The sequence below is a fragment of the Pseudoduganella flava genome (genome assembly GCF_007830495.1).
Lineage (GTDB): Bacteria > Pseudomonadota > Gammaproteobacteria > Burkholderiales > Burkholderiaceae_D > Rugamonas > Rugamonas flava.
Genome location: NZ_VLKW01000002.1, coordinates 203,941 through 261,611, shown reverse-complemented (window position 1 = coordinate 261,611; position 57,671 = coordinate 203,941). Strand labels below are relative to the sequence as shown.

Here is a 57,671-nt window from a genome sequence, read left to right as displayed (position 1 = left end):
GGCGTTCACGGGCCAGCTGCCGGAGGAATACGCGGGCAACGGCTGGATGGATGCGCTGCATCCGGAAGACCGCGCACCGGCGGCGGCGGCGTGGCAGTCGGCGATCACGCACGGCCACCCGTACGTGGCGGCCTACCGGCTGCGCCGCCACGACGGCGCCTACCGCCACATGCTGTCGCGCGGCGCGGCCGTCTCCAGCGACGCGGCGAACGTCGAATGGGTGGGCAACTGCCTGGACGTGACGGACATGCGCAACGCCCAGGAAGCGCTGCGGGTCGCCAACGCGCGGCTGCAGTTCACGCTCGATTCGGCGCAGATCGCCGACTGGGTGTACGACCCGCAGCGGCGCCGCATCGGCGGCTCGGCGCGGCTGGCGCGCCTGATCGGCTGCGACGAGACGCGCGAGGAATGGGACGTGGACAGCGTGGCCGGCCGCATCCACCCGGACGACCGGGCGCGCCTGACGGACAGCTTCCGCGCCGCGCTGGAGGCGGGCCGGCCGTGGCGCGACGAATGCCGCATCACGGCGCCGGACGGGCGCGAACGCTGGGTCGCCGCGCACGGCAGCCGTTACAGCGACGACGCGGCGGCCGGCTGGCGCCTGCTCGGCATCGTCTACGACATCACGGCGCACAAGCGCTCGGAGCAGGCGCTGCGCGAGGCCGACGCCCGCAAGGACGAGTTCCTGGCGATGCTGGCGCACGAGCTGCGCAACCCGCTGGCGCCGATCGGCGCGGCCGCCCAGGTCCTGGCGGTGGCGGGCGACGACCCGGCCAAGACCGCGATGGCGGGCGCCGTGATCGGCCGCCAGGTGCGCCACATGGCGGGGCTCGTCGACGACCTGCTGGACGTCTCGCGCGTCAAGCGCGGCCTGGTGCGGCTGGACAAGCGCCGCTGCGACATGGCGGCCGTGCTGGCCGCCGCGCTGGAGCAGGTGCGCCCGCTGGCGGAACGGCGCGGCCACGACGTCGCCGTCAGCCTGCCGGAGCGGGAAGCCATCGTGTTCGGCGACGAGAAGCGCCTCGTGCAGGTGGTGGCGAACCTGCTCAACAACGCCGTCAAGTACACGCCGGACCGCGGCCATATCGCCCTCTCCCTGGCGCGCCAGGGCAGCGCGGCCGTCGTGACGGTGCGCGACGACGGCGTGGGCATGAGCGCGGAGTTCATCGAGCGCGCGTTCGACGTGTTCGCCCAGGCCGACCAGAGCATCGCCCGTTCGCAGGGCGGCCTGGGCCTGGGCCTTGCGCTGGCGCGCAGCTTGGTCGGCGCGCACGGCGGCGCGATCGAGGCCTTCAGTGACGGCGCCGGCAAGGGCGCGACGTTCGTCGTGACGTTGCCGCTGGCCGAGGACTGAAGCATATCCGGTGCATGCGTGGATCCTCGAACGGTGTATTGGCCAACATGAGTACTGCCGAAGGCAATCGCCATACGAAACCCATAGCAGTAGCATTCCGTCGTGGCCTTCCGATCAGAGCGAAGCCCATGCATACGATTACTTGTCACTAGACCTATGCTTATTTACTTGGACCCGGCACTGCTAGTGCGGCCAGAATGGGACTTGCTTAAGGCTTTCCTTCGCCAGCCATTTAGCGCGCAGAGTTGTGAGCGTGTTGACAAAGAACTGCCGAACCTCGCTCGAGCCTATCGTACGCTGGCTGAAACACGCGCAACATGGGCTGGCGCCTTACCTCTCACCCAGGTAGAGAAACCAACCGAGGTCTTCATGCCTGTGCAACCGCATGGGCCAGGCCTGCCGCCCCAGATACCTGAATCGCTGCTCACGGCTCAGATTATTCTGCTAGAAGAAGCGCTGCGCGATGACGCTGCTTGGCAGCGCCGCCGGGCATCGAATGGCGCGACACCTGCCGAGGCAATGCCAAGGATGAACACCGAAGCCAGTCGATTGGCTTTGAAGGCGATGGCACTGCATGAATCTGTCTTCCTTGTCCTGGCCGGACTCTTTGGTGTGCGAAACATCGGTCCACACATAGAGTTTTTCTTCACCGCGCGGGGCCTTGAGTGCCTGCGTAACCGCGTTATAACGACTCCGATGCAAGCGGACACGGAATATTCCTTACGTCAGGACCTTCTTTCGCATATCTCCAACTTGCGTAAACACGATCGGCAAGGAACCAGCAGCGTATCCGAGCTCCTGTCGCCGGCTTTGCTCGACGACTTGGCAGAACGATTCCTTGACACGTTTTTTTCAATTGGTTCCTACATGCGGCGCAGCCCTAGCGCGGCTCCATTAATCGGTGGCGCGCGTGCTATCTGTCGCTGGTTCGTGCTACTAGAGCTCGTCCGCTTGGCGGGAGAAATGACGCTTCACCCGTCCCCCGACCTCGTCGAACGCCTCAGCCTGGATCCTAGGTTGCTAACGGAGGTGTTGGCCGAACGCGCAAATGCGCTGCCATCGGACCAAGGCATACACTGCAGCGTTTCAGGGGCTCTCAGTCTCGGTACTACTGGACTGGCACATGCGATCCATTGCTGTAAGAGCGCAGTCTTGAGCGCAGCACAAGCGCGAAAGCTGGGGACAGAATTTGAAGATGGAATCAAGGCGTATGTACGCGAACAGGTTCGGGGCGATGACTACTTAGTGCGAGAAGGTTTCCAACGTAGCGCAAACGGCGCTGGCGCAATGTACGACTGCGACCTCATTCTCTACGACGTCAAACGTCGTAAAATTTTCTTCGTACAGGCGAAGTGGAAGAGAGACAGCCGTACAGCAACACTGGACGACGAACTCCATGATTGGGGAGCGAGCAACTGGCCTTTAACTAAGGGCATTGAGCGTCTTACCGCCCTACGCGCTAGGCTAGGAGAACCAGTGGTTCTGGACCAAGTTCGCGCCGCCCTAAATGACATCGAACTGCCTAAAGAGCATATTTTGGCGAACTCGCACTTCATAGTTGTGCACACGTTACCGTTTTTTAATGCATACGAAATCGAAGGGGTCGCCATTTACGAATGGAATTTACTCCGCAACCTGTTGCGGCGGGGAGAAATTCAACGCAACCGGGCGCACGAAGGACGCCCTGATCGAACGACTCCGTTGCCGCCCCACGTCAATGACACTGTCCTCGTCCTTGAAGATCCCCAACAGGTGTTAGATTACTATTGCTCAGCAGCCGGGATGGATATGACTCGCGTTGCTGATGCACTGCGGATTCGGCAAGACGCCCGTTATGGATTCGAGTGCGCCTTAGCGCAGGCCTCAATGTGGGAACGGCTGACCAATCGAAACAGGGTAAGCATCATGCGGCCATACATATGACGGCGCCTTCGGTCAGCCCCGCGGGCGCAGCTTGCGCCGCGCCGCGCGCGCATGCGGCACCCACGCCTGCACGGCCCAGCGCCGCCACATGATCAGGCCGCGGATCCACTCGTCCGCGGCGAACGCGATGTACAGCCCGGCCAACCCGAGGCCGAAGTGGATGCCCAGCACCCAGCTGCCGCCCGCCAGCACGAGCGCCATCGACGCGGCGCCCGCCAGCACGGGGAAGCGCACGTCGCCGGTGGCGCGCAGCGCGTTGATGACGACGAGGTTGAACGTGCGCCCCAGCTCGATCAGCACGCCGATCCACAGCAAGGTCCGGCCATTGGCGATGATGGCGGGATCCGTTGTGAACGCGCCCAGCAGCCAGTGCCCGCCCAGCGCGACGAGCGACGACACGGTGCCGCTGATCACGAGGCCCCGCCCCAGCGCGCCGCGCACGAGCCGGTGCGCGGCGCCGAACTCGCCCGCCCCGACCATGTGCCCGACCATGATCTCGACAGCAAACGCCGTCGACAGGCTGAACACGATCACCATGTTGCCGACCTGCTGCACGTACGCGTGCGTGGCCAGCGCCTGCGCACCCAGCGTGCCGGCCGCCGCCATCGCGGCCATGAACGACAGCCGCCACGCGATGTTCTCGGCGGCGGCCGGAATGCCGATGTGCAGCACCTCGGCCAGCTCGGCGCGCGGCAGGCGCCACCAGTCCGGCGCCGTCATGACGAGGCCCAGGTGCCGGCGCCACAGCACCAGGTGCAGCGCGAGGCCGAGCGCGCGGCTGACCGTCAGCGCCACCGCGAAGCCCGGCAGGCCGAGCGCCGGCAGCGGCCCCCAGCCATGCATCAGCGGGATCGCCAGCAGCACGTGGGTGGAGTGCATCGCCACCAGCACGATCAAGGTGTCGCGCGTGCGCAGGTGCGCCCGCATCACGGCGGCCATCGACGCGTTCCACGCATCGAACAGCAGCGCGGCCCCCAGCGTCATCAGGAACGGCACGGCCAGCGGATAGACGCCGGCCGGCGTCTGCAGCAGCCGCAGCAGCGGCCCGGCACCGGCGATCGCAACGAGCGCCGTCAGCGCGCCGATCCACGTGCTGGCGCCGACCGAGGCCAGCGCGACGCGGTCGGCCCGCGCCCGCTGCCCGCCGCCCAGGCTTTGCGTGATGACGACCCCGACGCCGGAACCGACGATGCGAAACAGCAGGAACAACGTGACGGAGATCTGGTGCGCGATCGCGAACGCGGCGCCGGCCGTGTCGGAAATATGCGCCGCCAGCGACGTGCCGACGACGCCGATGGCCACGGCGAGGATCAGTTCGACCAGCAGCGGCCAGGCGAGCGCGAAGATGTGGGGACGAGGGCTGGCGGCGGCTGGGGCGGAAGACATCACGGGCGAGGCTGGCTGAAGGAGCGACATGATACCGTGCGCGACCGTCGTGCGCATGCCACCATGCGGCTCCGCCGGGAACCTGCACGCCGCGCCCGTGTTATAGGGACGGCTTGGTATCGCTTTCGACAAAAGTGCTGACCCCGTTCACGCGCACCGCGCGGCGGTGACCGGTGATCATGTTGCCCTCGACTTTCACGTTGTCGCTGTCAAGCAGGTTGATGGCGGCGTCACCTTTTTCGAACAGGGAGCCGTCGAACTGGATCCGGTTGTTGCGCACAATAGCGTTGTCCGCGTCGCGCAGCTTGATCGCGGCATCCCATTGCTTCTTGTCGCCCTTGCCGTGCACGATGATGGTGTTGTTCTCGATGATCGTGCCCGGGCCGTAGGCGTAGAGGGCCGTATAGCCATCCACTTCGATGCGGCTGTCGCGGATGACGTTGTTGCCGCCGCCGATGACGATGCCGCGGTAGCCGGCGCGGATGTCCATGTTTTCGATGACGTGGTTGGTGGTCGTATAGCGCGGTTTCCCTTGGCCTTGCAGCCCGGTGAACGGGGTATCCTCGTATTCCGGCAGGCCTGGACCGTAATTCAGCACAGTGCCTCCGATGTGGAAACCCTCGACGTCTTTATTGCTGAGCGGAATAAACACGCCGATATTATTCACGTCCCTACCCGGAACGATAATTCTCCCATTCAGGACATACGCTCTTCGTAGCCGGCCGGAGGACCTGATGCCGACCATATCTACAGTGGCGGCAGAAACCGAGTGCCCCGACAAATCGATCCGATAGTAATCTCCGGCCGGGCTGCCCGAGTCCCTTGCCTCTTTGATTTTCAGTATGTAACTGCCCGTATAGCGCTTGGTCGAAAACGTCTCGAGATCGAAGACGTCGGTATGATGAAGGTCCTTTCCCAGGCAGTAAGTGCCAGGCCTGTCCACATATCCAGATTGATTTCGCCCTATGGAGACCAGCCGTACACTATCGCAGGCGACGGCGGTCGAGCAGCACAGCATCATCAATTTAAAAAATAGCAGCCTCATTAAACCTTTCCATTTCCGCATTTCGGCAGGATGACGCCCTTATACACTTCCTGATCAAGCTGCTTACCAGGATCCCTTCTATATCCGAGAACTTGACTTTGCTGGTGCCTGAACGCTCCATCAGCTTGGCAAAAACGGCTTCTTCCATTGCCAATGTTCTCGCTTCCCGGCCATACCAGAGCCACGGCAATTCGATTCCCACGAGAGTGCCATTATTGTACGTGTAATCCGGCCAGGAAAGGTCGTAGCCATGACCAAAACCGTTATTGATACCATAAGGGGCATTTTCCCGGTTTCGATGCGCAAAGGTGTCCATGAAAGCGTGCAGGAACTCACCGAAAAACTGCAGCTTGGCGCAGTCGTTTTCCGCCACCTTGTGCGCGTTGAACAAATTGGACAGCTGGGTGCTGTTATTTTTGTTCAGGTCAGTCTCCTTGGAGAATACGGGCTTCCCATCCTTGCCCGTTTCCCACAGCACGAAATGGTAGGTCGCCAGTTGATGGTGATTCCGCAACACGCTGCCCATCTTCGTCAGTACATTTTTCTCATCCAGCGTACGTCGCGACCAGTGCGGAGCGCTCGCCGCCGTGCCCGCGCAGGCCGCCCAGCGTCGTCACGAAGGTCAGCAAGCGCGCCGTGAGCGATGTTTGCGGCGCCGTCTTCACCATCGCCACCGGCTTGCCCTGCAGGTAGAGGTAGTGCGCCGTCACGACGCCGTTCGCATTCGCTCCGGCAACCAGGCGCTGGTCGCGGTAGATGCTGTACGTCGTCGTGGCGCGCCGTTCGGCGCCGTACACGGTCTTCGCGATGCGCTCGCCCCGCGCGTTGTAGGTGTAACGCGCCACGGGCTTGCCGTCGGCGCCGTCGATCGCCACCTGGCGCCCTGCGCTGTTTTAGGCGATGCGCCGGCTCGCGGCCCCGTCGCCGAGCACCAGCTGGGTCAGCGGCAAGCCCGCCGGATGGTGCAGCCATGCCAGCGCCGGCACCGCGTCGCCTTGCGCGGACGCGGTCAGCAGGCGGTTCGTGCCAGCCGCGTAGCGATAGCTGCGCTGTGCCTCCAGCTGGCCGGGCCGGGCCACTGAAATGGTTCTGCCACGCCGTGATCGGCCGATAGCGAAGGCACGGACCGCGGCATCCGCCGCAACGGCCCGCGTCCGCGCTAGAATGACGCACTCTCCCGCCTCACTTGCCCCGACCATGTACGCCGCCGCCGATCCCGCTTCCCTCACCCGCCTCGTCCACGAGTTCTATGCCGACGTACGCCGCGACCCGCTGCTGGCCGCCGTGTTCGGCCCCCGCCTGGGCGAGGATTGGGAGCCACACCTGGACCGCATGGTCGCGTTCTGGAGCGACGTCATGCTGGGCGTGAAAGGCTTCCAGGGTAATGTCTACGGCAAGCACATGACGCTGGACGGCGTCACGCCCGAGCACTTCCGCCGCTGGCTCGACCTGTTCGACGCGACGGCGCGCCGGCTGTTCGAGCCGCCCGTGGCCGATGAGCTGCTGCTGGTCGCGAAGCGCATCGCCGCCAGCCTGCAATATGGCTTCTTCGGCAAGGTCGAGGTGGCCGGTCCGTCGGGCACGTAACAGGATCAGTCCGCTGCTTTCCGGTTAAACGGAGTACCATCTTTCCATCAGCTGGTACGAGGTGGACGATGCCGCACATTTACAAACCGGAAGAGCACTGGAACACGGACGGCGGCTATCCTTCGGCGCTGGCCATTGGCGATTCGTGGTTCTGGTACATCAACAACAGCATGCTGGGCACGCTGGTCAATCACCCCCACCTGTCGGACGATCACCGTAACGTCCAGTTGGTAGGCTACAACGGTGCACGGTTGGCTGACTACGTCGGCGGCGGCAGGTTTGCCGACATCGTCGCGCACTTCCTGCAACCGGCCTACGCCGAGTCGTTTTCCGAGTTCTACATCAGCGGCGCCGGCAACGACGCCGTCGACGTCGGCCTGGCACTGCGGCCCGACTGTTCGGCCGCCGGCACGGCCGCCGACTGCGTCGACGACGCCAGCATGGATGAGCTGCTGGGCCGGCTGTCCGCCACGTTGCGCGAGCTGATCGCCGCGATCCGTGCCGGTACGCCGAACGGCGTGCTGCCCCGCCCCATCTTCATCCATGGCTACGACTATCCGGTGCCGGACGGCCGCGGCTTCGGATTCGGCCTGATCCACTCGGGCCCGTGGCTGGCGCCGGCGCTGGACGCGCACCGCGTGCCGCCCGACATGGCGCTGCGCGCGGCGATCGCGCAATTGCTGATCGACCGCCTGAACGAAGACGTGTTCGCGCCGCTGCACGACCCGCATGCGCACGTGATCCACATCGACAGCCGCGGCATCCTGACGCGCACCGGCGGTTACACGGACGACTGGGCCAACGAGATGCATCCGACCAATCGGGGCTTTGCGCGGATTTTCGAGGCGGCGTGGCTGCCGGCGTTGCGGGGATACGGGATCGCTCACTGAGGTGTGCTTACGGCACGCCTGCCCATACCGGATTCGTACAAGCCCGCTTCCCCGCCCCGTCCTCCACCACCAGCGCATACCACTTCGCCGGCTCCGGCTCGAACACGACACCCACCTCGCGCGGGCTGCCGGCCGGCTGGCGCGTCTCGACTACCACGCCATCGGCCACCAGCTCCACCTTGCGGATGCCGGCCAGCGCGCGCAGCGCGAACCCCAGCCGTGCGGGGCCGGGCGGCAGCCGTGTGCCGAACATCACGTCCGGCGCGATCAGCGGGCCGGCGCTGACGTAGGCATGCCCCGCCTTCAGCGCGGCCGCATATGCCGCCGCGGTGACGGGGCCGTCGAAGTGCGCGTAGGTGCGCACCCCGCCCGGTTCGCCGTTCCACACGTCGTGCGTATCGGTGCCGCCGGCCAGGTAGTGCGGCACGCCTGCGTTCCAGTCCTGCCACAGCTTGGCCAGCACCTTCGCGTCGTCGTCCGGCACGCCGGCGTTGATCTCGGCCACGTCGAAGCCGGCATCGTAGCCGCCCGGCGCCGTGCCGGCTTGTGCGCTGGCGAAGAAGCCGTACGGGATGTACGGGTGGTTGACCTGCACGACGGTGGCACCGAGCCGGCGCGCTTCCGCGAAGATCTGCTGCACGCTGGCCGTGCCCAGGTCGATTTGCAGCCGGCCGCCGGGGCCCAGCGGGTACGCGTTGAAGTGGCCCCACGACGCTGAAAACTCCATCGAGCCCAGCACCGGCACGCCGCGGCGGCGGCCGATGTCGGCCAGCACGGGCAGGTTCACCATCGTGTCGTGGTCGCTGACGAACAGCACGTCCAGTCCCGCCGCCAGCTGCGCGGCGGCGAGAGCGGCGGGCGGTGTCGATGCCTCGGCCTGGTCCGCATGGTGGTGCAGGTCCGCCGCATGCCAGCCTTGCGCGGCCGGATCGGCAAAGCGTGCCAGCCGCACGCTGGCCGTGCGCTGCGTGCCGGTGGCGACGTCCAGTTCGACGTCCTGCGGCGCATGCGTGAAGCCGTGCGACACGCGCAGCACATAGTGGCCGGGTGCCAGTTGCAAGGCCGCCCTGCCCTGGCTGTCCAGCGCCGTGAAGAACGTCTTGCGGCCCAGCCAGCCGACCAGCGGCTGCTGGCCCGCCACGACGGCGATGCGCGCAGCGAGCGGACCACGCTCGTCGGCTATGTCCAGCTGCACGCTGCCCGGCCCGGCCAGCGGAGCGAAATCGTGCTTGGCACGGCCGCGCACCCGCACCGGCACGCGGGCGCTGTCCGCATGGCCCTGCGCGCTCGCATACAACGTGTAGTCGCCGGGCGGCAGCGGCAATGTGTAGCGCCCGCGATCGGCCAGCGTCCAGCCGTACGGCACGCCATCGCGCTCGGCGACGATCACGGCGCCGTCCTGCACGGCGCCCGTCACCTTGCCGCGGGCACGGCGTACATCAGCGGTGATCACGGGCGCGAGGTCACCCCGCGCGCCCACCTGCAGGTAGCCGTGGAAGCGCCGCGTCGCGCCTGCCGCCAAGGTGTGGCGCACATACAGATCCTTCGAGCCGTATTCGACGTGGTCCGCGTAGGGCGCATGCAGCGCCACCGCGTAATCGGCGTCGTACGCCACCGTGCGGCGCGGCGCACCTGGCGGGATCGCGCCCTGTTCGGGCGCGCCCGGCACGCCGAACAGGAAGCCGCCCTTCGGCCACAGCGTGTAGCCGGAGAGCAGGTCCGGCAGCGCCGCGCCGCCATTGGTCATCGCCGTGTCGATCGCGATCCGGTCGCTGCCGTCCTCCAGCGTGTAGCGTGTGCGCACCGTTACGCCGCCCCAGTCGCGTACCGTTTCGACGACGGCGCGGCGCGGACCCCGCTCCAGCACCCTCACGCGCTGGTACGTGTTCGGCCACGCCGACCAGTTATTGGGAATGAAGTCCGCGTATACGACGCGGTCGCGGCCGATGCGGCCCTGCTGCACGGCCGCCACGTCGACCAGTGCGCCGCGCGGCACGCCGTACGGCACCGGCGAGTCGACGGCCAGCGCGAACGCCAGCCGGCCGTTGACGACGGTGATGTCGCGGGCGCCTTGCGCGTCGCCCCCTTCGATCGGCGTCGGCCCCGTCAGCACCCGTACCGCCGCCTCGGCTAGTGCGGGCGCCAAGGCGGGGATCAACAACAGCGCGGCAAGGAAGCGCCGCACTTACAGCTTGCCGCTGACCGTGAAGAACACCTGGCGCGGTGCGCCGTTCTGCAAGGTCACGGAAGTGCCCTGCGGGTCCGACGTCGAGAAGCCGTTCGTGCCGATCGAGCCGAAGTAGCTCTTGTCGAACAGGTTCGTCACGTTGACCTGGAATGTCACGTCCTTCAGCATCGCCACGGCACCGAACTTGTAGCCGGCGGCCAGGTTGGCCAGCCAGTACGACGGCACCGACGCGTCGTTCAGGTAGGTGTAGTAACGCTTGTCCGTGTACTTGGCGCCGAGGCGGGCGAAGTAGCCGTTGGCGTCGTACGCCAGCTCCGTGTTGAACATCTTCTTCGGCGCATCGACGACCTGCTTGCCGTCCGTCGCCACCAGCTTGCCGTTGTCGGTGTAGTTCGACTTGTACTGGGAGTCGTTGTACGTCGCCGTGTTGAACCACGACAGGCTCGGGGCGATCTTCCACACGGCCAGCGCTTCGATGCCGCGCGTCGCCACCTTGCCCACGTTGACGACCGTGCCGGCGCAGCCGACGATGCCGGCGCAGGTGGCGATGCCCAGCTGGCGGTCCTTGAAGTCCGCGTAGTAGACGGCGACCGAGCCCTGTACCGCGTTACGCTTGAAGCGCATGCCGAGGTCGAACGTGTTCGACGTTTCCGGCTTCAGGTTGGCGATCGACAGCGCATAGCCGGCGCGGGTCTGCGAGAACGGGCCGTTCACGCCCGGCTGGTACGAGCGCATGTTCTTTGCGCCGGAGGCGAACAGCTCGTCGTTCTGCGATAGTTGGTACGTCACGCCCACCTGCGGCAGGAATGTCTTCTTCGCCGTGATCGAGCCGTCGGCGCGGTCGCCCGACCAGGTGCGCGCATCGATGTCCACTTTCGGGCTCTTGAAGCCGGCATTGACCTTCAGGCGGCCGTCCAGCAGCGCCAGCGTGTCCTGCACGTAGAACTGGCGGGTGTCGGTCACGAACGACTGGCGAAAGCCCGTCTCCATCGGATTGTGCAGGAAGTCGTTGTGGTAGCTCCCGTCCGTCACCGCGTAGAAGTTACGAATCAGTTCATGCTTGTTGCGCTCGACCCAGACGCCGGCGTTCAACGTGTGCATGCCGATGTCCCACGTCACGTCGGCCAGCGCGCCGTTGCGGCTGATCGTGTATTCGGTGGTGCGGATCGAGATCGGCACGGCCGCGGACGTCGGCGTGTACGGCGTGTACCAGTGACCCTGGCCTTCGTTGCCGTGGTGGTAGGCGGTCAGCTTGGCCGTCAGCGCCGTGCCCAGGTTCAGGTCCAGCGTGGCGCCGCCCAGCTTGTCCTTGCGCAGGCCCTGGCCCAGGTAATAGGCGTCGTCCATGTTGTTGACGGCGCCGGAATAAATGCCCTTGGCCGCGTTGACGGCGCGCTGCCAGTCCGGGTAGTAGTTGTCCCAGTCCATGCCAAGGCGGCGTGCCGATTCCAGCGACAGGTCCTGGTAGTCCACTTCGCGGCGATCCGAATAATTGAAGAACGCGGACAGCACGTGATCGCCGATCGGCTGCTCGATCTTGCTGTTGAACTGGTCCTGGTCCTGCGGCCCGGCGCCCTTCCACTTCTCCGCGCGCATGCGGGTGCCGCTGACGTAGAACTTGGTGCCGTTGGCGAAGCGGCCGCTGTCGAAACGGATGAAGGTGCGCGACGTGTCGTCGCTGCCCAGCGTCTGCGCGGCGGACAGCGCCTGCTCGTTGGCCGGGCCCAGCGTGATGAACTGCACGGTGCCACCGAGGTTGCTGGTGGACGCGGTGCCCAGTGCGCCGGCGCCCTGCGACACGGCGACGCGGCCGATGTTCTCGGACGAGATCGCGCGCGAGATGTGCAGGCCGTTGTTGTTCCCGTAGCTCATGTCGCCCAGCGGCACGTCGTCCAGCGTGAAGCCCAGCTGGTTCTGGTTGAAGCCGCGGATCGAGAAGCGCGTCGACCATTCATAGCTGCCGAACGGGTCGGAGGACTGAAAACTCACGCCGGGCAGCTTCTCCAGCGTCTTCAACGGGCTGGTGCCGGGCGCCGCCTGCTGCAGGTCGGCGCGCGTGATGTTCTGCACCTGGCGCGACTGGCCCGTGCCCGTCACCTCGACGATCGCCATCGGCGGCGCGCCGGCCGGATCGGGTGCCGGGTCGGCAGGGTCCGCGGCGTGCGCGTACGCGTGCAGGGCCGACAGCGTCAGCAGGCAGAGAGGTTTCAGGCGAAGGCGGAACGTAGGCTGCATCGGGATCTTTCTCGGGCTGGGTTGACGAACTGAAAACAGTGCCGGATGGTAAAGATTCGATGTGACGGCGCCGTGACAGCCCGTTGACATGCAGATGACAAGTGGCCCCCGCACGACACCGGCAACTTTTTACAAAGCCCGGGGCCGCCTCCCACTATTTCTTGGTTACATGACCTGTTAGACTTGCGGATTGTTGACCTTGCCGCAATACAAATTAACAATCGGCCACTCTACAGTAGCCGGCGGCAGCCTGTTCCTCCAAAACTGAAAGAGAAGTAATGCAAGACCGTCGGGGTATTCCCACCATGCTGGCGAGCCTTGTGGCCGCCGTTTGCTCGAACGCCGTCCACGCCCAGGCCGGGAGCGACACTGCCGAAGCGCCGCAGGAGGTGCTCGTCACCGCGCAGCGCACCGCGGCGCCTGAATCGAAAACGCCGGTCGCGATGACCGTGCTGACCGGCGACATGCTGCGCGCGATCGGTGCCGACACGGCGGGCGAGCTGGCCAAGCGCCTGCCGAACGTGCACCTGGATGGCGCGGCCGATGGCCTGAAGATCACGATCCGCGGCGTGACGAATGCCGATGCGACCGACAAGGGCGACCCGTCCGCCGCGTTCATGCTGGACGGGATCTATCTCGCCCGGCCGCAGAACCAGAACCAGTTGCTGCTCGACGTGGACCGCATCGAAGTGCTGCGCGGCCCGCAAGGCACGCTGTACGGCCGCAACACGACGGCCGGCGCCATCAACGTCATCACGCGCACGCCGCAGCAGCGCCTCGAAGCGGAGTTCGGCGTGGAAGCGGGCAACTACGGCATGCGCAAGGCGAACGGCATGCTGAACGTGCCCGTAACCAGCGCGCTGGCGCTGCGCGCCGCCGTCGCCGTCGACCGCCACGACTCCTACCTGAACAACGGCCAGGGCACGGGTTACGCGCTGGGCCAGGACCGCGACAACCGCGCCGCGCGGCTGTCCGCGCAGCTGGCCATCGGCCCGGCCGCGACGCTCTTGATACGCTACGACCACAGCACCAACGACTACAACCCGGACACGTTCGTGGCCGACACGAACTTCTACCGGAACGTCGGCACTGGCAGACCCGGCGGCAACCCCGTCTGGTACGGCGCGCCGGCCGGCGAGCGGCTGACCAACCGCTTCATGCCGCCCAATGCGCCGCTCGAGCAGGGCTGGGGCCACAACAGCACGTCCGGCGTCGGCGCCGAATTCACGTGGGACCTGGGCCCGGCCACGCTGTACTACCTGGGCGCGCACCGCGAGTTCGACCTCGACTTCCTGACCAATTACATCTACCGGGTGCCGGCCGTGGCCACGCTGGGCGTGCGCGAAAACTTCAGCGGCGGCCAGCGGCAGGATTCGCACGAGCTGCGCATCGCCACGAACGGCGAGCGCACCGTGTCCGCGCAGGCGGGCCTGTACTGGTTCCGCGAGCGCTCGCATTCGGACTACACGTTCCGCGACCTAACGCCGATCGGCCTGCCGCCCTACTACACGTTCCCGACCGATCCGACGATCGCGAAGAGCCGCGCCGCCTTCGGCCAGCTGACGTGGCGCGTGACGCCGGCCCTGCGCGCCACGGCCGGCCTGCGCTACACGACGGACGAGAAGTCCCGCGTCGGCGCCACCCGCTACCAGCAGGGCCCCGTGTTCAACCCGGCGACGGACCTGGAACAGCCCAATGCCGCGCTGATCGAGACGGACAAGCGCACCTGGCGCCTCGGCCTCGACTACGACCTGACCGCCGCCACCTTCGTCTACGGCACCATCGCCACCGGCTACAAGGCGGGCGGCTTCAATGACGGCTGCCTGTTTGGCGTCACGACCTTTGGTGTGCATTGCCCCGCCGCCGCCGCGGTGCCGGCCGCGAACCTGTTCTACCAGCCGGAAACGCTGAAGTCGTACGAGGTGGGCGCGAAGACGCGCTTCTGGCGCAACCGCGCCAGCCTGAACGCGGCCGCATTCAAGTACGACTACACGAACCTGCAACTCTCCGGCAGCGCCATCATCGGCGGCGCGCCACGCTTCATCACGTCGAACGCCGGCGTGGCCAGCGTGCGCGGGCTGGAACTGGACGGCGCCGTGCAAGCCACCGCGGACGACCGCTTCACGTACGGCCTGACCTTGCTCGATGCCCACTACGTGTCGTACACCCCGGTTCCCGGCCGCTCGTGGGCGGACCGCAAGCTCGATCGGGCGCCGGCCCACGTGCTGTCGGCCGGCTACGAACGGCGCGTGCGCCTGGCCGGCGGCGAGGTGCGTGCCGGCGTCACGGCGCGGCGCAGCGCGGCCTACTTCATCTCGGTGCCGTCGACGTTGACGCAGTACCAGGTGCCGGCGATGAGCAACGTCGATGCGACGCTGTCGTACCGGCCGCTGGACGCGGCATGGAGCGTGGCCGCGTATGGCCGCAACCTGGGCAACAAGATCGCCCCTGTCACGATCGACAGCTTCGGCATGGCCGTGCCGGGCGCGCCGCGCACGTACGGCGTGCGGGTCGATTACCGCTACTGAACATAATAAATTCAATAAAACCGGGAGAACCATGAAACGCCATCTGCCGCTGATCAGCGCCGCCCTGCTGGCCGCCTTCCTCGCCGTGCTGGTGCTGCGCGGCTTTGCCGAGACGACGCTGCTGCTGATTCTGAGTTCGCTGTTCATGTTTGCCGCCAGCGCGGCGAGCGCCGTGCACCTGCTGGGCGGGCGCGCCACGCTGCGCTTCGTGCTGATCGCCGTCGTCACCGGCTGGCTGGCCGAGCAGCTGGGGTCCTCGTACGGCTGGTTCTTCGGCGACTACACGTACACCGAGGTGCTGGGCCCGCGCGTGGGCGACGTGCCGATCGTGATTCCGCTGATGTGGTTCGGGCTGACCTATGGCGCCTATGTGATCGCCAACCTGATCGTCTGGCAGGCGCCGGTCGACCGTTCGGAGGGCACCGGCTGGATGCTGGTCCTGGCGCTGCTGGCCGCGCTGATCGTCACGTCGTGGGACCTGGCCGCCGACCCGTACTTCGTCCGTACGTTGAAGGCCTGGATCATGGAAAAGCAGGATGGCTGGTGGTTCGGCGAAACGCTGCAGGGCTTCGTCGGCTGGGCCGGCGTGTCGTTCGCGATCATCCTGGCGTTCCGGCTGACGCTGCGCCGCGCGCCGATCGCGCCGGCCCTGCCGGCCGCGCGCCGCCACGTGCTGGTACCGCTGGCGATCTACGGCGGCTCGCTGGTGTTCCAGGTGGCGCTGGTCGAGCCGGTCGAACTGCGCACCGTGGCGTTCTTCGCCCTCGGCGTGCCGCTGCTGGCTGCCGCCTGCGGCCTGGCGCGCTGGCGCGCCACCACCCCCATCACTTCCACGAGCGAGTAAGCCATGCCCGACGGTTCCCGCCTGTCCCCCTCCCCCGCGCTGCGCGCGGACCCGCTGGCCGACGCCACCATCGAGCGCATCTTCGCCAGCGCCGAAACCGGCGACGACGGCCATGGCTTCCCGGCCGCCGCGATCGGCATCGTCAACCGCGAGATCCGCACTTGGCAAACCAACGGCATGCTGGCCGGCTGGCGCGCCGCGCCGGACGTGCCGGCGCCGATCGCCGCCGCGCTCGAGGACTTCGTGCGGCAGGCGCACGGCCTGCCCGCCTGGGCCGACGCGGCCAGGATCGCCCGCGCCGAGGAACAGTTCATGGACATCAGCCTGCTCTCCTGCACGCTGCTGTTCTGCGCCAGCCTGCCCGAGTGCTACCTGATGCCTGACCTGGCCGGCGTGCTGCACGTGGCCGGCCAGCTGGAAGCCCACACGGACTACCGCGTGCGCTCGACGGCCGCGATGATCTTTCCCGTGATGCTGCACGGCGGCCTGACCGACGCGGAAGGCGGCGGCGTGGCCCAGGTGCTGAAGGTGCGCCTGATCCACGCGACGATCCGCCACCTGATCCTGCGCGGCAGCCCGGAACACGCATTGGAAAGCGGCCCGGTGCCGCCGCTGCCCGCCAGCGGCGGCGGCCTGCACCACACGCTGTACGAGCACGGCTGGGACGTGGCGCGCCACGGCCTGCCGTGCAATCAGCAGGAGCTGGCCTACACGCTGCTCACGTTCAGCTACGTGTTCCTGCGCGGCCTGCGCACCTTGGGTCTGGCCCTGCCGCGCGCGGACGAGGAAGCGTACCTGCATGCCTGGAACGTCGTCGGCCACGTGCTGGGCATCGAAAGCGCGCAGATGGCGCACACCTACGAGCAGGCCGGGATCCTGTTCGCCGAACTGCAGACGGCCGGCGCGCGCCAGTCGTTCGACCCGGACCGCCGCCCGGAATTGGCCGCATCGTTGATGGCGGCGATGGAAAACGAGATCCCGCTGCCGCTGGTGCGCACTTTCCCCGTGCAGCTGACGCGCTACCTGTGCGGCAAGAAGACGGCGCAGGCGCTCGGCCTCGCGCGGCGCGTGAACCTGCCGGCGCGTGCGCTGTTCATCGCCTGCCTGGGCATCGTGCTGGGCTTCGACGCCGCCGTGCGCGTGTTCCTGCCGCAGTTCTCGATCTCGCGCATGCTGACGCGCGTGCTGGGCTACCGCTTCATGGCGCGCATCCTGATGGACCAGACCCGCCCGCTGAAACTGCCCGACGTGCTGCTGAACGACGTGAACGCGGCGCTGCACCGCTGGCAGACGGACCCGCGCCAGCCCGGCTGGGTCAACAAGGTGGAAGCGAAGCTGGCAGGCCGGAGCAAGCCAGGCAGCGACAAACCGGGCCGGGGCAAACAATGATGCGCTGGCGGGCGATGCTGGCGGCGCTGCTGGCGCTGGTGCTGACGCTGCTGGTGAGTGGCACGGTGCACGCCGCGGGCCCCGTCGTGCTGGACGACCGGCTGGGCGAAGTGGATGCGTGGTCGGCGTTGTCGATGCTGCCCGATCCGGACAGCCGGCTTGACGCGCCCGCCGCGCTGGCCGCGGCCGGCCGCTTCACGCCCCCCGACACGGCGCGCGGCACCACCGGCATGCGCCACCGCGTGCTGTGGGTGCGCCTGCCCGTCAGCGTGCCGCAGGGCGCCGCCGGCCAATGGGCGCTGGGGCTGAACTACGCGCTGCTGGGCCGGGTGGACACGTGGATCGTCACGGACGGGCGCATCGGCAAGCACTACGTGGCCGGCAACCGGCTGCCGCCGCCCGAGCCGCACCTGGGCGCGCGCGTGCCGGCCTTCGTGCTGACCCTGCCGCCCGGCGAGCACACGCTGCTGCTGCGGGTCGAGGCGCGCGGCCCGATCATCCTGCCGCTGCGCCTCGTCAAGGCAGCGCGCTTCCACCGCTCCGAGCTGACCGAGCAGATGGTGCAGGGCCTGCTGGCGGGCCTGGCGTTCTGCCTGACCGCGTACGGCTTGGCGCAGGGCGTGTCGCTGCGCGACGCCACGTTCGCCAAGTTCGCGCTGTGCACCTCCGCGCTGGCGCTGTACAACCTCGATTTCTTCGGCATCGGCCAGCAATACCTGTGGCCGGGCAATCCCTGGATGATCGAACACGCGGGCGGCATCACGGCGTTGCTCGCTTGCTGCGGCTCCTACCTGTTCGTCGAGCAGGTGCTGGCGCGGCCCGGCATGGACCGCCGCTTCTCGCTGCTGATGAAGGGTGGCGCAGCAACGATGGCGCTGTGCGCGCTTGCCTACGCCACCGACATCATGCCGATGAACGTGCTGCTGATCGTGCTGTCGACGATCGCCACGCTGGCCAAGCTGTTCGGCCTGCCCGGCGCGTTCCGCCTGGCGCGCCGCGGCGATCCCGTCGGCTGGTACTTCCTGATCGGCTGGGCCGGGTCGTTCGTCGCCGCGAAGTGGCTCGGCATGGTGTTCCTCGGTCAGGCCGAGGCGAACTTCTGGTCGCTGCACGTGCTGCAGCTGTCCGGCGCGGTGGACACGCTGCTGTTCATGCGCATCCTCGGCCTGCGCACCAAGGGCCTGCAGGCGGCGATGCTGCGCGCCGAGGCGGCGACGCGGCTGAAGTCGGAGTTCCTCGCCAACATGAGCCACGAAATCCGCACGCCGATGAACGCGATCCTCGGCATGAGTCGGCTGGCGCTGATGTCCGGCCCGGACGCGCGGCTGCGCAACTACCTGACGAAGATCCTCGGCGCCGGCGAGCACCTGCTGGGCATCATCAACGACATCCTCGACTTCTCGAAGATCGAGGCGGGCAAGCTGACGATCGAGAAGGTGCCGTTCAACCTGAACGCGCTGCTGGACCACCTGTCCAGCCTGACGGCGCTGAAGTCCGATGCGCGCCAGGTCGAGCTGGTGTTCCGCGTCGGCCGCTCGGTGCCGACGGTGCTGACGGGCGATCCGCTGCGGCTCGGCCAGGTGCTGCTGAACCTGACGGGCAATGCCGTCAAGTTCACCGAGCGGGGCGAGATCGTCGTCTCCGTCGACGTTGCCGCGCGCACCGCGCACACGGTGTCGCTGCGCTTTGCCGTGCGCGACACGGGCATCGGCATGAGCGAGGAACAGCTGGCCAACCTGTTCCAGGCGTTCAGCCAGGGCGACGGTTCGGTGACGCGCCGCTACGGCGGCACGGGCCTGGGCCTGACGATCTCGCAGCAGCTGGTGCAGCTGATGGGCGGCACGATCGTGGCGCGCAGCCGCCGCGGCGGCGGCAGCACGTTCACGTTCACGGTGGAACTGGGCATCGGCGACCCGGATGCGGCGCTACCCGTGCCGATCGGCGTGCTGCGCGAAGCCCGCGTGCTGGTGGTCGACGACAGCGCGACGGCGCGCGAGGCGATCGTCGAGATGCTGGCCGCCTACGGTATCGCGGCCGACACGGCCGAATCGGGCGAAGGCTGCCTGGCCACGCTGGCCACCGCCGAGCGCGACGGCCTGCCCTACCAGGTGGTGCTGATGGATTACCTGATGCCGGGCCTGGACGGCATCGAGACGATCCGGCGTATCCGCTCGGCGGAGCGCTTCGCCGCGCCGCCGGCGATCCTGATGCTGACCGTGTGCGCGCGCGACACCGTGCTGCAGAAGGCCGGCCAGGTGCCGTTGTCGGGCTTCCTGACCAAGCCGGTCGGCCCGGCGCTCCTGTATCACAGCCTGCTGCAGGTGTTGCGGCCGGAACTGGCGGGCAGCCCGCCGCTCAGCGCCGGCGGCACGCGCCGCCACGACCTCGCGCGGCTGGACGGCGCCCGCATCCTGCTGGTGGACGACAATGCCAACAACCGCGAGGTGGCGCTCGACTTCCTGGCCGCCGCGCGGATGCAGGTGGACGTGGCGGTCAGCGGCGCCGAGGCCGTGCGGATGGCCCAGCAGGGCGACTACGACCTGGTGCTGATGGACATCCAGATGCACGAGATGGACGGCCTGACGGCCACGCGGCGCATCCGCGCGATGCCCGCGCTGGCGCGGCTGCCGGTCATCGCGATGACGGCGCACGCGATGGCGGGCGACCGCGAGAAAAGCCTGGCGGCCGGCATGAACGACCACGTCAGCAAGCCGATCGACCCGGACATGCTGTTTGCCGCGCTGCTGAAGTGGATCGACCCGGCGCGTCTGGCCGGCCGGCCCATCCCGGCCGCGTCGGCGGCGGCATCCGGCGCCGAGCAGGCCGGCGGCGATGCGTGGCCGGTGCTGCCGGGCGTCGACTGGCATGCGGCGCTGGCCAGCGTCGACGGCCAGCACGCGCGCCTGAAGAAGCGCCTGTCCGGCTTCCAGCGCGAGTACGCGGCCGCACCGGACGTGCTGCGCGACGCGCTGGCGGCCGGCAACCACGGCGCGATGCAGACGCTGGCGCACAACCTGAAGTCCAGCGCCGCCTACATCGGCGCGACGCGGGTGGCGCAACTGGCCGGCGCCGTCGAGGAGGAACTGCGCGACGGCCGCGCCGCGCAGCTCGCCGTGCTGGTGCCGGAACTGACGGCCCTGCTGGCGGCGCTGCTGGCCGGGCTGGTGCCGCTGGTGACGGCACCCGTGCGCGCCGCGGCCGACGCGGACGTGCAGCCGCTGCTGCGCGCGCTGGCCGGTGCGCTGCGCGACGACGACGCCCGCGCCGAGGACCTGCTGCGCGAACTGCAGGCGCAGCCGGCGGTGGCGCCGCATGAAGCCATCGTCGCCGAGATCGCCCGCGCCGTCGCCGATATCGAGTATGATGCTGCCCTGGCCCCGCTGGCGCAGCTGGCGCGCGAGCTGAACACCACCCTCGAAGAAGCCGCATGAATTCCCTGCAAAAAGTCCTGGTCGCGGACGACGATGCGATCAACCGCGAAGTGCTGGCGGAATTGCTCAAGCCGGAATACACGGTGCTGCTGGCCAAGGACGGCGCGCAAGCGCTGGAACGGGCGGCGCGCCACGTGCCGGACCTGATCCTGCTCGACGTGATGATGCCGGACATGGACGGCTTCGAAGTGCTGCGCCGCCTGCGCGACGATCCCCGCACGGCCGACGTCGCCGTGATCTTCGTCTCCGGCATGGGCCGGCCCGAGGACGAGGCGAACGGCCTGAAGGCAGGCGCCTCCGACTACATCGCGAAACCGTTCAACGCCACCGTCGTGATGGCGCGCGTGGCGCTGCACCTGCAGATGGTGCGCCAGCGCCGCATGCTGGAACGGCTGGCCCACGTGGACGGCCTGACGGAACTGGCCAACCGGCGCCGCTTCGACGAGGTGTTCGAACAGGAATACCAGCGCGCGCGCCGCCAGGGCACGCCGCTGTCGCTGGCGCTGCTCGACATCGACAGCTTCAAGCAATACAACGACCACTACGGTCACCCGGCCGGCGACCGCGCGCTGCGTGCCGTCGCGCGGCTGACGGCGGCCGGCATGCGCGGGCCGTCCGACCTGGCCGCCCGCTACGGCGGCGAGGAACTGGTGCTGGTGCTGCCGGACACGGATGCCGGGCAGGCGCAGGCACTGATGGCCGACATGCGCGCGGGACTGGATCGGATGGCGATCGAGCACGTGGCCTCGCCGGTCGCGCCGGTGCTCACCGTCAGCGTCGGCGGCGCCACGCTGTGCCCCGGCGAGGACCCGGCCGAATTGTTCGCCGCGGCCGACGCGCACCTGTACCGCGCCAAGCAGGCCGGCCGCAACCGCGTGATGTGGCGCGCCGGCGCCTGACAGCGCTTGCAACGGGCGCATGCAACGAGGCTTCCTGCTCACGCGCCACTGGCGCGATGCCAATGACGGCAGCGAGGTCGAGTTCTGGGTGGCGACCGACGTCGGCCCACGCCACCTGCGGCTGCCCGCGCAACCCGCCGTCGCCTTCCTCCCCGTCGAACAGCAGGATGCCGCGCAAGCCGTGCTGCGCGGCGAGCTCGCGGCGGGCGCCTGCGAACTGCGCCCGCTCTCGCTGTGCGACTTCCAGCACCGCCCCGTCGTGGGCCTGTACTGCCGCCAGTACCGCCAGCTGCTGAAGCTGGAGAAGCGGCTGCGCGAACACGGCATCGCCGTCTACGAGGCGGACGTGCGGCCGCCCGAGCGCTACCTGATGGAGCGCTTCATCACGGCGCCCGTGCTGTTCGACGGCACGGAGCACGACGGCATCGTGCATGCCGCGCGCCTGAAGCCTGCCGACGACGGCTACCGGCCCACGCTGCGGCTGGCATCGCTGGACATCGAGACGACGGCGCATGGCGAACTGTATTCGATCGCGCTGGAAGGCTGCGGCGCGCGGAGCGTCTACATGCTGGGGCCGGCGCACGAGGGACCGTACGAGGTCGACTTCGAACTCGTCTGGTGTGCGGACCGGGCCAGCATGCTGGAGCGCTTGAACGAGTGGATGGCGCGGCACGATCCGGATGCGATCATCGGCTGGAACCTGGTGCAGTTCGACCTGCGCGTTTTGCGCGCCCATGCCGAGAGCCTGGGCGTGCCATTGAAGCTGGGCCGCGACGGCAGCCCGATGGAATGGCGCGAGCACAATCGCCAGCAGCATTACTTCGCGGCGGCCGCGGGCCGCCTGATCATCGACGGCATCGAGGCGCTGCGCTCGGCCACGTGGAGCTTCCCGTCGTTCAGCCTGGAGCACGTGGCGCAGACGCTGCTGGGCGAAGGCAAGTCGATCGACAATCCGTACGACCGGATGGCCGAGATCGACAGGCTGTTCGCCGAGGACAAGCTGGCGCTGGCGCGCTACAACCTGAAGGACTGCGAGCTCGTCACCCGCATCTTTGCCAAGACGCGGGTACTGGACTTCCTGCTGGAGCGGGCCAGCGTGACGGGCCTGGCGGCCGACCGCAGCGGCGGCTCCGTCGCCGCGTTCGAGCACCTGTACATGCCGCGCATGCACCGCCTCGGCTACGTGGCGCCGAACCTGGGCGACGTGCCGGGCGCCGACAGCCCGGGCGGCTTCGTGATGGATTCGCGCTCCGGGCTGTATGACTCGGTGCTGGTGCTGGACTACAAGAGCCTGTACCCATCGATCATCCGCACGTTCCTGATCGATCCGGTGGGGCTCGTCGAAGGCCTGCGCGCGGACGAGGAAGCGACGGTGCCGGGCTTTCGCGGTGCCCGCTTCTCGCGCGACAAGCACTGCCTGCCGGGGATCGTCAGCCGCATCGCCGAGGGCCGCGAGGCCGCCAAGCGCGAACGCAACCAGCCGCTGTCGCAGGCGCTGAAGATCATCATGAACTCGTTCTACGGCGTGCTGGGATCGACCGGCTGCCGCTTCTTCGATGCGCGGCTGGCGTCGTCAATCACGATGCGCGGCCACGAGATCATGCACCGCACCCGCGCGCTGATCGAGGAGCGCGGCTACCAGGTGATCTACGGCGACACGGATTCGACGTTCGTGTGGCTGGGCCGCGCCCATGAGGCCGAAGAGGCGGATTCGATCGGCAGCGCGCTCGTCGCCCACGTCAATGCCTGGTGGGAGGCGCACTTGCGGGAAGAGTTCGGGCTCGATAGCGCGCTGGAGCTGCAATACGAAACGCACTACCGCCGCTTCCTGATGCCGACCATCCGCGACTCGGACGAAGGCAGCAAGAAGCGCTACGCGGGCCTGGTGCGGCGCGCGGACGGCAGCGAAGAGATGATCTTCAAGGGACTGGAAACGGTACGGACGGACTGGACGCCGCTGGCGCAGCAGTTCCAGCAGACGCTGTACGGCCTGATCTTCCGCGGCGAACCATACCGCGACTACGTGCGCGACTACGCCGAGCGCACATTGCGGGGCGAACTGGACGAGCTGCTGGTCTACCGCAAGCGGCTGCGCCGGGCGCTGGACGACTACGAGCGCAACGTCCCGCCGCACGTGCGCGCCGCCCGCCTGGCCGACGAATTCAACGCCGCGCGCGGCCGGCCGCTGCAATACCAGAACCGCGGCTGGATCCGCTACCTGATGACGACGCAGGGCCCGGAACCGCTGGAAACGCGCCGCGCCCCGATCGACTACGCCCACTACCTCGACCGCCAACTGCAACCGATCGCCGACGCGATCCTCCCTTTCCTCGGCGACAGCTTCACCCGCCTGACAAGCCGCCAGCGCACGCTGTTCTAGCAGCATTTCCCATCGCCCCTTTTTGCGGAAACATTTCCCAAATTCGGGGACTGTCCCTCGTTTTTGGAAATTTTGCGTCTTGACGCGGCCGCGCTGTCACATCTGCCTCGGTTTTACCGCGGGTTGCCGGCGCTTTGCTGCACGATGCAAAAAATTTCTATTCACTCAACGGAAAAGTTGCCAAAATTCGGGGACAGTCCCCTGTCGTGAAACGACCAGCTCAACCATGAAAGGAAGTGTTTGATGATCGATGTACGGGCCGCAGTGCCTGCCGATGCGCCGTTGATTGCCGGGATGGCGGTGGCGCTGACCGAGGAGATATCGCGGCTGATGGGGGTGCGCCAGTTCGACCTCGACGCCACCGCGTCGGCGCGGCTGTGCGAACAGTTGCTGGCGGAGGGCCGGTACTTTGCGTTGCTCGCCTTCCGCGACGGCGCCGCCGTGGGCTTTGCGGGGATGTCGGAGGGGCACTCGCTGTATGCGGGCGGCGCCATCGGGACGATCCAGGAGCTCTACGTCGCGCCCTCCGGCCGCTCGGCAGGTGTCGGCGCGGCGCTGTTGGAGGCCGTCGCAGCGCTGGCGCGGCAGCGGGACTGGCGCAGGCTCGAGGTGTGCACGCCGCCGCTGCCGGAATTCGCGCGCAGCCTCGCGTTCTACGAGCGCGAAGGCTTCGCGATCACCGGCGGGCGCAAGCTGAAGAAGCTCGTGTAGCGCGCCGGTGCGTGTGGGATGACGGGACGAAGCTGCCGACACGGCCTGCCCCGCCGCGCCGCGTCACTGCGCCTGCAGCTTGCGCGCGGCCGTCGCGTACGGGGCGGCACTTGGCGCGTCGGTCCACTTCGGGCGCACCGGGTCGTTGGCGATGTCGCGCAGCGCCAGCGCGACCATCCGGTTGATGCGCGCCATGTTGTCGTAATCGACCTTGCCCCAGTCGTCGTCCTTGCCGTGGTAGTCGGGGAACGCGAACGCGACGGCCAGCGTGTGTGCCGGCACGCCCAGGTCGGCCAGCGACTGGTTGTCGCTGAACGCGAAATAGCGGTCGCTGTTGACGGGGTGCTTCCACAGGCGGATGCCGGTGCGCTCGCCGGCCTTCTTCAGCGCGTCCGTCACCGTCGAATAGTCGTAGCCCGTCACGGTGGCCGAGTTCACCTGCGCGCCTTCGCTGTCGTCCGTGCGGCCTACCTGCTCCAGATTCAGGTCGGCCACGGTGTCCTTCACGGGGAACACGGGATGGCGGCCGTAGTACCGCGAGCCCAGCATGCCCAGCTCCTCGCCGAACAGCGCCATGAAGACGATGCTGCGGCGCGGCCGTTGCTTCTCCGCCGCCAGCGCCGCCGCGATCTCGATCACGGAGACCGTGCCGCTGCCGTCGTCGTTCGCGCCGTTGTGGATCGCGCCGTCGCGCACGCCCAGGTGGTCGTAGTGCGCCGTCAGCATCACGTAGGTGTTCTTCAGCTCGGGATCCGCGCCGCGCAGCACGCCGATCACATTGCGCAGCTTCACAGCCCGCAGGGACGGCGCGCCGATCGTCGCGGCCACCGTGGCGCCACGCTGCTCCAGCGCGGCCGCCGCATCGGCGGCATGGACGATCACCACCGGCGGTGCGTCCGCCGGGCCGGCCTGCTCCGGATCGATCAGCCAGCCGGCGCCGTGGTTGCCGTGGTGGCCGCCCTTGTCGATCATGACGACGAGCGCCGGCTTCGACTTCAATTGGCTGCGCAGCGCCTGCGCGGCACCGGGCACCGGCGCGGCCGGCACGACGAGCACCTTGCCGTTCGCCTGCGTGCTGTCGGCCAGCGCTTCCTTCCACGGCATGAACACGGCCTGCGTCGCGGCCAGCGCCAGCGGCTGCACGAAGTTCGCGGCAGCGGCGGACAGGGGCACGCCGATTGTCTTCCCGCCCGCCTGCACGGTGAACGTGAAGTCCTTGGCGGCGCGCTCGCCGTACTGCCAGTTCGCGGTCTGGAAGTAGCCGTCGTCGCCGGCCGGCTGCAACCCGGCGCGGCGGAACTGCGCGGCGATGTACTCGGCCGCCAGATCCTGCCCGCGCGACGGCGTGCCGCGCCCTTCCAGCAGGTCCGACGCCAGGAACGACAGATGGCCTCGCAGCGAGTCGGCCGTGATGCGCCCGGCAATGCCGTCGTCCGGCTGTTGGGCGAGCGCGGTGGCGGAAACGACGGCGAGCGTCAGGGCGGAAAGGAGGTGGCGCATGCGGTGCCTTGTTCAAAAGAAAAAAGGCAATATCGCACGGGGCTTGTCGTCCAGTCAATCCTGGCCGCCGCGCTTAGCACCGGGGAAATGTTACAGAGCGGCGTCTGCGCTCCGCCACAAATCGTCAGATATTTGTTGCGACGTGGAAACATTCAAGGTATCTTGACGGGCTATCGCCCCTGCCCCCGCTCCGTGAACGCCATCGCCCGTCCCCTCACTCCGCTGCACTATCTGCTCGGCATCCTGCTTGTCGCGACCGTCGGCCTGCTGGCGTGGCACCGCTATGGCATGGAGCGCGTCGTCGAGCTGGTCGGCTGGAAGCGCGCGCGCCTGGAAGTGCTGGACGACCGCTTCATGGGCGGCACCAGCAAAGTGAGCCTGGAGCGCCGCGGCGACGCGCTGACGATGCGCTGCCGGCTGACCCACACGATCCAGTGGCCGTCGTGCAAATACATGTTCTACCTGAGCGACACGGCGCGCGGGCTCGACCTGTCCGGCTTCGATACCGTCACGTTCGACATCCGCTACAAAGGCCCGGGGCCGCACACGGTGCGCTCGCTGCTGCTGAACTACGAGCCGGCGATCTCGAAGCTGGACGACCCGATGTCGCAGAAGATCAATGAGGTGGAATTCGAAGTGCCGGAGAGCGGCCGCATGCGGGTACCGCTGAACGTCTACCACACGGCCACCTGGTGGATCGGCTACATGAAGATCCCGCTGGCCGAAACCGACATGCGTATCGATAACGTGACGCGCGTCGAGCTGCTGACGGGTTCGACGAACGCAGCGGGCGAGCACGAGATCGAACTGCGCTCGATCCGCTTCCACGGCAAATGGATCCGCAGCGAACACCTGTACATCGGCCTGATGGCCGCGTGGATCGTCTGCGCCGTCAGCTGGCCGCTGCTGTCCGCCGTGCAGCTGCGCCGCCAGCTGCGCCACAGCAGCCAGCGCCTGGCACTGCTCAGCGAGATCAATCACGCATTGCAGCTGGAGGCGCGCGAGCTCGTCGAGCAAGCCAACACGGATGCGCTGACGGGTGCGCTGAACCGCCAGGGCTTGCGCGGCGTGCTGCTCAGCACCTCGTCGCTGCTGGCGTCGCCGATGGCCGTGCTGTTCGTCGACATCGACCACTTCAAGCGCATCAACGACCGCCACGGCCACGACATCGGCGACGAAGTGCTGCGCACCTTCGCTAACACCGTGCACGGCGGGATCCGCTCGAACGACAAGCTGGTACGCTGGGGCGGCGAGGAATTCCTGATCGTGTGCCCCGCCACCACGGCCGACCAGGCCCGCCAGCTGGCGGAAAAGCTGCGCACCGCGCTGCACGCGCAGGCATGGCCGGCGGGGCTCGACGTGACGGCGTCGTTCGGCGTCGCCGCCCGCGAGCGCGAGGAAGATATCGGCACCGTGATCAAGCGCGCCGACAGCGCGCTGTACGACGCCAAGGCCGCGGGCCGCGACTGCGTGGTGGTGGCCGACGTCGATGCGCTGCCGCTGCTCGACAACCGCTGGGTCGCGCAATCAGGCGGGCCCGCCTACGACTGAGCGCGGGCAGCGCCGCGGAAGCACGCCATCACCCACTCGCGCAGCACGCCTACCGCGGCCCGGTCGCGCTGCCGCGCGCTGTACACCAGCTGGTAGTAGTGCCCGTCCAGCACGGGCCCGAACGGCTGCACCAGCGCACCCAGCGCCAGCTCGTCCGCCACCAGGTGCACGGAGAGCAGCGCGACGCCCTGCCCGGCCAGCGTCGCCTGCACGGCATGGATCTCGTCCGTGAACGACAGGCCGCCCTCGCGCGGCGCAATGCCCGCGCGGGCGAACCAGTCGCGCCACAGCGGCGCCAGCGGATCGTCGCGGATGCCCCAGTCGTAATGGATCAGCGGCGCATCCCGCAGGTCGGCCGGGCCGGCGATGCCCAGACGCGGGCTGCACACGAGCGCATAGCGGTCCTGGAACAGCGGCTCCGTCACGAGGCCCGCTCCGCTGCCCGGCCCCAGCCGGATCGCCGCGTCGGCATCCGCATCCAGATCGACGGGATGGTCGGAAGCGTCCAGCCGTAGCGTCCAATCCGGGTAGGCGGTGCGAAAGCTGCCCGCCAGCGGCGCGAGCCGCCGCGCCACGAAGGCCACGGTGGCCGACAGCGTGGCCGTGCGCGTCCGGTGCCGGCGCACCGCTTCCACCGCCTGCTCGAAACTGTCGAAACCATCGCGCAGCGCCGGGTACAGCCGCGCGCCCGCATCGGTCAGCCGCACGGCCCGCGTGGCGCGCTCGAACAGGCGCACCTCCAGCACCTCCTCGAGCTGGCGGATCTGGTGGCTGATCGCCGTCGGCGTCACGTGCAATTCCTCGGCCGCCAGCTTGAAACTGCCGCGGCGCGCGGCCGCCTCGAATGCCCGCAACGCCCCCAGCGGCGGCAGGCGGCGCCCACGCTCTTCATGCATTAGTTTTTCTCATCCATCAGCTGAACATTCGCCATTTGTCGGCCCTTCCGGTGGCCGCGATACTGTGCGACAGGATGATTCTAACTTAACCGTAAGAGGAGCCAAACCATGCAAGCCCAGCAAGTCATCACCGACCCCGATCCGTACGCACCGTTCCTGCTGTCGCAGGCCATCCGCGCCGGCAACCTGCTGTTCGTCTCCGGCCAGGCTGGCTACGGAGACGACGGCGCGATCGTCGGCGACGGCGATTTCGATGCCCAGGCCGACCAGGCGTTCCGCAATCTCGAGCGCGCGCTGCGGGCCGGCGGATCGAGCCTCGAGCGCGTCGTCAAGGTCACGATCTTTCTCACGTCGATGGCGCATTTCCCGCGCATCGTCGCGCTGCGCCGCAAGTTCTTCCGGCCGCCGTATCCGGCCGATACGATCGTCGAGGTGCGCGCGTTGTACACGCCTGAGGCGATGATCGAGATCGAGGCGATAGCGCTGGCGGATGTTGTGGCGCTGTCCGCGTAAGATTGGGGAACTTCCAGCCGTCAACGCTGTCTTACCTTCTGTTGAGATAACTCATCGATAAGCTCAGCCAACGCGAACAGCGCGGATGTTTTTCCACAACAGGCGGAAAAAAACGGCATTGATCTTAAGCAATGATTACCGAGGTTGGGCGAAAACGGCAGCTACACTGCAACGGCAGAGCAACCCAACCGAGACCCGCCATGCCCAGCCTCACCCAATTCTTTGAAAACGTCACCCTGCCCACGATCTCCGAAGTGGCCCATTCCCTCATCGCCACGCTCGACAACGACGATGCGTCGGCCAAGGACGTGGCCGCGATCATCGCGCGCGACCCGGCGCTGACGGCCAAGCTGATGCGTCTGGCGAACAGCGCCCGCTTCGGTTTTTCGCGCACCATCAACTCGCTGGACGACGCCGTGTCGCTGGCCGGCATGTCGCACATCCGCACGCTGGCGTTGGCCGCCTGCTTTGCCGAGGCGTTCCCGCAACTGCCCGGCCTCGACTCGGAAGAGTTCTGGAAAAGCAGCATGGCCTGCGCCGGCTATGCGAAATGGCTCGCGACGGGCCTGGGCGCCGACGGCGGCGAAGCCTGGCTGGCCGGCATGATGCTGCGCCTTGGCGAGCTGTTGATTTACCAGGTGGCCCCGGCCGAATTCGCCGAGATCGAACAACTGCCGCACTTGCCGGGCGGCCGCTGGGAGCGCGAACAGCGCCTGCTGGGCTTCTCGGAAGGCCAGATCACGGCCGAACTGGGGCGCCGCTGGAACTTCCCGGCAAAGATCGTCGATGCCTTGAAAGGCGCATCGGAACCGCTGGCGACGCGGCCGTTCTGCCAGCTGGCCGGCATCATCCACGTGGCCAGCCTGCTGGCCGACACGCCGAGCGACGACCCGGCCGTCATCGACACGCTGCCGGCCGACATCGTCGACGCGCTGCGCCTGCGCACCGAATGGCTGAAGGCGCGCTTCCCGTCGCACGAGTCGTTCTCCGCCGCACCCTGACGCGCACCCGGCGGCGCGGCGGCGCTAGCGTGCATCGCGCGGGGGCGAAGAGCCCTATAATGCGCGTTGCCCCCATTTTCAATTTGCCAACATGCCGCCAGCCACCACGCGCAACAACGTGCACGTCGCCGGGCACGGCCCCGTCGCGATGGTGTTCGCCCATGGCTTCGGTTGCGACCAGACGATGTGGCGCTTCCTCGCACCCGGCTACCAGGACCGCTACCGCACGATCCTGTACGACCTGGTCGGCAGCGGCAAGTCGGACCTGGCCGCGTACGACCGCGCCAGGTACGCGACGCTGCATGGCCATGCCGCCGACCTGCTCGAGATCATCGACCAGCATGCCGACGGGCCCGTCGTCTTCGTCGGCCATTCCGTCAGCACGATGATCGGCATGCTGGCCACGATCGAGGCGCCCGAGCGCTTCGCCGCGCAGGTGATGGTGGGGCCGTCGCCGTGCTACATCGACGATGGCGACTACGTCGGCGGCTTTTCGGCGGCGGACATCGAGGAGCTGCTGACGACGATGGACGCCAACTACCTGGGCTGGTCGACGACGCTCGCCCCGGCCATCATGGGCGCGCCCGACCGGCCCGAGCTGCGCGACGAACTGACGGCGAGCTTCTGCCGCACCGATCCGGCGATCGCGCGCCACTTCGCCCGCGTCACGTTCCTGTCCGATCACCGTGCCGACGTGCCGCTGTCGACGGTACCGGCGCTGATCCTGCAATGCAGCGATGACATGGTGGCGCCACTGTCGGTCGGCGCCTACCTGCATCGCACGCTGCCGGTCAGCACGCTGAACATAATCGATAACGTGGGCCATTGCCCGCACATGAGCGCACCGGCCGCGAGTGCGCGCGCCATCGACGATTTTTTGGCGCGCACGCTTGGCTGACCTCGGGGTCATGGACGAACTCCCCGCCGCCCTGTATGACGACGCAGCGTGCGCCTTGCTGCTCGTCGGTCCCGACGGCTTGATCGAGCGGGCCAACCGCGCGGCGCACGGGTGGCTGGGCTATGCCGAAGGCGAACTGGCTCACCACGTTCGCATCCTCGACCTGCTGCCCGTCGGTGCCCGCCTGTTCTATCACACGCATTGCCAGCCGCTGCTCGTGGCCAACGGCGCGGTGGAGGAAATCCAGGTCGACCTGTGCGGCAGGCCGGGCCGGCTGCCGGTGCTGATCAACATCACGCGCCGGCGCATCGGCGCGGACACCTTCGATCACTGGGCGATCTTCAAGGCATCCGACCGGCAGGCCTACGAACGGGAGCTGCTGCTGGCGCGCCAGACCGCCGAGGCGGCGCTGGAAGCGCGACGCGGCGCCGAAGCGAAGTTGCAGAAGCTGTACGACCAGCTGTCCGAAGCGGACCGGCACAAGGACGAATTCCTGGCGACGCTGTCGCACGAGCTGCGCAACCCGCTGTCGCCGATGCGCAGCGCGCTCGACGTGCTGAAGGTGAAATCGGAGCACGGCCCCGACTGGCCGGTGCTGCAGGTGTTCGACCGCCAGCTGCGCCACCTCACCCGGCTCGTCGACGACCTGATGGAAGTATCGCGCATCGCGCAGGGGCGCATGCAGCTGCGCCGCGAGCCGGTGGACCTGGCCGCGCTGGCGCGCGCCACCGTGCACGACGTCGGCGCCACGATGGCGGCGTCCCGCCACACGCTGCACGTGAACGTGCCGGAGACACCCGTCATCGTCAATGGCGACCCGACCCGGCTCGCGCAGGTGCTCGTCAACCTGCTGAACAATGCGGCGAAATACACGCCCGAGGGCGGCAAGATCGACCTCGACGTCGCCTGCCGCGACGGCCATGCCGAGATTCGCGTGTGCGACAACGGCATCGGCATTCCGCCGGCCGCGCTGGCCGGCATCTTCGACATGTTTTCCCAGCTCGAGCCGGCGCTGACCCGATCGCGCGGCGGCTTGGGCATCGGGCTGGCACTGGCGCGCGGCATCGTCGAACTGCACGACGGCACGATCGCGGCCGACAGCGGCGGCACCGGTTGCGGCAGCGCGTTTACCGTGCGCCTGCCGCTGGCCGCGGGGCACGCGGCCCCTGCACCCAGCGTGCTGCCCGACCTGCCGCGGGACCTGCGCGTGCTGGTGGTGGACGACAACGCCGATGCCGCGGCCATGCTGAGTCAGGCCCTCGCGCTGTCCGGCTGCGCGGTGGCCGTCGCCCACAGCGCCGAGGCGGCGTGCGAAGCCGCGCGGGCGTTCCGTCCCACCGTCGCCTTGCTCGACATCGGCTTGCCCGACATGACCGGCTACGACCTGGCGCGGCGCCTGCGTGCAATGCCCGAGGGCGCGAGCGCGCTGCTGATCGCGACGACGGGCTGGGGACAGCCGAAAGACCGCGAGCGTGCGCTCGCGGCGGGCTTCGACCACCACTTGACCAAGCCGATCGACCTTGCCCTGCTGGCGGGCCTGCTGCGGCAACGGCAAGGTCCGGCCGCGTGAGCGCCGCCACCCCGCCGCTCAGGGCGCGGCAAGCTCCGGCGGATACGTGATCGCCAGGCCATCGACGTACGCGAACGGCGTCAGCTTGTGCGGGCGGCGCTTGCCGGGCCCGATGATGTGCTCGACCGGCACGCCGCGCACCAGCAGCGCATCGGCCACCAGCGAACGGTGGCAGCGCCACGGCACCGCTTCCGCGCACATCAGCGCACAGCGCGACGTCTGCGCCAGCGCGGCCACCGCGTCGACACTGGCCGCGAACTCCGGCGTGCCCATGTAGTCGGCATAGCCGCGGAACGACGTGTTGTGCCAGCCGCCGTTCGGCGTGTCAGGACGCGGCCGGCGCAGGCCGCCCAGCGCCGCGATGTGCCGGTAGCCAATGCCCGCCTGCGCCAGCGACACGGGCAGCGTATCCTGCGCGAACTGCGGATTGTGGCGCGACTTCGGCACCGTGCGGATGTCGAGCACGCACTCGACCTCGTGGCGCCGCAGCAGGTCGATGAATTCTTCGATGGGCCGGTTCGAATGGCCGATCGTGCGGACGATGTTCATGCTCCCTCGCTTGGTCTCCTGTACTGCGATTGTCGCCCAGCGGCGCGGCCGGCGGCGCCCCGCTGACCGGATCCGCCACCTCGGCCGGCGGGCCGTTCGCGGGGTGCCTTGCAGTTCGCTTCGCGGTGTGCTTCGCGGTATGCTTCGCAGTGTGCTTTATACTCGCGCTTCCGTTTTTTCAAGTCGCCGAGTCGAATGCTGTCCCCCGAACAATTCTTCCCCTTCCTGCTCACCGCCGTCGTGCTGACGATGACGCCCGGTCCCGACAACCTGATGGTCCTCGGCATGGGCATGGCCAGAGGCCGCAAGCACGGCATCGCGTTCGGCCTTGGCTGCGCGTTCGGGTGCCTCAGCCACACGCTGCTCGCCGTCGTCGGCGTCAGCGCGCTGATCGCGGCATCGCCGACGGCGTTCACGGTGCTGAAGGTGGCCGGCGGCCTGTACCTGATCAAGCTTGGCTGGGGCGCATGGCGCCATGCCGGCGCGGTCGACGTCGCGCGCGTGGATACGCCGCGCGAGACGCCGCTGCGCCTCTTCTTCAAGGGCTGCATCGCCAACGCGATCAACCCGAAGGTGGTGCTGTTCTTCCTGTCGTTCCTGCCGCAGTTCGTCGTGCCGGCGCACGGCGACGCGCCGCTGCAGATGGCCGCGCTGGGCGTCACATTCACCTTGCAAGCCGCGGTACTGTTTGGCTTGCTCGGCTGGTTCGCCGGCGCCATCGGACGATGGCTGAACCGCCGGCCGCGCGCAGGCGTCGTGCTGGATCGCGTCGCGGGCACCGTGTTCATCGGACTCGGACTGAAGCTGATCGTGTCCCGCTGATCGTGTCCCGCTGTTTGTGTCACGTTGTTTGTGTCACGCTGATGCCGCACGCGCGACGAATCCGGCTGCCGTTTTGGCGGCCGGTGCAGTATAGTGAATCCACCGCCGCAGAAGGAGGCCGCCATGGCTGAGCGCACCCCATCCCTCGACCCTACCGACTGGAACGCGCTGCGCTCGCAAGGCCATCGCATGCTCGACGATATGTTCGACTACCTGGAGCGCCTGCGTGACCGGCCCGTGTGGCAGCAGGCGCCCGCCGACGTGCGCGCGAAGTTCCAGACACCGCTGCCGCGCACCGGCAGCGACCTGGCCGGCCTGCACGACACGTTCATGCGCGACGTGCTGCCGTATGCCGTCGGCAATGCCCATCCGGCGTTCTTCGGCTGGGTGCATGGCGGCGGCACGCCGGTCGGCATGCTGGCCGAGATGCTGGCGGCGGGACTGAACGCCAACGTCGGCGGCCGCGACCAGATCCCCGTCGAGGTCGAGCGCCAGATCGCCCGCTGGATGGCCGAGCTGTTCGGCTTCCCCGCTGGTGCCAGCGGCCTGTTCGTCACCGGCACGTCGATGGCCAACATGATCGCGGTGCTGGTGGCGCGCCATCGCGCGCTGGGTTCCCAGGTCCGCGATGCGGGCCTGGCGCAATTGGGCCAGGGCCTGGTGGCCTACACGTCCGCCGCGGCGCACGACTGCATCGCCCAGGCGATGGACCTGACCGGCATCGGCCGCGCCGCGCTGCGCCTGATTCCGCTCGATGCCGCGTACCGGATGGACACGCAAGCGCTGGAACAGCGGATCGCCGCCGACGTTGCCGCCGGATTGCGGCCGTTCTTCGTGGCCGCCACCGCGGGCACCGTGGACACGGGCGCGATCGATCCGCTGAGGGCCGTCGCCGCGATCGCGCACGCCAATGGCCTGTGGTTCCACGTCGACGGCGCGTTCGGCGCGATGGCGATGCTGTCGCCAGGCCTGGCCCCGCTGCTCGATGGGATCGGCCTGGCCGATTCGATCGCGTTCGACTTCCACAAATGGGCGCAGGTGCCGTACGACGCCGGCTTCGTGCTCGTGCGCGACGGCGAACTGCACCGCGCCACGTTTGCAGCAGTGCCGCGCTACCTGCGCCGCGAACCGCGCGGCATGGCGGGCGGTTCGCCATGGCCATGCGACTTCGGGCCCGACCTGTCGCGGGGCTTTCGCGCATTGAAGACGTGGTTCACATTGCAGGCCTATGGCGCGGACCGGATGGGCGAGGCGATCGCCGGCACGTGCGCGCTGGCGCGCCACCTGGCCCACGAGGTGGGCAAGCGCGCGGACCTGGAGCTGCTGGCGCCGGTGGCGCTGAACATCGTCTGCTTCCGCTACCACCTGCGCGGCCGGAACATGGACGATGGCGACGTGGACGACTTCAACGCGGCGCTGGTGGCGGACCTGCAGGAAGCGGGCATCGCCGCCCCATCGCTGACGACAATCACCGGCAAGCTGGCGATCCGCGTGGCGATCGTCAACCACCGCAGCGAGCGGCGCGACATCGATGCGCTGCTGACGGGCCTGCAGATGCTGGCGGCACGGCGGCTGGGCGGCTGAGCGCCTGCCGGACGTCGGCTATTTGCGGCCGCGGGCGTTCTCCAGTAGCTGACGGAACGCCGTGAAGATCTTGCGCATCGCCGGTTTCTTGTACGGGTACAGCGCCTCGTCGTCCATCGCGTGGACGATCATCGCGTTGTCGACCTCGAACACGAGCAGCCTGCCGTCCGGCGTTTCGGCGCAATCCATGCCGACGTAAGGCAGGCCGATGCGGCGGTCGATCTCGGCCAGCGCGGCCTGGTGGCGCTGGGCGAACGTCGCGTCGAAGCGCGCCATCGCGTCAGCTTCGAGGTCACGCTTCGCTGCGCTTTCGGCCATGCCCGCGTTCAGGTAGTGGACCATCCAGTGCTCGGAACTGGCGAAGTGCGCCAGGTACGGCCGGCCTTCGATCAGCACGACGCGGTACTTGCCGAACAAGCCGTTGGCGCCGCGGTAGTCGACGAAGCGCGACAGGTAGAAGCGTTCGGCCGGCACCCGCTGCAGGTAGGCCGCCAGGTCGGCCGGCGTATCGATCTTGTCGAGGTCATGGCCCGCGTGCGACCCGAGCGGCCGGACGATCAGCGGAAACGCGCCGTCCGGCAGCAGGTGGCGCAGCGTGTCCGGCGCGGCGGCCAGCCCTTCGACCTGGGCACGTGCCAGCCGCACCGTCTGCGGCATCTCGACACCGGCAATGCCGGCCAGCGCATTGCACACGCCGTCGCGCGACAGCACGGCGATCCGCTCCGGGCCGTTGATCACGGGCCGCGGCCAGCCGGCGATCCATTCGGACAGCCGCGCCAGCAGCGGTTGATTGGCATCGTTCTCGCCCATGCATACCATCATCACGTCGTGGTCCGGCACCACGTCCGGCCATGGCGCGTCCGCCGTCACGTACAGCATCTCCAGCGTCACGTCGCCATCCTCGACGAGGAACTCGATCGGCGTGTTCGCCATCAGGTCGCCCAGGCCCATGATCACGAGCAGGCGCAGCATCTCGCCCTGCCTGGCCGCCAGCGTGTAGTGCGGGCGGATGCGCACGGCTTCGGCCTGCACGTTCATCGCCACGTCGCGATCGCCCGTCAGCTGCAACGCCGTCGAGAAATCGAGGAAGGCATTGGCATCCTGGCCGTCGCTTTCCGCACGCGCCAGCAGCGCCTGCGCCACCGGTGCCATATCCTGTTTCTGGAACGCGCGGCGCATCAGCGGTGCCACGCCGACCAGCGGCGCGAACGGCAGCGCGGCCGCGGCCACCAGCGGGTCCGGCTCGTGCGCGACGTCGGGAATGAAGCGCTTGAGCAGCGCCAGCTTGGCCGCCAGGCGCGGCGTATCCCAGCGCGGCACGTGCTCCTGTGCCGCATCGCCCGCATACACCCGCACGACGTGCGGCCGCCCGGCCAGCACCGTGTGGGCGTACAGCGCGAACGCCTCGGCGAAGTCCTCGACCGGGCCGCGGCTGCCGTACGGCGTGATGAAGCCCGCATCGGGCAGCGCGCGCCATGCGGCCGCGGCATCGTCGCCGGCTTGCTGGAAGAAGCCGTCGAGCGGCACCACCGCATTGTTTTCGATCCGCCACGACAGCGGCAGGAACGTGTACTCGCCCTCCGCGTTATCCGTCCACCAGTCGGGCACGAAGCGGCGTCCGGCCGCCAGCACCCGGCCCGCTTCGTACAACAGCAGCAGGCGCAAGGCGTTGGCGCGGGTGTCCTGGTCGTCGCCTTCGACGCGTACCTCGATCAGCGACGGCCACGATGGAAACGCGGCGCTGGCGCGCATCGACGCCCAGGCATTCGCGGTGACGTTCGCCAGCGCGTCCACGTCGACCAGCGTGACGATGCCCAGGAAGTCGCCTTCCGGCGTGACGACGAGGTCCGTGCGCGCTTCGGCGCCGAGCTCCCGGACGCAGTAGACGCCAAGCCAGGTGCCGTGCAGCCGGGCCAGCACGGCGGGCGGCAGGTCGCGCAGGGCCTGGCCCAGGTCCGCGTCGAACGCGCTGTCGTCACAGGGCTGCGCCTGCGCGGCCGTCGCCAGGTGGCCTGGCGCGGCGCCGTGGCGGCGTTCCGGTGCTTGCTGTATCGCTTCGGTCCAGAAGCCGAGTTCCAAACTGGTGATCATGTCGGGTCGCTGAGGTGATCGGGACCCCAGTATACGACGGATGATCGCGACCTTGAGCGCAACTGGGCCGGTGCGCGCTCTACAATGGCCGGAACGACGACACGATGAGGAACCCCATGCACCCGATCCGCCCGCTGCTGGCCCTGGCCTGCGCAGCCTGCCTGCACCCCGCCGCCGCGCTCGAGCTGCTGCCGCGCCCCGGCGCGACGGACGTCAATCCCGATACGCCGCTGCGGCTCGTCTTCGAGTCGGCGCCGCGGCCCGGCACGCGCGGCCAGATCCGTATCTACGAGGCGGGTACGGACCGCCTCGTCGACACGCTCGATCTGGCCATCCCGGCCGGCCCGACGGAGCGAAGAACGGCGCCGCGCGCGCCCTACCTCGCCCAGCCGTATCCATACGGCGGCCCGCGCCGCACCAATGCCGACACGCCGGCCGGCACGCCGACACCCGGTGTCGAGCCGCCACCCGTCAACCTTCCGGGGCAATACCAGCTGACGATCATCGGCGGTTTCACGGAAGGCTTCCATTTCTACCCGCTGCTCGTGCGCGGCAATACGGCACTGGTGACGCCGCATCACAACCTGCTCGGCTACGGCAAGACGTATTACGTGCAGGTCGACCCGAGCGTGCTGGAAGGCGAAGGGTTCGGTGGCATCGCCGGGCAGCACTGGCGCTTCACGACGAAGGCACGCGGTCCGGCCGCCGACGCCACGCTCGTCACCGTCGATGCGCACGGCAACGGCGACTTCTCGACCGTGCAGGGTGCGCTCGACCACGTGCCGGACGCGCCGCGCCAGCGCACGACGATCTTCGTGCGCAACGGCGACTACGAGGAGATCGTCTACTTCCGCAACAAGCGCGATCTCACCATCGCCGGCGAGGAGCGCGACAAGGTGCGCATTCACTACGCGAACAACGAGGTGTTCAACCCGCACCCACTGAACGTCGCGACCAACGAGCTGCCCGGCACGTTCCCGTCGCGCCGCGCCGCATTCATGGCCGACAATGTGCGCGACGTCGCGCTGGTGAACCTGACGATTGCCACCGATGCGAAAGGCCAGGCCGAGGGCCTGCTGGTCAACGGCGAGCGCACGATCGTCGCGCACGTGACGGTGGCAGGTTCCGGCGACGCGTTGCAGACCAACGGCAGCGCGTTCTTCACGGACTTCCGGCTGACGGGCGACGGCGACACGATCCTCGGCCGCGGTCCCGCCTACTTCGAACGCTGCCACATCGACTCGAAAGGCGCGTTCATGTGGGTACGCAATACAGCAGCCAACCACGGCAACGTGTTCGTCGGCTGCCGCTTCACAGGCCGCGACGGCACGCCCGAACTGGCGCGGCTGCCGGACAACAAGGGCAGGAACTACCCGGATGCGGAAGCGGTGCTGATCGACGCGGTGCTCGAGAACGTGAGCCCGGCCGGCTGGGCCGACATCGGCGACGGCGCCACCCACGTGAAGTTCTGGGAGTTCAACAGCCGCGCGGCGGACGGCCAGCCGGTCGACACCCGCGCCCGCCATCCCCGCTCGCGCCAGCTCGATGCGGTGCGCGATGCGGCGTTGATCGCGTCCTACCGCGACCCGGCCTTCGTGCTGGGCGGCTGGCAGCCGGCGCTGGCGCCGATCATCCTCACGCAACCGCTTGCGACCCGCACGGGTGCCGGCACAACGCTGACGGTGCGCGCGGCCGGCGTGCCCGCCCCCACCTACCGCTGGTACCGCGACGGCAAGCCCGTTGCGGGCGACGGCGCCACGCTGGCGCTACGCACACCGGGCCGCTACACGGTGGAAGTGGCCAATGACAAGGGGCGCCTCGTCAGCGCCCCCGTGCAAATCGATTAGCGAGGAAAATTGCCCGGAAAATGGGGACAGCCCCCATTTGCCGGGCAAGTTACTACGCCCTGCCGCGCATCAGAACTTCATGCGCAGGCCGAGAGCGAAGGTGCGGCCCGGTTCGTACTGCGACATCGTCGCGTTGGCGAACTGGAAGTAGCCGCTGCGCTTGGCCTTGTTCAGGTTCACGATGTCGAACGTCAGCATCGGCAGGCCGTCGCGGTCGAAGATGCGATCCAGTTCGAAGCTCGACGAGAAGTCCAGCTGCTTGTAATCGCGGCCGTACAGCGCGGCGGCGGTGATGCCGCTCTGGTTGGCCGTGGCGACCTGGCTGCCTTCCGAGTACGTGTGCATGAAGCGGAACATGTAGCCGTGGTTCTCGTAGTAGACGGACAGGTTGTTCGTCTTCTTCGGCACGCCCAGCGCGATGAAGCCCGAGGAGCCTTCGCCGCTGGCCTTCTGGTTGATCAGCGTGAGCGTTTCGTTGAAGCCGAAGCCGCGCCACGGCAGGATCTTGTCGAGCGGCTGCACCCAGCCCAGCTCCAGGCCGCGGATGCGCAGGATGCCGTCGGCGTTGCGCGGGCGGGTCATCACGACGGTGGCGTTTTCCGGGCCGCCGCGAGAATCGATCGCCTGCTGCTGCGCCGGGATCAACGTGTTGTAGTTGATGCCGTACGGTGCCAGCGCGGAGAACGGCATCGAGATGTTCTCGTTCACCGTGAAGCCGTTGATGCGCTTCTGGAAGCCGGTCAGCGAGATGTAGCCTTCGCGGCCCGTGTACCAGTCGAGGCCCAGGTCGATGTTATCCGACAGATAGGGCTTCAGGCTCGGATTGCCCATCGTGCCGACGTCCGCCGACACGCCCGAGAAGTTGATGCCGGGGCGCAGGTCGTTCGGGTTCACGCGCGTCATGCTGCGCGATGCGGCGGCGCGGAACACGAGGTCCTTGCGCAGGTCCAGCGCCATCGTCGCCGACGGCAGCGTGTTGCTGTAGTCCGTGTCCTGGTACACCCACTCGCTGACGTTCGGGTACTTGCTGCCGTTCAGCGTCAGGTTGCCGTTGCGCGGGTCCGGCTGCGAGTTCAGCGAACCGACCATCTGCTCGGTGCGCACGTAACGCACGCCGGCATTCCAGCGCATGTTGAAACCGGCGGGCTGTAGTTCGCCGTTCGCCTCGAGATACACCGCCTTCGCCTTCTCGCGGATGTAGCCCGCCGAAGCGCCCGTGGACGAGGCGCCGGAATCCGGAGCTGTGCCGTTGAAGTAGTCGTAGTTCGACGCCTGGCGGAAGCGATCCCAGTCCAGTGCCAGGCGGCCGTACGGGCCGGGCACGAGGAAGCCTTGCAGCGCGGAGTTCGTGATCAGCGAGCCCTGGTAAGTCAGCGGCGTGGTCTGGCCGGCCGTGTAGCCCGTGCCGTAGCCCGGATACAGCGCGGTGGCCGAAGCGCCCGGCGTGCTGGCGCCGTTGCATGGCGGTGCGCCGTTCGGGCCTTGCAGGAAGACGTTCGGGTTGTTGCCGCAGACGGCGGCCTGCCATGCGGCCGAATTGTCCTGCGCGCGGATGCGGCGGTTGATGTCGTCCCACGCGAAGCCGCCCTTGATCGTCAGCGCCTTGTCGCCCCACGCCAGGTTGGTGTGGAAGCCCTTGGTCTTCGTCTCGCGCAGCTCGTTCTGGATGTTGACGCGGCCGCCGATCCACTGGTAGTTGGCCGGATCGTTCAAGTCCATGTTCGACACGATCGACGGCACGCCGCCATCGTTCGCGTAGGTGATCGTGTTGCCGCTGTTCGGCGCCGTGATCGGCATGACGGTCGGCGCTTCGTGCGTGAAGCGGCTGCGGTTCCAGTTGCCGGCCACGTCGAGCGTCAGCTTCGGCGTGATCTTCCATTCGGCGCCCGGGTTGAAGCCCAGCAGGTCGACCTTGTCGCGGCGCGGGCCGAACTCGATGAAGTTCAGCGCGTTCGCGAACGTGCCGCCGGTGACGACGCAGCCGGCGGCGCAGTCGGTGCGGTCGACCGTCATGTTCAGCGGGATCGACGCATTGTTCCGCACCGCCCACGTGTAGGCGTTGCGCTGCATGTCGTCATCCTTCTTGCTGTACATCGTGTCCAGGTAGAAGTGCAGGTTCTCGGTCGGGCGGTACTCGGCGGCGACGACGGCGGAGATCTTGTCCTTGGTGCCGTAGTACTCCATCGTGCGGCCCAGGCGCGGCACGATCGCGTTGTCGATCTGGTCGATCGTCAGGCCCGGGTTATGCGACAGCAGGAAGGCCTGGTCGATCGCGGTGCCCGGCACGAGGCCGTTGCCGGCACCTGCGGGCACGGTGGCGGGGATCGTCCAGTTGCCGCCGCCGGTCGCGTTGCGGCCCGCGGAGGAGCTTTGCGCGGCCGTCAGGTTCGGGTTGGTCCAGCCGACGGTCTCGAAGCCGGTGGTGCGGGCCTGCTGGCGCGAGAACGAGATGCCGCCCAGGAGACCGTACTTGCCGCCCCACGTATTGCTGCCGACGACATTGCCGCGGAAGCCGGCCTTGTCGGCGATCTGCTGCTTGGTGCCGGTGAGGCCGACGGACAGCTGGCGGCCTTCCTTGTCGAACGGGCGCGCGCTGCGCAGGTTGACGACGCCGGCGGCGCCCCCTTCGATCTGGCCCGCCGTCGGGCTCTTGCTGACGGTGAGCTTCGTGAACAGGTCGGTCGGCAGCAGGTCGAGGTCGACCTCGCGGTTCGTGTTGGCACCGTCGATCGGGCCGGACGACGCCACGGCGATCGGCGAGTTGTTCAGCAGGATCTTCGTGAACGACGAACCGAGGCCGCGAATCTGGATCGTCATGCCCTCGCCCGTCACGTCACGGGACACCTGCACGCCGGGCACGCGGGAGAGCGACTCGGCGATGTTCTTGTCCGGGAACTTGCCGAAGTCTTCGGCGTTGATGGAATCCTGGAAGCCGACGGCTTCTTTCTTGTCCTTGGCTGACGACAGCAGGCTGTTGCGGTAACCCGTCACCTGGACGGTCTGCATGCTCTGGTCGGCGGCGGGAGCGGAATTGGTGGCGGTGGTGGCTTCCTGGGCGTAGGCCTGGGCGATCAGGCTCGCCATTGCGGTCAAACCCAGCGCGACGCGCCGGCCGGCGGTCGTTCGATGTGTCATGGTTGTCTCCTGTTTTTATCAGCACTGCCGTGCTTCTGTTGCTTATAGGTAGCACAGCGGAATCGAGTGTAGAAGTCACACGATACAAAGTCAACATTTTTTAACATGCTTTGTTAAGCGCTACCATTTGCGCAACAGCCCGGTAACTCAGGCCCTCGGGCCCTCTGTTGGCGCGGCTTTCAACTGGTCAGGCCAATACGATATGCGCAACCATTTGGTAGCGCATATCAATTGCTCATATACAAATATCTATGTGACCCGACAATCTTTCCTAAATTCGGGGACTGTCCCTCATTTCAGGAAATGTTTCCCAATTCGAGGGACAGTCCCTCGTTGTTAAGCGACCAGCTCATCCATTCCTCCACGTGAGGCCCCCAGAGGGAGGCCGCGGCAGGCGATGGCGAAATCGTCCGGTTTACGCAACAGGGGACTGTCCCTCGATTCAAGAAATATTTCCAAAATCGAGGGACAGTCCCCTGTTGTTTAGCGACCAGCTGGACAACAAAAAAGGCAGCCGAAGCTGCCTTGCTGGTTCGCGGGTTGCGAAAGTGGATCAGTGGTGGCCGTGCGCGGCCTCGTAGGCGTCGGCTTCCGCCTTGTCCTTGTGGATCGTGCCGTCCGGGTGCTCCGGCGGGGTGTACAAGGTGTACAGCTTCAGCGGCGCGGTGCCCGTGTTGATCACGTTGTGGTGCGTGCCGGCCGGGATGACGACGGCCACGCCATCCGCCAGCGCGTGTTCTTCGCCGTCGAGGATCGCCTTGCCCTCGCCTTCTTCGACGCGGATGAACTGGTCGGTGTCGTCATGCTTTTCCGCGCCGATCTCTTCGCCGGCCTGCAGGGTCATCACGACGAGCTGGCTGCGCGGCGTCGTGAACAGCACTTCGCGGAAGTACTCGTTGGACAGGGTTTTCTCTTCGAGGTTGATGCTGAAACCGGACATGCTTGCTCCTTCTGGGTTACTGATCTTGTTGTTTGCCGTGGCGGCCGACGCTGCGCCGGCCCGCGCTCATGCGAGCGGTACCTGGTGCAGCCAGCCGTGCGTATCCGGCGCCGTCCCGCGCTGGATGCCCAGCAGCGCATCGCGCAGCGCCATCGCGACGGGACCGTTCTCATTGTTGTTGACGACCTGTTCGAAGCCGCGGCCCTTGATCAGGCCCACCGGGGTGATGACGGCGGCCGTGCCGCAGGCGAACACTTCGCTGATCGCGCCGGACTGGATGTCGCGCAGCACGTCGCTCAACGGCAGGCGGCGTTCCTCGCCCTTGTAGCCCAGGTCCGCGGCCAGCGACAGCAACGTCAGGCGCGTGATACCCGGCAGCAGCGTGCCGGTCAGCGCCGGCGTGACGATGACCGGCTCGCCGCCGTCGCGGTAGACGAAGAACAGGTTCATGCCGCCCATCTCTTCGATCAGCTCGCGCTGGATCGCATCCAGCCAGATCACCTGGTCGCAGCCATGGTCCTTCGCCTCGGCCTGCGCCAGCAGGCTGGCCGCGTAGTTGCCGGCGCATTTCGCCTCGCCCGTGCCGCCGGGCGCGGCGCGCACGTATTCCTTGCTGGCCCACACGCTGACGGGCTTCAGGCCCTGCGGGAAGTACTCGCCGGCCGGCGATGCGATGATCAGGAACAGGTATTCGTCGGACGGCCGCACGCCCAGGAACGGGTCGGTGGCGATCATGAACGGCCGCAGGTACAGGCTTTCGCCGGAACCGGACGGCACCCACGCCTGGTCGAGCGCGACCAGCGCCTCGGCCGCGCCGATGAACACATCCTGCGGAATCGCCGGCATCGCCAGGCGATGCGCGCTGCGGTTGAAGCGCTCCCAGTTGGCCTCGGGGCGGAACAGGCTGACGGAGCCGTCCGGCTGGCGGTAGGCCTTGAAGCCTTCGAAGATCGCTTGGCCGTAATGCAGCACGGAGGCGGACGGATCGAGCGACAGCGGGCCGTAGGGCTTCACCTCGGCATCCTGCCACTTGCCATCGCGGTAGCTGACCACGGCCATGTGGTCGGTGAAGACGCGGCCGAACTGAATGGCCTTCAGCTTCTGCTCGCGCTCGGCGGCTGGCAGCGGGTTGGTCGACGGGGTGATTTTAAAGAGGGATGCGGGGGAAGCCATGTCAGTCTGATGCGGAGTTAAACGTAGGCAAAGTGTACCATCCCTGCCCCGCACACCGCTGGCGGCGGACGGCTGAGCTTGTGTCACTGGTGCCTGGCACCAGTGACACAAGCTCAGCAGTTGAGCCTCTGTGTTACCGGTGCCTGGCCGCTGAGGCCATGGCCTCAGCGTACGCGAGCTCATCCATTCATCCTCAGTAATTCACCGGATAATCCTTTGCAAACTTCGCGCCGCCAAACGCCTTCTTCTGCGTCCAGTCCTGCGCGGGCGCCGTCCAGAAGCTGTCCGTGGCCGGCAACCCCAGCGCCAGCAGCCCGGCTGACGCGATATACATGCTGCCGTTGTTGGAATACCAGTCGCCCAGCTCCGGCTGGTGGCCCATGAAGCCGATCGTCAGGTAGCCTTCCGGCGTGAAGTTCGACGGGGCTGTCCAGATCGCGCGGTGCGCCGCGTCCAATGCCGCGCGCACTTGCCCTTCCGGCAGCGATGGCGGCAGCTGCTTGCGCCATGCGAGCAGCGCCAGCGGCTGGAACGCGGCCGTGCGGTACGTCAGCGAGCGGCCGATCGGCGGCCATGTGCCCTGCGGCGAGATGAAGCGCTCCAGGTGCTCGCCATAGCGCTGCATCCGCTTGTAGCCCTGCGCCAGCAGCTCGTCCGGCTTGCCGTTCCAGAACGGTGCCTTGTGCCGCGCCAGCACTTCCAGGATCTCGACCAGCATCGGGTACATCACGTACGACGAGTAGTAATCGAAGTGGAACGCCTCGCCATCCTTGATCCAACCGTCGCCCACGTACCACTCGTTGATCTTGCGGATCGCGACGTTCATCCGCATCGGGTCGTATTCCTCACCGATCGACAGCAGGAACGCCTCGTTCATCGCGGCAAACAGCAGCCAGTTGATGTACGGCGGCTCGATGCGCCGCAGGCTCTTGATCTCGGCGACGATGCGCCGCTTCGTCGTCGCATCAAGCGGTTCCCACAACGCCTGCGGCGCGCGCATCAGCGCATTCGTGAAGTACGCCGAATCGACCAGCGTCTGGCCAGGCCCTTTCCACAGCAGGTAGTCCGGGCTCTTCGGATCGACCGAGTGCACATAGCTTTGCAGCGCCTGTTCGCGCAAGCGCTTGCGGGCCTTGCCCTCGTCGCTCGCATCGTCGGGCAACGCCAGCCACGGCGCGATGCCGGCAATGAGCCGGCCGAAGCATTCCAGGTAGGCGACGCCCTTGTCGCGGCCATCCCACGTGGGGCTTACCTCGAGCTGGAAGGTTTTCTTCAGCTTGCCCTGCGCCATATTGAACAGCACCGGCTCGGCCATCTTCCGCAAGAGGCCGAGCTGGAACGCCCGCGCATCGGCCGATGCGGCCGGCGTGGCATCCGCCGCCAGCGCTTCGCCGGCGCCGCCCAGCATCGCCGCACCGGGTGCCGCGGCCAGAGTGCGGATGAAGTGTCGTCGTTGCATGTCAGTTCCCCTTGTCGCGATTGTCTATGAGGCGCACCATCTCGGCGGCCGCCAGCAGGAACGCGCCGACGCCGAAGTGCGCCGTCGAATCGCGGTCCACCACCTGGCCGGGAATGGCCCGGTCGCCGATCGGCTGCACATAACCGATGCGGCCGTCCGGCTGCACCGCCACCGTCGTCAGGTAGTGCCAGCCCTTGCGCGCCACGGGCAGGTACTCGTTCTTGTCCAGCAGCCCGTGGTTGATGCCCCACAGGTAGCCGTACGTGAAGAACGCCGTGCCGCTCGTCTCCGGCCCCGGCGCGTGGGCCGGGTCGAGCAGGCTGCGCGTCCAGTAGCCGTCCGCATGCTGGACGCGCTTCAGGGTCGCCGCCATGTCCCGGAACACCTGCTCGTACTCGGCGCGGTGCGGGTCGTTGGCCGGCAGGTCTTCCAGCACGCGCGGCAGCGCCGCGAACACCCAGCCGTCGCCCCGCGACCAGAAGTCCTTCTTGCCGTTGACGCTCTGGTGCGCCGGGTAGACGTAGCGCGCGTCCCGATAGAACAGCTTCTCGTCCTCGTCGTACATGATCTTGCGGGCGTGGGCAAAGTAGTCGTGCATCTTCGCCAGGTACTTCGGATCCTGCGTGATGCTGTACAGCCGCGTCATCACGGGCATGCCCATGTACAGCCCGTCCGACCACCACCAGTAATCGTTATTGGGGGTGCTCATCTGGTATTCCATCACCTCGCGGGCACGCGCGATCTTCTTCGGGTCCGGTGCCAGCTTGTACAAGTCCGCATACACCTGGAAGCACGTCTGCCAGTCGCCGAACATCACGTGCTCGGGCGTCTCGCCATACGTGTACTTCCATTGCGACTTGTCGGTCGACGTCGCGCCCATCCAGCGGTTGTGCTCCGCCCAGTCCAGCGTATAGCGCAGGTAAGCGTCGTTGCGGGTGATCTTCCACGCTTCCAGATTGCCCGTGTGGTACGTGGCCACGTTCCAGAACGGCCATTCCTGTGCCGGCGTATGTTGTTGCCAGTAGCCGTTCACCTTGTCGATCGCGGCGATCACGCCGGCGCGGCTCTCTCCGCTGTCCGCCTGCCGCTGCGTGGCGCAACCGCCCAACGCCAGCGCGACGGCCAGCAGCGTGCCGCGCACCATGAATTCACGTCTCATTCGTTCCACTCCTTCGGTTGGTATTCCAGCACGCGCACCATCGTCGGGCCACCACCGGCAAGCCCTTCGCCATCGGCCTGGCGCACCTGCTGCACGAACAGGTGCAGCTCGCCCGCCTGGCGCCAGCGCACCGGATCGAGATTCGGTTCCCACGCGCCCACGCTGTCGTCCGTCAGGTCGCGCAACGTCCAGCTGCCGCGCGCGATGTCGACGTCGGCCACCGATACTTTCGCGCCGCGCTCCGCGTCGCGAAACAGCAGCAGCGCATGGCGCCCGGCCGCATCGACGACCAGCTGCGGCCGCGCCACCGGAATCGCCTTCGTGCCCTGGCCGGACAGCGAGAACGGCGTGCTGCGCCAGTCCAGGTCCAGCGTGCGCCAGCCGGCGTCAAGCCGGTAGACGATCCGGTACTGCGGCACCGCTTGCCCCGCGGCGCGCCAGTAGGTGGCGATGTAGGGCCGGCCGGCGCCGTCGGCGGCCATCGCCGTCTGGTTGATCAATTCGCTGCGTTGCGGCACGCACGCCGCCACTTCCGCCGTGCTTTCCACGATCGGCAGCGCCAGCTTGCGGCCCGTGCTGTCTTCCCACGTCACGCCGCCATCGCGCGAGCGCGCATACGCGACGTCGTGGTTGCTGGCCACGTCGGGCGACTCGCGCCACGTCCACGACAGGTGCAGGGTGCCGGCCGCGTCGACGACGGCCTGCCAGTACGCATTGCGCCGCCCTTCCCCGCCGATCAGGTTGTCGTGCAGCCGCGTCCACCGGCCCGTGCCCGGGTCGTAGCGGTTGACGACGAGGTTGCCGCGGCCCGAGCCGCCGTCGCGGTACAGGAACAGCATCGCGCCGCCCGGCAGCGGATGGAACTCGGGATACGTGACGGAGCCTTCGTCGCGGCCCGTCATCGGCTCTTCAGCGCCCAGCGTGAGGGCATGGGGCGCGGTACCGCGTGCATAGCGCAGCGGCCCGTTGTGGTGGTCCCACGCCACGTGCAGCACGCCGCGCGCATCGATGCCGAGGCTGATGCTGTTGTGCGCGTCCCGCACATTGCCCCGGTACGGCGTGCGCTCCAGCCGCCACGCCGTGGTGCCCAGCGTGCGCCGGCCCAGCACGACGCGTCCGTCGCCATCGTAGAACGCGATGAACTGCAGCGCGCCGTCGCTGACGAGGGCGTGGCGGCGGAACACCACCGTGTTGACGGAGTTGTCCGCCCACCCCGGCGCCACGTCCACGGTGCGCACATCATGCGCGCAGCCCGCCAGGGCGGCGGACAGCGCCAGCAAAGCCAGACGACTCCCGATCACAGCTTGCCGCGGATGCCGATCTTGATGGTGCGGCCGTCGTACTTGGCGTAGTCCATCCGCGTCTTCTTGCCGCTGCCGTACACGCCGTTCGCATCCTCGAAGTAATCGTAGGACAGCGTGTTGGACAGGTTCAGCGCATCGATCCGCAGTTCCAGCTTGTCGCTGATCTTGTAGCTGATGTTGCCGTCCAGGTAGCCGCGGGCGGCACGCCAGCGGATCAGGTCATCGCCGTTGTTCTTCGGATTGTCGCCATGCAGCGAGCGGCCCTTGTAGTTCCACGACAGCCGCACGGCCAGCGGGCCGTTCTCGTAGTAGCCCGTGGTGCTGTAGGCATACTTCGGCACCGAGTTGACCTCGATCTTCTTGCCGCCCGTCGTGATCCATTCGGCGCTGTTGAACGGATCGATGTGCGTGAAGCTGGCCAGCGCGCCGAAGCCCTTGAACGGGTCGGGCAGGAAGTCGAACGCCTGCTGGTACGCCAGCTCATAGCCTTTCAGCACCTGCTTGCCCGCGTTCGTGTAGCTGCGCAAGGTCATCGGCAGGTTCGGGTCGACGTGGCCGGCGCCGTCCTGGAAGATCGGGCCCAGTGCCGTATCCGGCAGGCCCAGCGCGCCGAACGTCGTCTGCGACGTGTTGGCCACCGTCGCATCGGTCAGCGTCTTGCGGAAGTACGCGGCGGACAGCAGGCTGCCCGGCTTGAAGTACCACTCCAGGCTCGTGTCGAAGTTCTTCGACTGCTGCGGCTTCAGGTTCGGGTTGCCGGACGTGGCCGTGTTGTCGAACTGGTTCGGGATCACCGTCTGCGCCGCGATGATGCCCAGCGACGCGCGCGAGATCGTCTTGCCCCACGACGCGCGCCACATCAGCGAGTCCGTCACGTCCAGCGCGGCCGACACGGCCGGCAGCACATTGCTGTACTTGCCCTGCTCCTGGTTCGGCGCATACGTGAGGTTGTTGCCCGCCTGCTTGAAGTTGTCGATGTACGTCTTCGTTTCCGAATAGCGCACGCCGGCGTTCATGCGCAGCTCGCGGCCCAGCACCTCGCCCTTGAAGTCCGACTGCACATAGGCCGTGCTGACCTTCTCCTCGGCCTTGAAGCTCTGCGCCGGCGTGAATGCGCTGTTCGGGTTGTACTCGAGCGGGTTGAACGTGGCGTACGTGTAGTTGCGGTCGAACGTGCCCCACGCGTTCGGCCAGCCGCCGCCCATGTCCAGGTTGGAGATCGGCAGGTTCGACGTCATGCCGCCGCGCAGGCCGGCGTTGCCCAGCTGGTTCAGCTTCGCGGTGGCCAGCGACGTGCCGTTGCGCTTGTCGATGCCCTTCGTCGTCTCGACGTACGAGAAGCCCGTCTTCATGTGGCCCGTCCAGCCGCCCGGCAGGTCGTAGTCCCAGTCCGCCGATGCGCGCGCCTGGCGGCCCTTGTCGGTTTCCTTGGTCCAGCCGGTGCCGATCTGGAAGCCGGAGAAGTTGTTCGGGTCCGTGTAGCTCGTCGGCGACGACAGCGACGGGTACACGTGGTCGTCGCCGTAATCGATCGTCGACGTGATGCCGAAGATCTGGCCCGACAGCGTGCTTTGGTACGACAGCGCGCTGCTGTTGTTGGCGCTGGCCTGGGCATTGAACGTCAGCCGGTCGCTGGCCTTGAACTGCAGGTTCAGCGCGCCGTAGCCGAATTCCGTCTGGTCGTTGCTGTACGTGGTGCCGCTGCTGTACGACGTGTTCGCGAACGTGCCCGTCAACAGGTTCGTCGCGGGATCGATGTGCACGTTGACGGGAACGAGGCCGTTGTTGCCCGTCTGCCCCGCCGGCGCATTGCGGTTCGTCGTCTTGCTGTTGCGGATCAGGATACCGAAGTACATCTCGTCGCGCTCGTTCTTCAGCTTCGAATACAAGGTATCGAAGCTGACGTTCAGGCGGCCGCTCTTGTACTGCAGCGACGACACGAGGCCGTCACGCGTACGGTCGTTTTTCGAGCCGTAGAAGCGGTAGATGCGCGGCAGCAGTGCGCGGTCGATCTGGTCGCGCGTGTAGCCGGACAGGTTGGCGCGCGGGTCGTCGTAATCCAGTGCGACGGCGAAGTTGCCCTTGACGGGGTTCTGGCTGCCGTTGAACGAGCTGTTGTAGCCGCCCGTCGCCTCGAAGCCGGAGCGGTTGTTCACGCTGCCCGAATGCGAGCCGCCGATCAGGAAGCCCCAGTTGCCCCACGTGTTCGAATACAGCGCGAAGCCGGCCGGATCGGTGTGCTCGGACATCGTGTTGTATGCCGCCGTCACGCCATAGCGTATCGCCCGCTTCGGATTGTCGAACGGGCGCGGCGTCTGCAGGTCGACGATGCCGCCCAGGCCCCCTTCCGTCAGTTCGGCCAGCGGCGACTTGTAGAAGTCCACGCGGCCGAACAGCTCGGACGCGAACACGTCGTAGTTGAAGCCGCGCGCCGCGCTGCCGATCGTGCTGGTCGACGTGGTGTTGACGGGCGCGCCGTTCAAGGTCGTCACCGAGTATTCGGTCGGCAGGCCGCGGATCGAGATGCGCTGGCCTTCGGCCGAACTTTCGTCACGGTTCAGGATCACGCCCGGCACGCGCTGCAGCGATTCGGCCACGTTCGCCTCGGGGAACTTGCCGATGTCCTCGGCCACGATCGAGTCGCGCACGCCGATCGCCTGCTGCTTCAGGTTCAGCGCCTTCTGCAGGCTGGAACGGAAGCCCGTGACGACGACGGTGTTGACGGGCGCGCTGTCGGCGGCGCCGCTGGCGGGCGCCGTCGCGTCGGTGGATTGCGCGGGCGCCGGTGCGGCTGCGCCGGCTTCCTGGGCACGGGCCTGCGGTGCATAAGCGGCAGCCAGCGCAACCGGCAGCAGCGCGGCGAGGATCTTCTTGTTCATCGGTGTCTCCCTATTGAATTCGTATAGTGGTCGGCGCACGGGTCCGACGCTCCCGTGATGTGGTCACGTTACCACATTCATCTCGGCAAGAAACGCTCAACACTTTGATCATTTCCATGCTGAAAAAGCTAAGCCATTGACTTCATTGAATAAAGTGACTTCGGCCAGTGACGGCCGATGTGGTAACGTGACCACATGCCCTCCGCCACCTGCACGGCTCTGGTACAGTCAATACCTCTCTTCAGTACACGACGGAACCCGATGCGCAAGGCAAGCAAGCTCAGTGAAGTGGCCAAGATCGCCGGCGTCTCGCCGATCACCGCATCGCGGGCGATCCGGGGCGTCGGTTATGTATCCGAAGCGGCGCGCGAGCGGATCATGGCCGCCGCGGCGCAGCTGAACTACACGCCGGACATGCTGGCGCGCCGCATGCGCGGCGACAAGAGCAACCTGATCGGCGTATTCGTCAACAACTACGGCTCAATGGTGCTGCACGAGATCACACGGATGATCAGTTCCGAGGCGCGCGCGCGCGGCTACGACATCCTGCTGTTCAACGCGGAGCGCTTCGACAATCCGGCGCGTACCGGCACGGTCGAGATGCTGTCCAAACTGTGCGACGGCCTGCTGCTGGTGATGCCGAACGGCGCGGACCGCTACCTGGAGTCGCTCGAGCAGCACAGCGTGCCCGCCGTGCTGGTCAATTTCGATGCGCGGCCGGTGCGGCTGCCGGTGGTGGCGATCGAAAACCGCATGGGCGCGCGCGCCGCCGTCGAGCACCTGCTCGCGCTGGGCCACCGCCGCATCGGCTTCATCGGCGGTACGCCGCACACGGGCCAGAGCGGCGAGCGCGAACTGGGTTACAAGGACGCGCTGCACGCGGCCGGCCTGCGGGTCGACGCGGCGCTGGTGGAAAGCGGCGCGTTCGCGCAGGCGCCCGGCAACGCGGCGGCGCAGCGCCTGCTGGCGTTGCCACGGCCGCCGACAGCGATCTTTGCCGCCAACGACGAAATGGCGTATGGCGCGATCGACGCGGTGCACAGCCGCGGCCTGCAGGTGCCGCGCGACGTGTCGGTGATCGGCTTCGACGATATCCCCCTGTCCAGCCACGTGTTCCCGCCGTTGACGACGATGCGCCAGCCGCTGGCGGCGCTGGCGACGCAGGCGGTCAGCGATGTCGTCGCGCTGATCCAGGGTGCCGGCGTGACCTCGGCACGCACCGCCTTCCCGATGGAGCTGGTGATCCGGCAATCGACCGGACCCGCGCCTGGCGCGGCATGATGGCCGGCCCTGCCGCCGCCACGCCGTCCGCCCGGCAGTCCGCCTTGACCGTGCAGGCCGCCGGCGGCGCCGCGCTGGCTGCGGTGCTGGGCTGGCTGCTGCTGGGCGACCTGGGCATCGCGATGCGCGACCGCGCCGCGCTGCCATCCAGCGTCGAAATGCTGCGCGTGCTGGGCGCCTCGGACACCACCACGTCGCTGCTGCTGTCGGTGGTGCCGGCGCTGCTGTCGATGTTCGTCGTGCCGTGGGTCGGCTGGCGCTCGGACCGGTTCCACAGCCGCTGGGGGCGGCGCCGGCCGTTCCTGCTGGTGGCGGCACCGGCAGGCTGCGCGGCCTTGCTCGGCCTGGCCTGGTCGCCGGAACTGGGCGGCGCCGCCGACGTGCTGCTCGGCGCTCATTCGCCGGGCCTGCGCACCTGCCGCCTCGCCGTCTTCGGCCTGTTCTGGACGCTGTTCGACTGCGCCGCGCTGTGCGCGCTGTCGCTGTTCACGGGGCTCGTCAACGACGTGGTGCCGTTCGGCTGGCTGGGCCGGTTTTATGGGTTGTTCCGCATCGTCGGCCTGGGCGCCGGCATCGCCTTCCACACCTGGCTGTTCGCGCTGACGGAACGCCACCTCGGCACGATCGTCGCCGCCACCGGCATCGTGTTCGGCGTGGCGCTCGTGATCATGTGCATAAAGGTGCACGAACAGCCGGCGCCGGCCCGGCCTCCCGCACGGGACCGGGCCGGGCTGCGCGAGTGCCTCGGCGGCACCGGCATGCTGTGGGCGATCGGCGTGTTCGTCTGCGCCGGCGTCACGTTCGGGCCATTCAACACGTTCTATCAGTTCTACGCGCATGCGGCCGGCGTGCCGAAGGCAACGCTCGGCATGCTGACGGCGGCCGGCTACTGCGTCTCGATCGGCACGGCGTTCGGCATCGGCGCGCTGGTGGACCGGCTTGGCGCGCTGCGCGTGTCGGCCGTCACGATGGCGCTGTATTGCGTGCTCGCGGCGCTGGGCTGGCTGGTGGCGACCGACGCCGCCGGCTTCCAGGCCGTGTACCTCGGCCACGTGATCGTCTCGGGCACGTGGTTCACGGCGGCGGCATCGTTGCCGATGGCGCTGTTCCCGCGCGAGCGCTTCGTGCAGCTCAACGCCACCAAGGATCTCGTCGTCGTTGCCGGCAATATCGTGCTGGGCCTCGTGCAGGGCCCGCTGCTCGACCTGTCCGGCCACGACTACCGCCTGACCCTGTTGTCCGGTGCCGTCGGCGGCCTGCTGTGCCTTGCCTGCATGGCGCGCATCCAAGCACTGCCCTCACCTACTCACAAGAACGGAGACACATGACCATCCAGCCTTCCCGCCGCCGGGTCCTGCTCGGCACCGCCGCCGCCGTCGGCAGCACGCTGCTGCCATCGGCCCACGCCGCCGCGGCCCATACTTTCGCGATCGGCGACCGCGACTTCCTGCTCGATGGGAAGCCGCTGCAGATCCGCTGCGGCGAGATCCACTTCGCCCGCGTGCCGCGCGAATACTGGGGCCACCGGCTGAAGGCGATCAAGGCGATGGGCTTGAACGCCGTGTGCGCCTACCTGTTCTGGAACTACCACGAATGGCGCGAGGGGAAATACGACTGGAGCGGCCAGCGCGACGCGGCCGAATTCTGCCGGCTGGCGCAGGCGGAAGGCCTGTGGGTGATCCTGCGCCCCGGCCCGTATGCGTGCGCGGAATGGGAGATGGGCGGCCTGCCATGGTGGCTGCTGAAGCACGACGGCGACGCATTCCTGCGCACGCGCAACGACGCCTTCGTGCGGCCGGCGCGGCGCTGGCTGGCCGAGGTGGGCCGCGCGCTGGGCGCGCAGCAGATCACGCGGGGCGGCCCGATCCTGATGGTGCAGGTGGAGAACGAATACGGCTTCTTCGGCGAAGACCTGGAGTACATGCGCACGATGCGCCAGGCGCTGAAGGATGGCGGCTTCGACGTGCCGCTGTTCCAGTGCAATCCCACCAACGCGGTGGCGAAGACGCACATCCCCGAGCTGTTCTCGGTGGCGAACTTCGGCAGCGATCCGCAGGGCGGCTTCAAGGCGCTGGCCGCCGTGCAGCAAGGACCGCTGATGTGCGGCGAATACTACTCGGGCTGGTTCGACACGTGGGGCGCGCCGCACCGCACCGGTGAGGCGACAAAGGCGGTGGCCGATATCGAGACGATGCTGGCGGCGAACGGCTCGTTCAGCCTGTACATGGCGCACGGCGGCACGACGTTCGGCCTGTGGGGCGGCTGCGACCGGCCGTTCCGGCCCGACACGACGAGCTACGACTACGATGCGCCGATCGGCGAGGCGGGCTGGATCGGCAAGAAATTCGACGCCTACCGCGCCGGCATCTCGCGCCACCTGGCGCCCGGCGAGACGCTGCCGCAGCCCCCAGGCCGACTGCCCGTCATCACGATCGCGCCGTTCACGCTGGACGAAACGGCCGGCGTGTTCGCCAACCTGCCGCAGCAGGCGATCCGCGCCGCCTCGCCGCAGCCGATCGAACAATACGACATCAGCCGCGGCCTCGTGGCCTACCGCGTCACCTTGCCGCCCGGCCCCGCTGCCGTGCTGGAGGCTGCCAAGGTGCGCGACCTGGCATGGGTGTACGTGGATGGCCGCGAAGTCGGCACGATGGACACGCGCCACCGCCGCTTCAAGGTGGAACTGCCGGCGCGCACGCAGGCAGCGACGCTGGAGATCCTGCTGTACACGATCGCCCGCGTGAACTTCGGCGTCGAGATCCACGACCGCAAGGGCCTGCACGGCCCCGTCACCTTACGTGCCAAGGGTGCCAAGGCGCAGCCGCTGGAGAACTGGGAAATCCGCGCGATCGACTTCGACGCGGACGGCGTGCTGCCGCCGTTGACGTGGCAACGGGCGAAAGCAAAGGGCCCGGCATTCTGGCGCGGCGGCTTCGACGTGGCGGCGACCGGCGACACGTTCCTCGACATGGCATCCTGGGGCCAGGGCATCGTGTGGATCAACGGCCGCTGCCTGGGGCGCTACTGGAGCATCGGCCCGACGCAGACGATGTACCTGCCCGGCCCATGGCTGCGCCAGGGCCGCAACGAGATCGTCGTGCTGGACCTGACGGGCCCGCAGGGCAACCGCATCGCCGGCTTGGCCACGCCGGTGCTGGACCGGCTGCGCCCGGAGCGCGACCTGTCACGGCCACCGAGCACCGCGCGCGTGCAGCTCAAGGGCATGGCCCCCGTGCACGAAGGTCGGTTCCAGCCGGGCGGCGCGACGCAGGACGTGACGTTCGCCCAGGTGGCGCATGGCCGCCAGGTGTGCCTGGAAGCGCTGGATGCGTTCGACGGCAAGCCGTTCGTCGCGATCGCCGAACTGGCGTTATTGGGCAAGGACGGCAAGACGCTGAACCAGTCGCTGTGGACGATCGCCTACGCCAGCAGCGAAGAAGCCAGCAAGGAAGACGGCACGGCGCTGAACGCGATCAACGGCCAGGCCACCGACTATTGGCATTCCGCCTACAGCAAGAGCGAAGCGCAGCCGCCGCACCGCCTCGTGCTGGACCTGGGCGCCGCCGCCGACGTGGCGGGCCTGCGCTACACGCCGCGCCAGGGGCCGGATGGCGTGACGGGGCGCATCCGCCGCTATCGCGTGTACGTGGGCGACCGGCTCGTCGTCGAGGACTGACGTTCACGATTGACGTTCAGGATTGACGTTCGGGATTGACGTTCAAACCAGGAGTGCACACTCACCGCGCGCACGGTTGACCCGACCGGGCGCGCGGCAAATACTGCCATCTCGCGTTTTCATTACAGGAACCATCGATGGCAACCGTCTCGCAAGCAACCAGCACCACCCTCTCCGGCTACAACCACATCGACGCGCTGCTCGGCGCGCTGCCGAACTGGAACTACGTCACGTCGACCACGAACACGCTGTACTACACGTTCTCCACCGCCGCCAACCTCGAAACGGGCAACACGGCGCTGCTGTCCGCGCCGCAGGGCTTCACCTCGGCGCAACAGGCGGCCACCCGCGGTGCGATGAACTACGTCTCGCAGCTCACCGGCATCAAGTTCATGGAAACGGCCGACGCCACGCTGGCGCAGGTGCACTTTGCGAACGCCAACCTGTCCGGCTCCAGCACGACGGGCCTGGACAGCTCGCACTACAGCTATTCGTACAACAGCAGCAACGTGGTGACGAAGTTCGTCGCGTCGTCCTATGTCTATCTCGATAACGCGGAATGGGCCGGCATGAACGCCAACCTTTCCACCGGCACGCAGGGCTACGAGACGCTGCTGCACGAAATCGGCCACATGCTGGGCCTGAAGCACCCGTTCGACGGCACGATCCACCTGCCCTCCGCCGTCGACAACACGGCCTACACGTTGATGTCGTACACCCATGCGGGCGGCGTGCACTCCACGTTCAGCGAATACGACGTGGCGGCGTTGAAATGGCTGTACGGCGGCGACGGCCTGGCCGGCAACCTGGGCGTGAACTCGGTGGCCGGCGGCCGCTGGCTGGCCGGCACGAGCGCGGCGGACACGCTGACGGCCGGCGCCGCCAACGACGTGCTGGAAGGCGGTGCCGGCAACGATGCGCTGAACGGCGGCGCCGGCACGGACACGGCGTTCTACAGCGGCCTGCGCAGCGCCTACAGCGTCGTCAAGACGGGCACCGGCACGTGGAGCGTCTCGGGAGCGGAGGGCAGCGACACGCTGGCCAATATCGAAC

General features: G+C 67.8%; 41 protein-coding genes (2 of these 41 only partly in view). 23 read left to right on the top strand and 18 right to left on the bottom strand.

Features of this window, described 5'->3' with window-relative positions; translation table 11 throughout:
* Together IP92_RS05450 and IP92_RS05445 are read left to right on the top strand one after the other, a co-directional pair.
* Window positions 1-1,354: the 3' portion of a sensor histidine kinase gene (locus IP92_RS05450; protein WP_145873525.1), read on the top strand. Its footprint begins 965 nt before the window's first position; the window shows 1,354 of its 2,319 coding nt (coding positions 966-2,319); its start codon lies off the left edge, out of view; its stop codon occupies window positions 1,352-1,354.
* 204 nt (window positions 1,355-1,558) lie between these two features.
* Complete coding sequence (locus tag IP92_RS05445) at window positions 1,559-3,277, top strand: hypothetical protein (protein ID WP_145873524.1); 1,719 nt, start codon at window positions 1,559-1,561, stop codon at window positions 3,275-3,277.
* A 12-nt stretch (window positions 3,278-3,289) separates the two neighbouring features.
* Here IP92_RS05445 and IP92_RS05440 read toward each other — a convergent pair whose 3' ends face one another.
* The 5 genes from IP92_RS05440 to IP92_RS05420 all read right to left on the bottom strand — a co-directional run bounded on the left by IP92_RS05440 (window position 3,290) and on the right by IP92_RS05420 (window position 6,787).
* Window positions 3,290-4,663 carry an MATE family efflux transporter gene (locus IP92_RS05440; protein ID WP_145873523.1) on the bottom strand — a complete coding sequence of 458 codons (1,374 nt, stop codon included), beginning with the start codon at window positions 4,661-4,663 and terminating at the stop codon, window positions 3,290-3,292.
* A gap of 100 nt (window positions 4,664-4,763) precedes the next feature.
* Window positions 4,764-5,708 carry a right-handed parallel beta-helix repeat-containing protein gene (locus IP92_RS05435; RefSeq protein WP_158206689.1) on the bottom strand — a complete coding sequence of 315 codons (945 nt, stop codon included), beginning with the start codon at window positions 5,706-5,708 and terminating at the stop codon, window positions 4,764-4,766.
* Entirely contained in the window at window positions 5,689-6,234 is a 546-nt protein-coding gene (locus IP92_RS05430; protein WP_145873521.1) for a hypothetical protein, read from the bottom strand. The genes IP92_RS05435 and IP92_RS05430 overlap by 20 nt, the downstream gene beginning before the upstream one ends.
* Before the next feature lie 19 nt (window positions 6,235-6,253).
* A complete protein-coding gene (locus IP92_RS05425) occupies window positions 6,254-6,583 on the bottom strand; it encodes a hypothetical protein (protein WP_145873520.1) in 330 nt (109 codons plus the stop codon).
* Between the two features lie 18 nt (window positions 6,584-6,601).
* Window positions 6,602-6,787 (bottom strand): hypothetical protein, encoded by a 186-nt coding sequence (locus IP92_RS05420; protein WP_145873519.1) that lies wholly within the window; start codon window positions 6,785-6,787, stop codon window positions 6,602-6,604.
* A gap of 85 nt (window positions 6,788-6,872) precedes the next feature.
* On the opposite strand from IP92_RS05420, the gene IP92_RS05415 reads away from it, so the two are divergent.
* Entirely contained in the window at window positions 6,873-7,295 is a 423-nt protein-coding gene (locus IP92_RS05415; protein WP_229418643.1) for a group III truncated hemoglobin, read from the top strand.
* Window positions 7,296-7,363: 68 nt separating this feature from the next.
* Window positions 7,364-8,185 (top strand): hypothetical protein, encoded by an 822-nt coding sequence (locus IP92_RS05410; RefSeq protein WP_145873518.1) that lies wholly within the window; start codon window positions 7,364-7,366, stop codon window positions 8,183-8,185.
* A 7-nt stretch (window positions 8,186-8,192) separates the two neighbouring features.
* On the opposite strand, the gene IP92_RS05405 is transcribed toward IP92_RS05410, so the two are convergent.
* Window positions 8,193-10,370, bottom strand: coding sequence for a CehA/McbA family metallohydrolase (locus IP92_RS05405; protein WP_145873517.1), 2,178 nt, complete (start codon window positions 10,368-10,370; stop codon window positions 8,193-8,195).
* Window positions 10,371-12,608 (bottom strand): TonB-dependent receptor, encoded by a 2,238-nt coding sequence (locus IP92_RS05400; protein ID WP_145873516.1) that lies wholly within the window; start codon window positions 12,606-12,608, stop codon window positions 10,371-10,373.
* Between the two features lie 278 nt (window positions 12,609-12,886).
* On the opposite strand from IP92_RS05400, the gene IP92_RS05395 reads away from it, so the two are divergent.
* From IP92_RS05395 to IP92_RS05365, 7 genes are all read left to right on the top strand, one after another.
* A complete protein-coding gene (locus IP92_RS05395; RefSeq protein ID WP_145873515.1) occupies window positions 12,887-15,136 on the top strand; it encodes a TonB-dependent receptor in 2,250 nt (749 codons plus the stop codon).
* A 31-nt stretch (window positions 15,137-15,167) separates the two neighbouring features.
* The gene (locus IP92_RS05390) at window positions 15,168-15,980 is read left to right on the top strand and encodes a carotenoid biosynthesis protein (RefSeq protein WP_145873514.1); all 813 of its coding nucleotides are present in this window, start codon (window positions 15,168-15,170) and stop codon (window positions 15,978-15,980) included.
* 3 nt (window positions 15,981-15,983) lie between these two features.
* Window positions 15,984-17,369 carry an oxygenase MpaB family protein gene (locus IP92_RS05385; RefSeq protein WP_145873513.1) on the top strand — a complete coding sequence of 462 codons (1,386 nt, stop codon included), beginning with the start codon at window positions 15,984-15,986 and terminating at the stop codon, window positions 17,367-17,369.
* The gene (locus IP92_RS05380; RefSeq protein WP_229418642.1) at window positions 17,366-20,800 is read left to right on the top strand and encodes a hybrid sensor histidine kinase/response regulator; all 3,435 of its coding nucleotides are present in this window, start codon (window positions 17,366-17,368) and stop codon (window positions 20,798-20,800) included. Before IP92_RS05385 ends, IP92_RS05380 begins: the two co-directional genes overlap by 4 nt.
* Complete coding sequence (locus tag IP92_RS05375; protein WP_145873512.1) at window positions 20,797-21,699, top strand: diguanylate cyclase; 903 nt, start codon at window positions 20,797-20,799, stop codon at window positions 21,697-21,699. Before IP92_RS05380 ends, IP92_RS05375 begins: the two co-directional genes overlap by 4 nt.
* A gap of 19 nt (window positions 21,700-21,718) precedes the next feature.
* A complete protein-coding gene (locus IP92_RS05370; protein WP_145873511.1) occupies window positions 21,719-24,079 on the top strand; it encodes a DNA polymerase II in 2,361 nt (786 codons plus the stop codon).
* Window positions 24,080-24,322: 243 nt separating this feature from the next.
* Window positions 24,323-24,790 carry a GNAT family N-acetyltransferase gene (locus IP92_RS05365; RefSeq protein ID WP_229418641.1) on the top strand — a complete coding sequence of 156 codons (468 nt, stop codon included), beginning with the start codon at window positions 24,323-24,325 and terminating at the stop codon, window positions 24,788-24,790.
* A 63-nt stretch (window positions 24,791-24,853) separates the two neighbouring features.
* Here the strand turns inward: IP92_RS05365 and IP92_RS05360 are convergent, their stop codons facing one another.
* The gene (locus IP92_RS05360; protein WP_145873510.1) at window positions 24,854-26,290 is read right to left on the bottom strand and encodes a M28 family peptidase; all 1,437 of its coding nucleotides are present in this window, start codon (window positions 26,288-26,290) and stop codon (window positions 24,854-24,856) included.
* 162 nt (window positions 26,291-26,452) lie between these two features.
* Here IP92_RS05360 and IP92_RS05355 point away from each other — a divergent pair, with 162 nt between their 5' ends.
* Window positions 26,453-27,841 (top strand): GGDEF domain-containing protein, encoded by a 1,389-nt coding sequence (locus IP92_RS05355; protein WP_158206690.1) that lies wholly within the window; start codon window positions 26,453-26,455, stop codon window positions 27,839-27,841.
* Here the strand turns inward: IP92_RS05355 and IP92_RS05350 are convergent.
* Window positions 27,832-28,737, bottom strand: a complete 906-nt coding sequence (locus tag IP92_RS05350) for a LysR substrate-binding domain-containing protein (RefSeq protein WP_145873508.1) — start codon at window positions 28,735-28,737, stop codon at window positions 27,832-27,834. The genes IP92_RS05355 and IP92_RS05350 overlap by 10 nt on opposite strands.
* Window positions 28,738-28,845: 108 nt before the next feature.
* On the opposite strand from IP92_RS05350, the gene IP92_RS05345 reads away from it, so the two are divergent.
* The 4 genes from IP92_RS05345 (at window position 28,846) to IP92_RS05330 (ending at window position 32,719) form a co-directional block, all read left to right on the top strand.
* The gene (locus IP92_RS05345; protein WP_145873507.1) at window positions 28,846-29,250 is read left to right on the top strand and encodes a RidA family protein; all 405 of its coding nucleotides are present in this window, start codon (window positions 28,846-28,848) and stop codon (window positions 29,248-29,250) included.
* A gap of 200 nt (window positions 29,251-29,450) precedes the next feature.
* Window positions 29,451-30,251, top strand: a complete 801-nt coding sequence (locus IP92_RS05340; protein WP_145873506.1) for an HDOD domain-containing protein — start codon at window positions 29,451-29,453, stop codon at window positions 30,249-30,251.
* Window positions 30,252-30,342: 91 nt separating this feature from the next.
* Window positions 30,343-31,149, top strand: a complete 807-nt coding sequence (locus IP92_RS05335; RefSeq protein WP_229418640.1) for an alpha/beta fold hydrolase — start codon at window positions 30,343-30,345, stop codon at window positions 31,147-31,149.
* Window positions 31,150-31,159: 10 nt separating this feature from the next.
* On the top strand, window positions 31,160-32,719 hold the full coding sequence (locus tag IP92_RS05330; RefSeq protein WP_145873505.1) for a hybrid sensor histidine kinase/response regulator: 1,560 nt from the start codon (window positions 31,160-31,162) through the stop codon (window positions 32,717-32,719).
* Window positions 32,720-32,737: 18 nt separating this feature from the next.
* Here the strand turns inward: IP92_RS05330 and IP92_RS05325 are convergent, their stop codons facing one another.
* Window positions 32,738-33,268, bottom strand: a complete 531-nt coding sequence (locus IP92_RS05325) for a DUF488 domain-containing protein (protein ID WP_145873504.1) — start codon at window positions 33,266-33,268, stop codon at window positions 32,738-32,740.
* A gap of 195 nt (window positions 33,269-33,463) precedes the next feature.
* Here IP92_RS05325 and IP92_RS05320 point away from each other — a divergent pair, with 195 nt between their 5' ends.
* On the top strand, window positions 33,464-34,090 hold the full coding sequence (locus tag IP92_RS05320; protein ID WP_145873503.1) for a LysE family translocator: 627 nt from the start codon (window positions 33,464-33,466) through the stop codon (window positions 34,088-34,090).
* 123 nt (window positions 34,091-34,213) lie between these two features.
* Entirely contained in the window at window positions 34,214-35,674 is a 1,461-nt protein-coding gene (locus IP92_RS05315) for a pyridoxal phosphate-dependent decarboxylase family protein (RefSeq protein WP_145873502.1), read from the top strand.
* An 18-nt stretch (window positions 35,675-35,692) separates the two neighbouring features.
* Here IP92_RS05315 and IP92_RS30380 read toward each other — a convergent pair whose 3' ends face one another.
* Complete coding sequence (locus tag IP92_RS30380; RefSeq protein WP_229418639.1) at window positions 35,693-37,765, bottom strand: hypothetical protein; 2,073 nt, start codon at window positions 37,763-37,765, stop codon at window positions 35,693-35,695.
* Between the two features lie 116 nt (window positions 37,766-37,881).
* Between IP92_RS30380 and IP92_RS05305 the strand changes: the two genes are divergently transcribed.
* Window positions 37,882-39,612, top strand: coding sequence for a pectinesterase family protein (locus tag IP92_RS05305; RefSeq protein ID WP_158644358.1), 1,731 nt, complete (start codon window positions 37,882-37,884; stop codon window positions 39,610-39,612).
* 69 nt (window positions 39,613-39,681) lie between these two features.
* On the opposite strand, the gene IP92_RS05300 is transcribed toward IP92_RS05305, so the two are convergent.
* From IP92_RS05300 to IP92_RS05270, 7 genes are all read right to left on the bottom strand, one after another.
* Window positions 39,682-42,747, bottom strand: coding sequence for a TonB-dependent receptor (locus tag IP92_RS05300; RefSeq protein ID WP_145873500.1), 3,066 nt, complete (start codon window positions 42,745-42,747; stop codon window positions 39,682-39,684).
* Window positions 42,748-43,300: 553 nt separating this feature from the next.
* On the bottom strand, window positions 43,301-43,687 hold the full coding sequence (locus IP92_RS05295) for a cupin domain-containing protein (protein WP_145873499.1): 387 nt from the start codon (window positions 43,685-43,687) through the stop codon (window positions 43,301-43,303).
* Between the two features lie 66 nt (window positions 43,688-43,753).
* Entirely contained in the window at window positions 43,754-44,860 is a 1,107-nt protein-coding gene (locus tag IP92_RS05290) for a branched-chain amino acid aminotransferase (RefSeq protein WP_145873498.1), read from the bottom strand.
* Window positions 44,861-45,053: 193 nt separating this feature from the next.
* Window positions 45,054-46,319 (bottom strand): DUF2264 domain-containing protein, encoded by a 1,266-nt coding sequence (locus IP92_RS05285; protein ID WP_145873497.1) that lies wholly within the window; start codon window positions 46,317-46,319, stop codon window positions 45,054-45,056.
* Between the two features lies 1 nt (window position 46,320).
* Window positions 46,321-47,478: a glycoside hydrolase family 88/105 protein gene (locus tag IP92_RS05280; protein ID WP_145873496.1), complete on the bottom strand. Its 1,158-nt coding sequence runs from the start codon at window positions 47,476-47,478 to the stop codon at window positions 46,321-46,323.
* Window positions 47,475-48,779, bottom strand: a complete 1,305-nt coding sequence (locus tag IP92_RS05275; RefSeq protein ID WP_199271906.1) for a BNR repeat-containing protein — start codon at window positions 48,777-48,779, stop codon at window positions 47,475-47,477. Before IP92_RS05275 ends, IP92_RS05280 begins: the two co-directional genes overlap by 4 nt.
* A complete protein-coding gene (locus IP92_RS05270; protein ID WP_145873495.1) occupies window positions 48,776-51,661 on the bottom strand; it encodes a TonB-dependent receptor in 2,886 nt (961 codons plus the stop codon). The genes IP92_RS05275 and IP92_RS05270 overlap by 4 nt, the downstream gene beginning before the upstream one ends.
* Window positions 51,662-51,922: 261 nt before the next feature.
* On the opposite strand from IP92_RS05270, the gene IP92_RS05265 reads away from it, so the two are divergent.
* From IP92_RS05265 to IP92_RS30375, 4 genes are all read left to right on the top strand, one after another.
* A complete protein-coding gene (locus tag IP92_RS05265; protein WP_158206691.1) occupies window positions 51,923-52,942 on the top strand; it encodes a LacI family DNA-binding transcriptional regulator in 1,020 nt (339 codons plus the stop codon).
* The gene (locus IP92_RS05260; protein WP_145873493.1) at window positions 52,939-54,270 is read left to right on the top strand and encodes an MFS transporter; all 1,332 of its coding nucleotides are present in this window, start codon (window positions 52,939-52,941) and stop codon (window positions 54,268-54,270) included. The genes IP92_RS05265 and IP92_RS05260 overlap by 4 nt, the downstream gene beginning before the upstream one ends.
* Complete coding sequence (locus tag IP92_RS05255; protein WP_145873492.1) at window positions 54,267-56,618, top strand: beta-galactosidase; 2,352 nt, start codon at window positions 54,267-54,269, stop codon at window positions 56,616-56,618. Before IP92_RS05260 ends, IP92_RS05255 begins: the two co-directional genes overlap by 4 nt.
* Before the next feature lie 137 nt (window positions 56,619-56,755).
* Window positions 56,756-57,671, top strand: the 5' portion of a protein-coding gene (locus IP92_RS30375) for a matrixin family metalloprotease (RefSeq protein ID WP_145873491.1). The gene runs 125 nt beyond the window's last position; only the first 916 of its 1,041 coding nucleotides appear in the window; it begins with the start codon at window positions 56,756-56,758; its stop codon lies off the right edge, out of view.

Coding starts and splice junctions, on each gene's coding strand:
- IP92_RS05385 (WP_145873513.1), top strand. CDS start 15,984: ATGCCCGACGGTTCCCGCCTGTCCCCCTCCCCCGCGCTGCGCGCGGAC.
- IP92_RS05395 (WP_145873515.1), top strand. CDS start 12,887: ATGCAAGACCGTCGGGGTATTCCCACCATGCTGGCGAGCCTTGTGGCC.
- IP92_RS05270 (WP_145873495.1), bottom strand. CDS start 51,661: ATGAACAAGAAGATCCTCGCCGCGCTGCTGCCGGTTGCGCTGGCTGCC.
- IP92_RS05255 (WP_145873492.1), top strand. CDS start 54,267: ATGACCATCCAGCCTTCCCGCCGCCGGGTCCTGCTCGGCACCGCCGCC.
- IP92_RS05315 (WP_145873502.1), top strand. CDS start 34,214: ATGGCTGAGCGCACCCCATCCCTCGACCCTACCGACTGGAACGCGCTG.
- IP92_RS05340 (WP_145873506.1), top strand. CDS start 29,451: ATGCCCAGCCTCACCCAATTCTTTGAAAACGTCACCCTGCCCACGATC.
- IP92_RS05400 (WP_145873516.1), bottom strand. CDS start 12,608: ATGCAGCCTACGTTCCGCCTTCGCCTGAAACCTCTCTGCCTGCTGACG.
- IP92_RS05370 (WP_145873511.1), top strand. CDS start 21,719: ATGCAACGAGGCTTCCTGCTCACGCGCCACTGGCGCGATGCCAATGAC.
- IP92_RS05265 (WP_158206691.1), top strand. CDS start 51,923: ATGCGCAAGGCAAGCAAGCTCAGTGAAGTGGCCAAGATCGCCGGCGTC.
- IP92_RS05320 (WP_145873503.1), top strand. CDS start 33,464: ATGCTGTCCCCCGAACAATTCTTCCCCTTCCTGCTCACCGCCGTCGTG.
- IP92_RS05435 (WP_158206689.1), bottom strand. CDS start 5,708: ATGAGGCTGCTATTTTTTAAATTGATGATGCTGTGCTGCTCGACCGCC.
- IP92_RS05380 (WP_229418642.1), top strand. CDS start 17,366: ATGATGCGCTGGCGGGCGATGCTGGCGGCGCTGCTGGCGCTGGTGCTG.
- IP92_RS05325 (WP_145873504.1), bottom strand. CDS start 33,268: ATGAACATCGTCCGCACGATCGGCCATTCGAACCGGCCCATCGAAGAA.
- IP92_RS05280 (WP_145873496.1), bottom strand. CDS start 47,478: ATGAGACGTGAATTCATGGTGCGCGGCACGCTGCTGGCCGTCGCGCTG.
- IP92_RS05260 (WP_145873493.1), top strand. CDS start 52,939: ATGATGGCCGGCCCTGCCGCCGCCACGCCGTCCGCCCGGCAGTCCGCC.
- IP92_RS05305 (WP_158644358.1), top strand. CDS start 37,882: ATGCACCCGATCCGCCCGCTGCTGGCCCTGGCCTGCGCAGCCTGCCTG.
- IP92_RS05300 (WP_145873500.1), bottom strand. CDS start 42,747: ATGACACATCGAACGACCGCCGGCCGGCGCGTCGCGCTGGGTTTGACC.
- IP92_RS05345 (WP_145873507.1), top strand. CDS start 28,846: ATGCAAGCCCAGCAAGTCATCACCGACCCCGATCCGTACGCACCGTTC.
- IP92_RS05415 (WP_229418643.1), top strand. CDS start 6,873: ATGACGCACTCTCCCGCCTCACTTGCCCCGACCATGTACGCCGCCGCC.
- IP92_RS05295 (WP_145873499.1), bottom strand. CDS start 43,687: ATGTCCGGTTTCAGCATCAACCTCGAAGAGAAAACCCTGTCCAACGAG.
- IP92_RS05350 (WP_145873508.1), bottom strand. CDS start 28,737: ATGCATGAAGAGCGTGGGCGCCGCCTGCCGCCGCTGGGGGCGTTGCGG.
- IP92_RS05335 (WP_229418640.1), top strand. CDS start 30,343: ATGCCGCCAGCCACCACGCGCAACAACGTGCACGTCGCCGGGCACGGC.
- IP92_RS05430 (WP_145873521.1), bottom strand. CDS start 6,234: ATGGGCAGCGTGTTGCGGAATCACCATCAACTGGCGACCTACCATTTC.
- IP92_RS05360 (WP_145873510.1), bottom strand. CDS start 26,290: ATGCGCCACCTCCTTTCCGCCCTGACGCTCGCCGTCGTTTCCGCCACC.
- IP92_RS05375 (WP_145873512.1), top strand. CDS start 20,797: ATGAATTCCCTGCAAAAAGTCCTGGTCGCGGACGACGATGCGATCAAC.
- IP92_RS05285 (WP_145873497.1), bottom strand. CDS start 46,319: ATGCAACGACGACACTTCATCCGCACTCTGGCCGCGGCACCCGGTGCG.
- IP92_RS30380 (WP_229418639.1), bottom strand. CDS start 37,765: ATGATCACCAGTTTGGAACTCGGCTTCTGGACCGAAGCGATACAGCAA.
- IP92_RS05365 (WP_229418641.1), top strand. CDS start 24,323: ATGATCGATGTACGGGCCGCAGTGCCTGCCGATGCGCCGTTGATTGCC.
- IP92_RS05330 (WP_145873505.1), top strand. CDS start 31,160: ATGGACGAACTCCCCGCCGCCCTGTATGACGACGCAGCGTGCGCCTTG.
- IP92_RS05390 (WP_145873514.1), top strand. CDS start 15,168: ATGAAACGCCATCTGCCGCTGATCAGCGCCGCCCTGCTGGCCGCCTTC.
- IP92_RS05410 (WP_145873518.1), top strand. CDS start 7,364: ATGCCGCACATTTACAAACCGGAAGAGCACTGGAACACGGACGGCGGC.
- IP92_RS05440 (WP_145873523.1), bottom strand. CDS start 4,663: ATGTCTTCCGCCCCAGCCGCCGCCAGCCCTCGTCCCCACATCTTCGCG.
- IP92_RS05290 (WP_145873498.1), bottom strand. CDS start 44,860: ATGGCTTCCCCCGCATCCCTCTTTAAAATCACCCCGTCGACCAACCCG.